The 57,671-nt window shown below is 40.9% G+C and carries 41 protein-coding genes, 3 tRNA genes, 2 rRNA genes and 1 CRISPR repeat array (1 of these 47 only partly in view); of the genes, 32 read left to right on the top strand and 14 right to left on the bottom strand.

Going from position 1 to position 57,671, the window contains the following annotated elements; all coding sequences use genetic code 11:
* The first annotated feature begins 475 nt into the window (after positions 1-475).
* Positions 476-1,996, top strand: a complete 1,521-nt coding sequence (locus FD725_RS14820; RefSeq protein WP_179048821.1) for a reverse transcriptase domain-containing protein — start codon at positions 476-478, stop codon at positions 1,994-1,996.
* Here FD725_RS14820 and FD725_RS14815 read toward each other — a convergent pair.
* The 4 genes from FD725_RS14815 to FD725_RS14800 form a co-directional block, all read right to left on the bottom strand.
* A complete protein-coding gene (locus FD725_RS14815; RefSeq protein ID WP_179048820.1) occupies positions 1,974-3,038 on the bottom strand; it encodes a macro domain-containing protein in 1,065 nt (354 codons plus the stop codon). The genes FD725_RS14820 and FD725_RS14815 overlap by 23 nt on opposite strands.
* 66 nt (positions 3,039-3,104) lie before the next feature.
* Entirely contained in the window at positions 3,105-3,728 is a 624-nt protein-coding gene (locus tag FD725_RS14810; RefSeq protein ID WP_179048819.1) for a DUF4433 domain-containing protein, read from the bottom strand.
* A gap of 44 nt (positions 3,729-3,772) precedes the next feature.
* The gene (locus FD725_RS33130; protein WP_179051551.1) at positions 3,773-3,985 is read right to left on the bottom strand and encodes a restriction endonuclease subunit S; all 213 of its coding nucleotides are present in this window, start codon (positions 3,983-3,985) and stop codon (positions 3,773-3,775) included.
* Positions 3,986-4,014: 29 nt separating this feature from the next.
* Positions 4,015-4,086, bottom strand: a tRNA-Thr gene (locus FD725_RS14800).
* Positions 4,087-4,499: 413 nt separating this feature from the next.
* Here FD725_RS14800 and argF point away from each other — a divergent pair.
* The 7 genes from argF to FD725_RS14765 all read left to right on the top strand — a co-directional run bounded on the left by argF (position 4,500) and on the right by FD725_RS14765 (position 11,544).
* Complete coding sequence (gene argF / locus FD725_RS14795; protein WP_179048818.1) at positions 4,500-5,420, top strand: ornithine carbamoyltransferase; 921 nt, start codon at positions 4,500-4,502, stop codon at positions 5,418-5,420.
* A 146-nt stretch (positions 5,421-5,566) separates the two neighbouring features.
* Entirely contained in the window at positions 5,567-6,172 is a 606-nt protein-coding gene (gene lexA, locus FD725_RS14790; RefSeq protein WP_179048817.1) for a transcriptional repressor LexA, read from the top strand.
* 118 nt (positions 6,173-6,290) lie between these two features.
* Positions 6,291-7,769: a DNA phosphorothioation system restriction enzyme gene (locus FD725_RS14785; RefSeq protein WP_179048816.1), complete on the top strand. Its 1,479-nt coding sequence runs from the start codon at positions 6,291-6,293 to the stop codon at positions 7,767-7,769.
* A 243-nt stretch (positions 7,770-8,012) separates the two neighbouring features.
* Complete coding sequence (locus tag FD725_RS14780; protein WP_179048815.1) at positions 8,013-8,186, top strand: hypothetical protein; 174 nt, start codon at positions 8,013-8,015, stop codon at positions 8,184-8,186.
* On the top strand, positions 8,183-10,255 hold the full coding sequence (locus tag FD725_RS14775; protein WP_179048814.1) for an AAA family ATPase: 2,073 nt from the start codon (positions 8,183-8,185) through the stop codon (positions 10,253-10,255). Before FD725_RS14780 ends, FD725_RS14775 begins: the two co-directional genes overlap by 4 nt.
* A gap of 366 nt (positions 10,256-10,621) precedes the next feature.
* Positions 10,622-11,029 carry a hypothetical protein gene (locus FD725_RS14770; RefSeq protein ID WP_179048813.1) on the top strand — a complete coding sequence of 136 codons (408 nt, stop codon included), beginning with the start codon at positions 10,622-10,624 and terminating at the stop codon, positions 11,027-11,029.
* A 275-nt stretch (positions 11,030-11,304) separates the two neighbouring features.
* The gene (locus FD725_RS14765; protein ID WP_179048812.1) at positions 11,305-11,544 is read left to right on the top strand and encodes a hypothetical protein; all 240 of its coding nucleotides are present in this window, start codon (positions 11,305-11,307) and stop codon (positions 11,542-11,544) included.
* Between the two features lie 6 nt (positions 11,545-11,550).
* On the opposite strand, the gene FD725_RS14760 is transcribed toward FD725_RS14765, so the two are convergent.
* Positions 11,551-12,396, bottom strand: coding sequence for a GAF domain-containing protein (locus FD725_RS14760; protein WP_179048811.1), 846 nt, complete (start codon positions 12,394-12,396; stop codon positions 11,551-11,553).
* 317 nt (positions 12,397-12,713) lie between these two features.
* On the opposite strand from FD725_RS14760, the gene FD725_RS14755 reads away from it, so the two are divergent.
* The 6 genes from FD725_RS14755 to FD725_RS14730 all read left to right on the top strand — a co-directional run bounded on the left by FD725_RS14755 (position 12,714) and on the right by FD725_RS14730 (position 17,558).
* The gene (locus tag FD725_RS14755) at positions 12,714-13,016 is read left to right on the top strand and encodes a TIGR02450 family Trp-rich protein (protein WP_179048810.1); all 303 of its coding nucleotides are present in this window, start codon (positions 12,714-12,716) and stop codon (positions 13,014-13,016) included.
* Positions 13,017-13,546: 530 nt separating this feature from the next.
* A complete protein-coding gene (gene bchL / locus FD725_RS14750) occupies positions 13,547-14,413 on the top strand; it encodes a ferredoxin:protochlorophyllide reductase (ATP-dependent) iron-sulfur ATP-binding protein (protein WP_218653118.1) in 867 nt (288 codons plus the stop codon).
* A gap of 30 nt (positions 14,414-14,443) precedes the next feature.
* Positions 14,444-15,202 (top strand): DUF5331 domain-containing protein, encoded by a 759-nt coding sequence (locus FD725_RS14745; RefSeq protein WP_179048809.1) that lies wholly within the window; start codon positions 14,444-14,446, stop codon positions 15,200-15,202.
* Positions 15,203-15,389: 187 nt separating this feature from the next.
* Positions 15,390-16,793 (top strand): ferredoxin:protochlorophyllide reductase (ATP-dependent) subunit N, encoded by a 1,404-nt coding sequence (locus FD725_RS14740; protein WP_179048808.1) that lies wholly within the window; start codon positions 15,390-15,392, stop codon positions 16,791-16,793.
* Positions 16,794-16,907: 114 nt separating this feature from the next.
* Entirely contained in the window at positions 16,908-17,192 is a 285-nt protein-coding gene (locus FD725_RS14735) for a DUF2442 domain-containing protein (protein ID WP_179048807.1), read from the top strand.
* A gap of 117 nt (positions 17,193-17,309) precedes the next feature.
* Positions 17,310-17,558: a hypothetical protein gene (locus FD725_RS14730; protein ID WP_179048806.1), complete on the top strand. Its 249-nt coding sequence runs from the start codon at positions 17,310-17,312 to the stop codon at positions 17,556-17,558.
* Between the two features lie 11 nt (positions 17,559-17,569).
* Positions 17,570-17,892: direct repeats of the CRISPR family, unit length 37 nt; unit sequence GTTTCAATCCCTAATAGGGATTTTATTAAGTTGCAAC.
* A gap of 296 nt (positions 17,893-18,188) precedes the next feature.
* Here the strand turns inward: FD725_RS14730 and FD725_RS14725 are convergent.
* Complete coding sequence (locus tag FD725_RS14725; RefSeq protein ID WP_179048805.1) at positions 18,189-18,659, bottom strand: GNAT family N-acetyltransferase; 471 nt, start codon at positions 18,657-18,659, stop codon at positions 18,189-18,191.
* A gap of 214 nt (positions 18,660-18,873) precedes the next feature.
* Here FD725_RS14725 and FD725_RS14720 point away from each other — a divergent pair, with 214 nt between their 5' ends.
* A complete protein-coding gene (locus FD725_RS14720) occupies positions 18,874-19,074 on the top strand; it encodes a hypothetical protein (RefSeq protein ID WP_179048804.1) in 201 nt (66 codons plus the stop codon).
* Between the two features lie 93 nt (positions 19,075-19,167).
* Here FD725_RS14720 and FD725_RS14715 read toward each other — a convergent pair whose 3' ends face one another.
* Both FD725_RS14715 and FD725_RS14710 read right to left on the bottom strand, forming a co-directional pair.
* On the bottom strand, positions 19,168-20,109 hold the full coding sequence (locus FD725_RS14715) for a serine protease (RefSeq protein ID WP_179048803.1): 942 nt from the start codon (positions 20,107-20,109) through the stop codon (positions 19,168-19,170).
* A 98-nt stretch (positions 20,110-20,207) separates the two neighbouring features.
* Positions 20,208-23,825, bottom strand: a complete 3,618-nt coding sequence (locus FD725_RS14710; protein WP_179048802.1) for a tetratricopeptide repeat protein — start codon at positions 23,823-23,825, stop codon at positions 20,208-20,210.
* A 429-nt stretch (positions 23,826-24,254) separates the two neighbouring features.
* Between FD725_RS14710 and FD725_RS14705 the strand changes: the two genes are divergently transcribed.
* Entirely contained in the window at positions 24,255-26,762 is a 2,508-nt protein-coding gene (locus FD725_RS14705) for an S-layer family protein (protein ID WP_179048801.1), read from the top strand.
* A 66-nt stretch (positions 26,763-26,828) separates the two neighbouring features.
* Positions 26,829-29,315, top strand: a complete 2,487-nt coding sequence (locus FD725_RS14700; RefSeq protein ID WP_179048800.1) for an S-layer family protein — start codon at positions 26,829-26,831, stop codon at positions 29,313-29,315.
* Between the two features lie 173 nt (positions 29,316-29,488).
* Here the strand turns inward: FD725_RS14700 and FD725_RS14695 are convergent, their stop codons facing one another.
* Complete coding sequence (locus FD725_RS14695; protein WP_179048799.1) at positions 29,489-31,897, bottom strand: ATP-dependent helicase; 2,409 nt, start codon at positions 31,895-31,897, stop codon at positions 29,489-29,491.
* A 123-nt stretch (positions 31,898-32,020) separates the two neighbouring features.
* On the opposite strand from FD725_RS14695, the gene FD725_RS14690 reads away from it, so the two are divergent.
* A complete protein-coding gene (locus FD725_RS14690; protein ID WP_256871619.1) occupies positions 32,021-33,706 on the top strand; it encodes a glycosyltransferase family 39 protein in 1,686 nt (561 codons plus the stop codon).
* A gap of 35 nt (positions 33,707-33,741) precedes the next feature.
* Here the strand turns inward: FD725_RS14690 and FD725_RS14685 are convergent, their stop codons facing one another.
* From FD725_RS14685 to FD725_RS14675, 3 genes are all read right to left on the bottom strand, one after another.
* Positions 33,742-34,539 (bottom strand): Rpn family recombination-promoting nuclease/putative transposase, encoded by a 798-nt coding sequence (locus FD725_RS14685; RefSeq protein WP_179048798.1) that lies wholly within the window; start codon positions 34,537-34,539, stop codon positions 33,742-33,744.
* A gap of 91 nt (positions 34,540-34,630) precedes the next feature.
* Entirely contained in the window at positions 34,631-35,452 is an 822-nt protein-coding gene (locus tag FD725_RS14680) for an SWIM zinc finger family protein (RefSeq protein WP_179048797.1), read from the bottom strand.
* A 165-nt stretch (positions 35,453-35,617) separates the two neighbouring features.
* Entirely contained in the window at positions 35,618-38,815 is a 3,198-nt protein-coding gene (locus FD725_RS14675; RefSeq protein ID WP_179048796.1) for a DEAD/DEAH box helicase, read from the bottom strand.
* A gap of 510 nt (positions 38,816-39,325) precedes the next feature.
* On the opposite strand from FD725_RS14675, the gene FD725_RS14670 reads away from it, so the two are divergent.
* Positions 39,326-41,482: a polyribonucleotide nucleotidyltransferase gene (locus tag FD725_RS14670; RefSeq protein WP_179048795.1), complete on the top strand. Its 2,157-nt coding sequence runs from the start codon at positions 39,326-39,328 to the stop codon at positions 41,480-41,482.
* Positions 41,483-41,614: 132 nt separating this feature from the next.
* On the opposite strand, the gene FD725_RS14665 is transcribed toward FD725_RS14670, so the two are convergent.
* The gene (locus tag FD725_RS14665; RefSeq protein ID WP_179048794.1) at positions 41,615-42,451 is read right to left on the bottom strand and encodes a uroporphyrinogen-III synthase; all 837 of its coding nucleotides are present in this window, start codon (positions 42,449-42,451) and stop codon (positions 41,615-41,617) included.
* Positions 42,452-42,500: 49 nt separating this feature from the next.
* Here FD725_RS14665 and FD725_RS14660 point away from each other — a divergent pair, with 49 nt between their 5' ends.
* The 6 genes from FD725_RS14660 to pstB all read left to right on the top strand — a co-directional run bounded on the left by FD725_RS14660 (position 42,501) and on the right by pstB (position 48,392).
* On the top strand, positions 42,501-43,175 hold the full coding sequence (locus FD725_RS14660) for an HAD family phosphatase (RefSeq protein WP_179048793.1): 675 nt from the start codon (positions 42,501-42,503) through the stop codon (positions 43,173-43,175).
* A gap of 386 nt (positions 43,176-43,561) precedes the next feature.
* The gene (locus FD725_RS14655; protein WP_372726736.1) at positions 43,562-44,599 is read left to right on the top strand and encodes a sulfate ABC transporter substrate-binding protein; all 1,038 of its coding nucleotides are present in this window, start codon (positions 43,562-43,564) and stop codon (positions 44,597-44,599) included.
* Positions 44,600-44,650: 51 nt separating this feature from the next.
* Positions 44,651-45,649: a PstS family phosphate ABC transporter substrate-binding protein gene (locus FD725_RS14650; protein ID WP_179048791.1), complete on the top strand. Its 999-nt coding sequence runs from the start codon at positions 44,651-44,653 to the stop codon at positions 45,647-45,649.
* A 7-nt stretch (positions 45,650-45,656) separates the two neighbouring features.
* Positions 45,657-46,598, top strand: a complete 942-nt coding sequence (gene pstC / locus FD725_RS14645) for a phosphate ABC transporter permease subunit PstC (protein WP_179048790.1) — start codon at positions 45,657-45,659, stop codon at positions 46,596-46,598.
* Positions 46,599-46,613: 15 nt separating this feature from the next.
* Entirely contained in the window at positions 46,614-47,516 is a 903-nt protein-coding gene (gene pstA, locus FD725_RS14640; RefSeq protein ID WP_179048789.1) for a phosphate ABC transporter permease PstA, read from the top strand.
* Between the two features lie 45 nt (positions 47,517-47,561).
* Positions 47,562-48,392 (top strand): phosphate ABC transporter ATP-binding protein PstB, encoded by an 831-nt coding sequence (gene pstB / locus FD725_RS14635; RefSeq protein ID WP_179048788.1) that lies wholly within the window; start codon positions 47,562-47,564, stop codon positions 48,390-48,392.
* Between the two features lie 12 nt (positions 48,393-48,404).
* On the opposite strand, the gene FD725_RS14630 is transcribed toward pstB, so the two are convergent.
* Positions 48,405-51,296, bottom strand: a complete 2,892-nt coding sequence (locus FD725_RS14630; protein WP_179048787.1) for an NACHT domain-containing protein — start codon at positions 51,294-51,296, stop codon at positions 48,405-48,407.
* Between the two features lie 204 nt (positions 51,297-51,500).
* Here FD725_RS14630 and FD725_RS14625 point away from each other — a divergent pair, with 204 nt between their 5' ends.
* From FD725_RS14625 to FD725_RS14595, 7 genes are all read left to right on the top strand, one after another.
* Positions 51,501-51,869, top strand: a complete 369-nt coding sequence (locus tag FD725_RS14625) for an alr0857 family protein (protein WP_179048786.1) — start codon at positions 51,501-51,503, stop codon at positions 51,867-51,869.
* Positions 51,870-52,182: 313 nt separating this feature from the next.
* The gene (locus FD725_RS14620; RefSeq protein WP_179051548.1) at positions 52,183-53,649 is read left to right on the top strand and encodes a hypothetical protein; all 1,467 of its coding nucleotides are present in this window, start codon (positions 52,183-52,185) and stop codon (positions 53,647-53,649) included.
* Positions 53,646-54,827: a hypothetical protein gene (locus FD725_RS14615; protein WP_179048785.1), complete on the top strand. Its 1,182-nt coding sequence runs from the start codon at positions 53,646-53,648 to the stop codon at positions 54,825-54,827. Before FD725_RS14620 ends, FD725_RS14615 begins: the two co-directional genes overlap by 4 nt.
* A gap of 299 nt (positions 54,828-55,126) precedes the next feature.
* A 16S ribosomal RNA gene (locus tag FD725_RS14610) occupies positions 55,127-56,616 on the top strand.
* A gap of 137 nt (positions 56,617-56,753) precedes the next feature.
* A tRNA-Ile gene (locus FD725_RS14605) sits at positions 56,754-56,827 on the top strand.
* Positions 56,828-56,913: 86 nt separating this feature from the next.
* Positions 56,914-56,986, top strand: a tRNA-Ala gene (locus FD725_RS14600).
* Positions 56,987-57,184: 198 nt separating this feature from the next.
* Positions 57,185-57,671 (top strand): 23S ribosomal RNA (locus tag FD725_RS14595); it runs 2,340 nt beyond the window's last position.
* Together the 16S and 23S rRNA genes with 2 tRNA genes alongside form the textbook arrangement of a ribosomal RNA operon.

The raw sequence follows: 57,671 nt of genomic DNA, 5'->3' as shown, positions 1-57,671 counted from the left end.
TGTTGAATGATAGGCAGTTCTACATGAATATACTCAGGAGTTTGTTGGGGCATAAATTATTCTGACAAGTCTTGTGAAACAATTTTAACAAAAATACTTTATGTATTTTACGGTTATAATACTTAATTTGTGTTTTTTTGGTATAGAAAATTCTAGTTATAAGCAATTAGTGAGTAGCTGATGATATGCTGTCTAATAATGCGAGGTTAGGTCTTTGAACCTGCCGTAAGATGGCTACAAGCCTCTTATCCCAAGCGGGTAGCTGTTCCAAGCTATGCTAACTTATAGCAATGGAATACACATAAGAAGCCCACCTTGACAGGAGTTTCTTTATACCTATTAGAAATAATAGGTAATGGTTATACTCTACACCATAGTAGAGGAGACAGGTTGATAAAGTGCCTTGCGTTCCCTGTCCGTCTTAGCAGTAGGCACTTTTAAATAATTCAATAATTACTAAATAGAAAAAATAAATATGTCCAAATCGTTGGACGATATACTCAGTGAGTACTTTCAGCCTGAGAAGCTAAAGGCTGCCTTTGAAGCTTATGAACGACAAAAAACTGATTTCTTACAGCAGGGTGAGCCAAAAGTTCAGATGGGGGTAGATGGTATTTCTTACCAAACCTTCAAGAAGGAGCTTGATTTACGGTGTCAACTTCTATCAAATAGATTGTTGAAAGGTACATATCAGTTTTATACCTTTCGGCAAATAGAAAAAAACAAGCCATCTGGTGGAAAGCGAATTTTATCGATTGCTACGATACGTGATGTTATCGTTCAAAAAGTCTTGTATGATGCTATTTATCATGAGATAGAAAAAGATTTTCAAGTAACACCTATACTAGATAAAGTTTCTTGTGCCTATAGAAAGGGAAAATCTGCACCCTATGCAGCAAGCTTGATTCATCATTATATTAAACAAGGTTTTATATTTGCCTTAGATGCTGATATAGTCAAATTCTTTGATAGGTTGTCTCACGAATATCTGTTTAGAATTATCGAGAGTAAATTTGGTCAAGATACTCTAACTAGTAAATTATTAAAACGGTTTATTAAAGCTGGCGGACTTCCATATAAGAATCAAGATGGTCAAATCTACGGATACCGTTTTTTTCATCTTCACAAGCCTATTCTAAATAATCAAAGAATTATTAGAACTCAGGGTATTCCTCAAGGTGGCGTACTTTCAGGTATGCTTGCAAATCTATATTTACATGAATTTGATTGTTGGGTTATCAATGATTTATCGAAAAAATATCCTTTGAGATACGTCCGCTATGCAGATGATTTTATAATACTTTTAAAACAAAAGGAATTTATTCCTTTAGTACATCAAGAAGTAGCTCAAAAGCTACAAGATATAAAGCTGGAATTACATCCGGATGAAAGTAAAACTAAGTATGTTGATATAACTCAAGATTTTCTAGAATTTGTTGGTTTTCAATTTACTCTTGACCATATCAAAGTTAAGCCAGCAAACATTTTAAGGTATCATGAAAGGATTATAAAAAAAATTAATAAAGAGCCTTCTTATAAAACAGGAGAAATCCCTAAGCGTAGATTTAGATTTTTTATTAAATATGTAATTAATAGAAAAGTAACTGGACGTGGTGAGCGAATATGTGATGTATGCGGTGGTGTGCTGGGAGAAAGAGTAAAAAGTTGGATGGGATTTTTTGCGGTTATTACCGACATCCAACAAATACGTGAATTGGATAAATTGATTCGTAAAGAAGTCAGCCAACACTTTTATAAAAAATATAAACTTCGTCTAAAAAAATCGGACTTTAAAAAGGCAGGACTAATTAGTCTGGAGCAAGAGTATTACAGACTTCGTAAACGAAAAAGTTGTTCATGTGAAAAATCTAATTGTTCCTCAAACCAAATAGATGGCAGTAACGCCGTACACGATAGAGACGTAAGGCAAACTCTATGTTGTAAATTTATTTGGAACTTTGTTGAAAAAATGTTCAAGAAGTTATTTGCTCTTTGATGTTGAGCCAGCCTTGCTCATACAAACGCTGCCAAGCTTTGCGAATATGTTCAGGCTTAAATAGTTTGCGCTTACGATCGCTCCATTGATGCACCAGAGCGATCGCCTGCTCACTATCTTGTGCTGGCTTAGGTTCTTTAGTTCCAACCCAGTGAACTGTGGCTAGCAGTTCCATACCGTAAGGCGTTTCAAAGCCATATATGAGGTTGCCAACTCGCTCTAAACGCTCCTGGGCATCTATTTCTGTTTCTAAAAAAGCTTCTGCTGCTTCTCTACCTTCTGACAATACATAAATTTCAGCACTGTCGGCTTTGCTAGTTCCGTCACCATAACCGCGAATGAAATGCCCTTCGAGACGTTTCAGCGCATGATTGAGATCGTTAGCATAGGGGCCATATTTATGTTTTACATAAGGCAGCTTTAAAGTTTCTCCAGCTTCTTGCAGGAAATAGGCAAGTTTTTGAATTTCTAACTTAGTTAACTCATAACCTGGAATTCCGTACAGTTCCAGCAAGTGAATAAATAAAGCACGAGCGCGGGTCATTTTCGGCTTCTCGGTAGCAACAGGCATTTTTTCAGCTGCTGGTGCGCCTGTGGGTTCAAAGATAATTACCTGAACATTTGGCAGTTGAGCAAAAGCTGATTCTATTAAGGGCTTCACTTCAACCCAATCTAAACCACCGTTTCCGCATCCTAAAGGTGGAATAGCAATTGAGCTAATACCTAATTGCTGCACTTCTCTAACTAAAGCCGCCACTCCACTTTTTATGTCTTCTATTTTTGACTTACCCTTCCAATGCCGCTTAGTGGGGAAGTTAATTATGTACCTGGGATTAAATAAGCTTCCTGTTACTACAGTAAACATCTGCCCTGGCTGGACTTCATTAGCTTTACAAGCTTTCTCATAGTGGCGGAAGTTTTCTGGATAAGCTTGCTTAAATTGCAAGGCAATACCTTTACCCATGACACCGACACAATTAACGGTGTTTACTAGGGCTTCGGCTTTTTCTTCTAATAGGTTGCCTTGCTTAAACTCAATCATCTCCCAACACTGCCTATAACGTACAAATGTACTACTTAACTTTGTATTGTACTACTTCATCCTTATTTAGTAGTACCAACTAGGGTTAATCTTAACAGGAGTTTGGACACTAAAATTTTGTAGTATGTTTCTAACCTGTTGTTCTATGGTTCTATCTATCACACCAATTTCCTGAATCAGTGTCCAATCACAGAATTGATGCACTAAGAACTCAGCTTGCCTACGGCGTGTTCTATCATTATCTTCCTCATTATTTGCCCAATAAGTTGCTTTCATGATGTTCCAATCAATTTTAAATAAATCATCTAGGTTATCGTAAAATTCTGATAAAGCCACGACAGCAGCATGACCATCAGTAAACACAAAATCTAATTTATTACTTTCTATAATTTCTGCTTGAGAAACTAAGTAAATTACTTTATTTTGCCCATCTTTATACTTTTGTACCTGTCCTTTAGAAATTGCATATAGCATGGGAGAACGTGGAGCAAAATAAAAAGGTATATAATCTTGCAAACATCCACCAACACTACAAGGAACACGGATTATGCGTCTTCTATCTTGGATGTGTCCATGAGCAATATCAACATAATCAGTTTTTTTTAGCCTACTATTTGCAACCAATCCACCTGATTTTAGAATTGATGGCAAGTTATCAATGTGCGTGATGTGATAAATCGGTGTAGGCATAGATGAATTTTGTTATCAAGAGTAGTAAATACTTTAGATTCAGATTATTTAATGCTCTTAACTCTCACTTTGCCAGTTAATAAGTCTTGCATTATTCCTTGTTTTTGGAGTTTAAGTTTGTTAAGGTAAGTTTCTTCTGTGCGGATGCGAGTATAGTGAGAATCCAAAATGGAAGCAATCTTATCTTGTTGTTCTCTGCGTGACGGAAGTGCTACTTTGATTTTTCTAAGATTCTCCCGCCTTGTGAAATGAAACAGCCCTGCACATTTAGGGGGTTTTCAATTAAAGCCAGCAGCTGGATTTGAACCTGCGACCTTCCGATTACAAGTCGGATGCACTACCACTGTGCTATGCTGGCGATAGGAGTGTAACGTTTAACACGCCACCGATTTTCTATTATATCATAAGAAATTTATTTGTCTACCCTTGAGCTTTAAAACCTTGGTTTTAGAGAAAAGTTGCAAAAACATACATTTGCTCAGGGTGGAGTGTAGAGGAGTGGGGTTTTATTTTTGTTTCGGTTCTAACAATATGATGGAATCAAGAAAAATTTGTGATTTTAATCACTGCTAAAGTTGATAGATTAATATCAATAGCAAAAACTCTTTCACATCCCAGACTTGACGAAAAAACATTTATGACTATGGACTATGGACTATTGACCACCCTCAGAAGGGTTTATTGGTTGAGTGCGTAAATCCAATGTATTTTTTTTGACTTAGCTGGGTAAAGAAACAGTGCATTGATAGTTGTTCTTTATAGATCACAAGCATGGCAGCATTGTTCGGACGAGATTTGTTAAGTTTGGCAGACTTAACTCCTACGGAACTTCGAGAACTTCTGCAATTGGCTACCCAATTGAAATCACAACAGTTGAAGTTGCAGTGTAACAAAGTACTGGGTTTGTTATTTTCTAAAGCCTCAACTCGTACACGAGTCAGTTTTACCGTGGCGATGTATCAACTTGGTGGACAGGTAATTGATCTTAACCCGAATGTTACTCAAGTTAGTCGAGGGGAACCGGTACAAGATACAGCACGAGTATTAGATCGATATCTGGATATTTTGGCAATTCGCACTTTTGCCCAACAGGAGTTAGAAACTTTTGCTCATTATGCCAAGATTCCTGTGATTAATGCTCTGACTGATTTGGAACATCCTTGTCAGATATTAGCTGATTTATTAACTGTCCAAGAATGCTTTGGGACTCTTGCCGGGTTAACTTTAACTTATGTGGGTGATGGCAATAATGTGGCTAATTCTCTCATGCTGGGCTGTGCTTTAGCGGGGATGAATGTGCGAATTGCCACTCCTAGTGGATATGAACCAGATCCTCAAGTTGTGGCACAAGCACAAGCAATAGCTGATGGTAAAACTGAAGTTCTGTTAACTCATGACCCAGAATTAGCAGCTAAGGGGGCATCTGTACTTTACACTGATGTTTGGGCGAGTATGGGTCAAGAAGCGGAAGCTGATAATCGTTTTCCTATTTTCCAAGCCTACCAAATTTCTGAGCAGTTATTGAGCTTTGCTGAGGTAAATGCGATTGTTTTACACTGCTTACCTGCCCATCGTGGGGAAGAAATTACGGAAGAAGTTATCGAAGGTTCGCAATCACGAGTTTGGCAACAAGCAGAAAATCGGATGCACGCTCAAAAAGCTCTGCTAGCTAGTATCTTAGGCGCACAATGAAAAGTCAAAAATAATAAAGTCGCAAGGTAAAAGAAAAGATGTCTTGAACTCTTTTACCTGGCGATTTTGATTTTTTATCTTGTTATTAGAGATTTTTTGTAGTACTAATGTTCTAGGGACTTTTATATTTACCTCCCTAATATTTTATGGAACGTCTAACAGAAGCGCAACAAGAACTTTATGAATGGCTGGCAGAATATATTCGCGTCTATCAGCATTCTCCTTCTATTCGGCAAATGATGCAAGCGATGGATTTAAAATCACCTGCACCAATTCAAAGTCGCTTAGAACATTTACGAACAAAAGGTTACATTGAGTGGACTGAGGGTAAAGCTCGAACCATCCGGATTTTACACCCAATTAAACAAGGTGTGCCAATTTTAGGAACGATCGCCGCCGGTGGTTTAATTGAGCCTTTTACTGATGCTGTCGATCATATTGACTTTTCTAACTTAGCGTTACCAGCTCAAACCTATGCTTTGCGGGTAACAGGCGACAGCATGATTGAAGATTTAATTACGGATGGGGATTTAGTATTTCTCTTGCCAGTTCCCGAACCGGCTCAATTAAAAAACGGTACGATTGTTGCCGCCAGAGTTGATGGTTATGGTACTACATTAAAACGTTTTTATCGCAGTGGCGATCGCGTCACTCTCAAACCTGCCAATCCCAAATACAATCCCATTGAAGTTTCTGCTATCCAGGTACAGGTGCAGGGTTCTCTTGTCGGTGTTTGGCGTGGTTATGCGTGAGTGGGGAGTGGGAGTAGGGAGTTGCCCGAAATCCTTGTAGAGACGTTGCACTGCAACGTCTCTACACTCATTTTCCCAAGATGTCTAATGCTTCTAACCAATTCCCTATCTGCAATTTATGTACCTAAAACTAGATCCAGTGCAGCACTTCCCTGATTTCCGGCTCAAGTTGCCATTTGTCAGGGAAGATAGAGGGAGTTATCAAACTCAGCCGCTACCGGGATGTCCGAGAATGCCGTCATCTCTGCAATTGCGCCAGTATCAACAACAAGCAATGACTAACTGGTTTGCGAATAATGGTAGAGGAACGCTGAAAATGGCGACTGGTAGCGGTAAGACTTGGACTGCATTGGCGATCGCTTGTGAATTATACCAGCAGATTAACTTACAAGTGCTATTGGTGGTGTGTCCTTACCGTCATCTGGTTACTCAATGGGCGCGAGAATGTGAAAAATTTCATTTACAGCCCATCTTAGCCTTTGAGAATTTACGCACTTGGCAAAGTCAACTTTCTACCCAACTTTACAATTTGCGTTCTGGTTCTCAAAATTTTGTCACAGTAATTACTACCAACTCCACATTAATTGGTGATGGGTTGCAATCCCAACTCAAGTATTTTCCTGCCAAAACTTTCATTGTTGGTGATGAAGCGCATAATTTAGGCGCACCCAAATTGGAAGAGAGTTTACCGCGTCGCGTGGGGTTACGCTTGGCTTTATCTGCTACACCAGAAAGATATTTTGATGATGCCGGGACGCAATCTTTATTTGATTATTTTGGCCCTGTATTACAGCCAGAGTTTACTTTAAAAAATGCTATTGCTCAAGGTGCTTTGGTACATTATTTATATTATCCAATTCTTGTAGAATTGACAGAGATAGAGAGTATTGCTTATTTAAAATTGACGAAAAAAATCGGGCGATCGCTATTATATCGAGAACGGGAAGATGGCAAATCAACAAACTTTGAAGATCACGAAGATTTAAAACCATTACTAATGCAACGTGCCAGATTAATTGGTGCGGCTGCCAATAAACTCCGGGCTTTACACGATTTAATGATCACGCGCCGTGAAACTAGCCACACACTATTTTATTGTAGTGATGGTTCTCTGGAGATGGGGCAACGTTCATCGCTACATCAACTCAAAGCCGTCGCCAAAATTTTGGGAGGGGAATTAGGGTATAAAGTTAGTACCTATACAGCCCAAACTTCTCTCCAAGAAAGGGAGATTTTGCGTCACCAATTTGAAAATGGCGAATTACAAGGTTTAGTGGCAATTCGTTGTTTGGATGAAGGGGTGGATATTCCCGCAATTAAGACAGCAGTAATTTTATCTAGTTCTGGCAATCCGCGTCAATTTATCCAGCGAAGAGGACGAGTTTTACGTCCTCACCCAACTAAAGAAAGAGCAACTATTTACGACATGATTGTGTTACCACCAGATTTGGATCGGGAAACAATAGAAGTTGAACGCAATCTATTAAGAAAAGAATTACGGCGCTTTGTTGAGTTTGCTGATTTGGCTGATAATGCTGGGGAGGCAAGAATGAAATTACTGGCTTTACAAAAGCGGTATGGGTTGTTAGATGTTTAGGAAGAAGAGGGGATTGGGGATTGGGGATTGGGGATTGGGGATAGGTGACAGGTGACAGGTGACAGGTGATAGGGGATTGGGGATATACTATTAAATCAAGGTTTTAACCCGCGTAGGCGGGTTTTGCTTGTGTAGCTGCGACTTCTCGTCGCCTGATGCAATTAATTCGTAATTCGTAAGATTACAGATGTAATAGTAGTCAGAAATACCGTTAAAATAGGAAAAAGCTACCTTACCAGCAAGATGTCACCAGACCAAAATATTGATGATGTTCAGGAGCCAATTACTAGCGCACCGCTGGAAGTCAGGCAAATTATTGAGCGAGTATGGCATCTGGAGAAAAACAGGCTAGATAAAAAAAGTAATAGCCCCATCAATGATGATATTTTGGAGATTGTGAAGGAAGCAGTACGATGAAATTGACTGCTATTAAATTGTGTAATTTTCGCTCTTTTTATGGTAGAACACCGGAGATAGCGATCGCTGGCGGTGATGTACTCAACACTACCGTGATTCATGGTAATAATGGAGCGGGGAAGACTAGTTTACTCAATGCTTTTACCTGGGCATTATATGAGAAATTCAGTGCAGCATTTGCCTCCACAGAACAAATAGTCAATAAACGAGCGATCGCTGAAGCTACACCCGGACAAGCTGTAGAATGTTGGGTAGAAATCAACTGGGAACACGAAGGTAAACGCTACAACCTAAAACGCCAATGTCGGGGTTATAAAAATAAAACCGATTTTGCTGTGGGTAAGACAGAATTACTCATGCAAGTAGCCGGAGATGATGGTAGATGGTATTTTCCTCTCCAACAACCAGAAGAAATTATTGGACAAATTCTTCCCCTCAGTTTACATCAATACTTTTTCTTTGATGGTGAGCGAATCGAAGAAATCGTTCGTTCTGATAAAAAAGCCGAAATTGCGGAAGCAACCAAAATATTTTTAGGCGTAGAAGTCATCAACCGTTCTATTAAACACTTAACAGAAGCCAAGAAAAGCCTAGAAAATGAACTAAAAACTATTGGAGATTCAGAAATTAAACAGCTGTTGCGAGAACAAGACAAACTAGAACAAGAGAACTCCAGAATTAATACTAGACAAACAGAAATTAAACAAGAATTAGAATATCAACAGACTTTTAAAAAAGAAACAAGTAATCGTTTACAAGAACTGAGCGCAGCTAAAGAACTACAACAAAGACGACAAGAACTAGAAAATCAGAAAACTGCCAATCAAGAAAGTCTACGACAAACTAGAGAAGCGCTGAAAAAAATTATTTCCTCCCGTGGTTATACCGTATTACTGCCAGATACTACAACCCAATTTCGCACAATTCTGCATAACTTAAAGCAACAAGGTGAATTAACTACGGGAATTTCACGGGAATTTATTCATGAATTATTAAATTCTCAACGCTGTATTTGTGGTGCAAAATTAAATACGGGTAGCCATGCCCATACAAACGTCAGTCTTTGGTTAAATACAGCAGGTTCCTCAGTTGTTGAAGAAACAGCAATTCGCATGAGCGCACAAGTAGATGAAATTGACAAACAAGCAATGGTATTTTGGGAAGAAGTAGACAGAGAACAAGCGAGAATTAACCAATTACGTCAAAACATATCACAAATAGAAACCGAATTAGATAGTATTCAAGAACGCTTACGCAAAGATGCCAATGAAGAAATTAGTAGTTTGCAAAAACGCCTAGATGAAATTGAAAGTAAAATTGATGAATTAAATAGGGAGCAAGGTGCAAATCAGCAACAAATTCTCCATCTCAAGACTGATATCGATACTCTATGTAAGCAGATAGCTAAACAAAAACTCAATGAGGAAAAGCAAATCCTAGCACAAAGAAGAATTAATACCACACAAGATGCTATTGAAAGATTAACAGAAGTGAGAAATCGTCAAGAAAAACAGTTCCGCTTGCAATTAGAAAAACGATTACAAGAAATATTTAGTACCATTGCTTTTGCCCCATATATACCTAAAATTAGTGATAAATACGAACTCACTCTAGTAGAAAACACATCAGGTATAGAAGCACCAGTTGCCGCCTCCACCGGAGAAAATCAAATTCTGAGTTTGTCATTCATTGCCAGTATTATTGATAAAGTCCGAGAATGGAGTGAAAAACGCAAAATTTTAACTGTACCCGATAGCAGTACTTTCCCCATTGTGATGGATTCACCATTTGGTAGTTTAGATGAAACCTATCGCCGTCACATAGCTCAGACATTACCCCAATTAGCTAATCAGTTAATAGTTTTAGTTACAAAAACTCAATGGCGGGGTGAGGTGGAAGTAGAAATGAGCGATAGAATTGGTAGAGAATACGTACTTACTTATTACTCTTCTAAGCCAGATTGCGAACAAGATTTTATTGAATTAGGTGGAGAAATGTATTCTTTAGTCAAGCAAAGCCCAAATGAGTTTGAGTATACTGAGGTGATTGAGGTTGAACGCGATTGGTAATTGCTCTGTATTCAAAAGCACTTTGTCATAGTCAGGCAATAGGCTACATATCAAACTATTCTCGGTAATTGGTCTAGATATATCTAAGAGGACGTTTGAAAAGTCTGTTTCTTTGTCATGTTGAATGCAGCGTAGCGGAATGAAACATCTCGGTATATGCCACAAAACCTAGATTCTTCCTGACGCTCTGCTCCAGTCAGAATGACATTTCTATACCTACTGAAACTTTTCAAACACCCTCTAAAGACAGAAAAAAAGAGAGATATTCACCGATTTAACCACTACTCAGGATAGTTGATTGATAATTCTAAAAAGCATAATCTAGTTCTCGAAGTTTTAACAGATTTTTTAACGAGGACAACGTTTATGACTAATGAACCAATTAATAAAGCGATCGATTCATCGGAAAGAGTAGAAGTAGATACATACGATAGAAAAATTGTCCCTGCGGAAACTGCCGCACGCAAAGCTAGAGAAGGAGATTCATACAAAACACTGCCTACAGAACAAAGAGGTATAGATGCGTCTACAGATGACCAAACAGACGCAGACAGCATTCGCACCACAGATGGTTATACAGTAGATAAAGAAGGTTTATTAAATAACTACGCTGTTGAACCAGAAATGTATTATGAAGTGCCTGGTGATGCTAGAGAAGAAGCAGACGAAGAGACAGCCGCACGAGTTCAAGAGTTAGGCGAAGTTAATGAAGATAAAGAAGGCGAATTAACACAAGAGCGCGATACTCGCGGTAGAGGCCCAGGAATTATCTAGACCACACCCTAGTTTGTTCCTAAATAAAAGAGCAAACTAGGGATTTAAATCACATTAAATTAACATAAATTTGACAGACTTGTTACTGTCTGCACAAAGTTTAAAATATTCAGTAAGAATCAGAAAATAATGATAGCGGTGGTGTGGTAATATCATAAAATTTGAAATGTGTATTTTATTCAACTATTCCACTCTTATTACATTAGTCTAGTCAAGTTAGACCAGCATAAATCAATTAATACACACAATATACTGTATATATCAGTAGTAGAAAGATGAGAAGTTTACGGCAGAGTGATTTAACAGCTGAAGAACGCCAGTCTATTCTTCTGAAAGTATCCAAAGATTATATGTCCGGCAAAATGAGCCGAACTCAGCTACAAGAAGCTGAACGTAAGTATGGTACAGATTATGGTTCTGTAACCTTGAGTTTAGCTAGCCAGCATCATCTGCTACCAAGGTTATGGCGATTTTTAATCTCTCCCTTGCGTTCAGATCGGCGGAAAATTAAGTAGTATGTCTTAAATAATCACCGCCGGCTGGACTTGGTATGTACGTGCTAAGAGAATTGGCGTAGATAAACGATTAGCGATCGCTATTAATAAATCCTGAACTGCTGTAGAATCAAAAGCTGTCACATTATTACTGTACAGACATAAAACACCTAAACTATCCTTAGCATCCCCAATGATAGGTATAGTAATCAAGGTTCTATACGATAAGCGGCGACGGCTACGACTATCTGCAAAGAAAACATAATCGTCACTATCCGCTTGCCAAGCGCCATTTTTCTTGAACAAGTGGACAATGCGCCGATTCTTGTCTAAAAAAGTATGTGCAGCTACTCCTCGTTTTTTATGGGGATCATTGCCAATATAAAAACGTGCTTTTTCTTTACTCTCATTTGGTGACTCTAATTGACACCAAGTATGCAGAAAGTCAGGATCACTGGGATCAGGAGCATAAATCGCAATACCGCAGCCATCTAGAGGTTGTAGCAGATCAAGGGTTCCACTAATAAATTCCTCAAATAGCCGCTTGAGGGACTCGTTAATATCTGGATTGACAGAAAGCTTGGGAAGTAACCTGAGTAAGGATTCATCAAGCTTATTCAGCTTGATAGCAATTTGGTGAGCTTCATAATAGTGCCTTAGACTAACCAGAAGCGGGCAAAGAGTTATTAATAAAACCAAAGTTACCACCCACAGCTTTAGGGAAAGTGGCTTTTCCAGCACGGGTAGCACTTTAACAAAAACCGCATCTGCTCTGTTTCCGACAATACCACTAACAGCAATAATCAGTAATGATCCAAAAAAACTAATAGCTAATTTTACCCAATCCGGAATTTTCGGTAAGTTCAACGCCATAGTTGCTTGTTAGCCTTGGCCAATGAGGCAATTACCCTGCTCGTTAATATGAAGATTATGTTAACAAGATCAGTCTATTTCTTGCATAATCTTACTGAATACCTATTTCAACTGGACTACTCACTACTAACCGCCAAGCATACTTTAATTTTGCTTGATTTTGAGTATATCCACCACTCTATCATTGAATTAGAACTGATGCAGCATATTAATTCACTTTTGCCAATGAGTAGTTTTAGGAAGTGAGGGAGTGAGGGAGTGCTGAGTGCTGAGTAGTGACCAATGACTATTGACTATTGACCAATGACTATTGACCAATGACTAAAAAACCAAAATTTCCCTATCTCGTCGGTTCCAAGTGGACAGCCACAAAAAAAATAGACGGCTGGCGACACTTTCAGGTGGTGAATCGCAAAAATCAGGGTAAGTGGGTTTATGCGGAGATGGTTGCGGCTTGTGATCCGCAAGTGCGCTTTTGGATTAATGCTAAGTTATTACAAGATGGTTTTCAGTGGCAAGCTGGCTGGCAATCTTTACAGGAAATTGCAGCGACTGAGGCTGATTTAGCTCTTTCTCTGGAATCACCCAGTCACCAAGCTGAATATTTAGAAAATTTATAATTTTTTACAAAATTATGTTTTCTATCTACCCATCTTACAGGTAGGCAAGTTTAGAGACAGGTGCAAGGGGAGATAATTTACCTGTGATCCCCGATTTTTTGTCTTTGGCTAGGAATAATTTGCTGCTCTAATGCCTGTTTTCTCATGGGAATCACTGTCTTAACGGATAGCCTCTAACCTCAGAATATATGGTAGGCGATCGCCGTCAAACAAACGTTGAAAAACTTTGAAAAATGGTCATTCTATTTATTTTTCTTTTGTAACTCTTTTTATAAAAAAAGTATTTTAAATTATTAAAATATATTTTTAAAATCAAAAAATTTGCTTTTTAGCTGTAAATTGTTAAACATGGTGATTATAAAAACAAATAAAGCTTTTTAGCTTGATTTTTCAGTTTTGCACCCCCTTTATTTTCAGAGTGATTTTCCCCATAATCACAATCACATACCTCACACATTGCCAACTAAGGCTAGGTGAAGGCCAATGTTTTAGCCACAAGTTTGATAAAAAACGATAAGAGGCAAATAACAGTGAAATTAGCAGTCTACGGAAAAGGTGGCATAGGCAAATCCACAACTAGCTGTAACATATCTGTCGCCCTAGCCAAACGCGGCAAGAAAGTGCTGCAAATTGGGTGCGATCCGAAACATGACAGCACCTTCACCTTGACTGGATTTTTGATTCCCACAATTATTGATACCCTGCAAGAAAAAGACTATCACTACGAAGATGTCTGGCCAGAAGATGTCATTTATAAAGGCTTTGGTGGTGTAGATTGTGTGGAAGCTGGTGGTCCACCTGCGGGTGCTGGATGTGGTGGTTATGTCGTGGGTGAAACAGTAAAATTACTGAAAGAACTCAACGCTTTTGATGAATACGATGTCATCTTGTTTGACGTTCTGGGTGACGTTGTGTGTGGTGGTTTTGCTGCACCCCTCAACTATGCTGATTACTGCATGATTGTGACTGACAATGGTTTTGATGCCTTGTTTGCTGCCAATCGGATTGCCGCTTCCGTCAGAGAAAAAGCCAGAACTCACCCCTTGCGCCTAGCTGGGTTGATTGGCAACCGTACTTCCAAACGCGACTTAATTGAAAAGTACGTCGAAGCAGTACCAATGCCTGTGTTGGAAGTCTTGCCATTAATTGAAGACATCCGCGTTTCTCGTGTCAAGGGTAAAACTTTGTTTGAAATGGCAGAGTCAGATCCATCATTGAACTACGTTTGTGACTACTACCTCAACATTGCTGACCAAATTTTGGCACGTCCTGAAGGTGTCGTACCCAATGATGCTCCTGATAGAGAATTATTCTCTTTATTATCAGATTTTTATTTAAATCCGGGTAAACCACAGGTTCCTAATCCTGAAGAGGCACTAGACTTGATGATTGTATAAATCATCTAAATTTTCAGGATGGGGGTCAACATGGCTTTTTTTAGTAGCTTCACAGATTCAATTAGGCAGAAGTGGTTGCAATTTTTCCAAGCCAACCGGGACTGGATTAAACTCCACATGGAGGTAGAATCAGTCTACACACCCGACGGTGGTAAGCGACCATCATCCTACCTCATCCTGGGCGTAGTGAACGCGCTGGAGCCAAAATTAGCCCAGCTGATGTTTCCCTTCGCTAAACTCAATCCTGATGCCGATACCTTAATTGAAGTACTGGAGTTAAATTTTGACCCAGATATTGCTCTTGGTAATTATTCAATTCCTCCAGCCGAACCAGAAAAACAGCAATACGATGTGACAACTGGAGTTGAGGAAAATATTGATGATGAAACTTTGGCAATTTCTGATACCAATGGCTTTGGGTTAGATGTTGAACATGAAACCTTAATTGTTAACCCATCGAACTCAAGCTTGAATGGTTTAGCTGATCTGGTTGTCACCGAAGAAATTCAAATAAGAGATCGTTTCCAGGCAGAATCGGCAACTGAAACAGAAGATTTTAGTGATACTTCCTTTGCAGATGCAACCGCATCAGCTGAAAAACTGGAAGAACAAATTCTTAGTGAATTGAATACCCCAGATGAGAATGCGTTTAGTGACGTGTTATCTGATGTTTGGGGTGATGAAACATCCTTACAAAAGGGTGACGAAAATAACGACTTTTTAGGGGAAGAATTGCCTGCTGGCGTTTTTGATGAATCAGAAATTGCTCGCCTCTTTCCCAATGCTTAATTACTAGGGATTGGTAGTTGGTGCTATGTGCCAAAGAGAGGGAATAGGGAATGAAAATGAGTCCTGAGTAATGAGTCCTGAGTTACGAGTTAGAAACTTCACTCAGTACTCAAAACTCAGCACTCAGCACTACTCATTCCCCATCCTCCCAATACCTGCCTTTAAATAACAAGGGGAGAAATAGAAAATGACCATCGCTCAAGAACCAACAGCTTTAAACTTTGAGTGTGAAACTGGTAACTACCACACATTTTGCCCGATTAGTTGTGTGGCTTGGTTATATCAAAAAATCGAAGATAGCTTCTTTTTGGTAATTGGCACTAAAACTTGTGGGTACTTCCTGCAAAATGCGATGGGGGTAATGATTTTTGCCGAACCCCGCTATGCGATGGCAGAGTTAGAAGAAGGAGACATTTCCGCACAGTTGAACGATTATGAGGAGTTAAAGCGATTGTGCTTACAAATTAAGCGCGATCGCAATCCTAGTGTAATTGTCTGGATTGGCACTTGCACCACAGAAATTATCAAAATGGACTTGGAAGGTTTAGCACCCAAGTTAGAAGGGGAAATTGGTATTCCCATCGTTGTTGCCCGTGCTAACGGTTTAGATTATGCTTTTACTCAAGGGGAAGATACAGTGTTAGCGGCAATGGCTAACCGTTGTCCTGATAAACTGCCGGTAACAGAAGCAGAGAAAAGCGATCGCAATGCCATTCAAAAGCTACTAAACTTTGGTAAGAAGAAAGAAGACGTAGCCCAAGAAGAATCAGAGTATGTAGATCATCCACCCTTGGTGCTTTTCGGTTCTCTTCCTGATCCCGTCGTCACCCAACTCACCTTAGAACTGAAAAAACAAGGTATTAAAGTTTCCGGCTGGCTACCTGCCAAGCGCTTCACAGAACTGCCAGTAATTGAAGAAGGGTATTATGTCGCAGGTGTCAATCCCTTCCTCAGCCGCACAGCGACAACCTTAATGCGTCGCCGCAAATGCAAACTCATCGGCGCACCCTTCCCCATCGGCCCTGATGGCACTCGCGCTTGGATTGAAAAGATTTGTTCTGTGTTCGGTATCACTCCCCAAGGCTTAGATGAGCGTGAAGCGCAAATTTGGGCAGGTTTGGAAGAATACGTGCAATTAATTCGCGGTAAATCTGTATTCTTCATGGGTGACAACTTGCTAGAAGTCTCCTTGGCACGGTTCTTGGTGCGTTGCGGGATGACTGTGCAGGAAGTCGGTATTCCCTACATGGACAAGCGCTATCAAGCTGCTGAATTAGCAATGCTAGAAAAAGCTTGTCTAGAAATGGGTGTACCCATACCCAAGATTGTGGAAAAGCCAGATAACTATAATCAAGTGCAACGTATTTATGATTTGAAGCCAGATTTAGTCATCACTGGTATGGCTCACGCTAACCCCTTAGAAGCACGGGGAATTAATACCAAGTGGTCTGTAGAGTTCACCTTTGCTCAAATTCACGGCTTCACCAATGCGCGAGACATTTTAGAATTGGTGACACGTCCATTGCGCCGTAATAATAATTTGAAAGATTTGGGTTGGGATAAGTTGGTGAAGGAAGAAGCGAAGATTTAGATTTTTTGATTGAGTAAAAATCATGATTAGGGCGAACTTTTGGGTTCGCCTTTTTTTGTGTGATGTTAACTAGATAATCGATCGCACGAATCAAAGAAAGTTATAGTTATAATTATGCTCAAAGATATTATAGAAGTGATTGCTCAAGATAACCATCAACTCTATTTAAAGTTTGAAGATGGACAAGCAGGTATTGTTGATGTTAAACAGTTAATTGAATTTACGGGAATTTTTGCACCTTTAGAAGATTTAGAATATTTTAGAACTGTTAAACTTAATGATGAATGGGGGACAATTCACTGGGATAGTGGCGCAGATTTAGATCCAGATGTTCTTTATGCTGTCGTCACTAAGCAACCTATTCCTACATATCGTAACTATGAAAAAAGTTGCAGTTGAAACTCTAGATAATATATTAGGAGAAAGAGAGCGATCGCTCCAAGTATGATATCAGTCAAATAGAGTCACAATAGTTTGTATATTTCAATTTGAGTAACCTAGAAGTGAATAAAAACTATGATTAGTGGGATTAAACAAAAAGCAATTGTGGGAAAAGATGGCAAAATTGAACTGTTGGCAACTGAAATACCAGAAGGAACAGTTGTCGAAGTCATTGTACTAGTGGAAACCTCAAATGAAGATGAGACTAATTATCTTCTAAAATCAGCCGCTAACAAAGAACGTCTGTTCAAAGCTGTAGAAAATGTCAAAGCAGGAAATTTAATTTATGTTGATTTAGATGAATATGAAAAAAGTTGCATTTGAACCAGAAGCTATTATTTTAATCCCTAATAGGGATTTTATTAAGTTGCAACTGAGCGACCATGTGGACTAGCCCCATGTTTTGCTCGTTTCAATCCCTAATAGGGATTTTATTAAGTTGCAACGAGTATATTGAATCTTTTCTTCTACATTATTTTCGTTTCAATCCCTAATAGGGATTTTATTAAGTTGCAACCAAATACCCTCACGGGGACAAGTATACTAATCGTTTCAATCCCTAATAGGGATTTTATTAAGTTGCAACCTGGTAATGCCAAATGTGAGGCGCGATAGTTCCTTGTTTCAATCCCTAATAGGGATTTTATTAAGTTGCAACAGCCCAGTATGGAAGGTATTGGTGTATTTGATTTTCAAGGTGCGGTTGTGTGAATCTGGAGCTAAGATAGCTTTTTAGACAATGGGGTGTCAAGAGCAAGATGGTGAAAAAAGCTGAAAACGTGTGCTGGGTGGAAATTTGAGAGATTGCGTCAACCTCGATTTGAGGATAAATGGTTAAAAGTTAGATAGGATAAGCGATTCAGGCGCTATATTTGGCTTTTGTGAAAAACATCTAGTGGTTGACGCAAATTTGTGAATGGTTTGGTGTTGTGGCGATCGCATACCACTCTCATACTAGGATCTAAAATCATGATGCTGCATAAACACTACGGGGAGTTTGCCGAACTTTTGAGCTAGATGAGTAAATTTGAATTTCTTCTGGAGTGAGTTTGGCAAATCTTCAAAGTTAGTGGCTACGAAGCCAAAGCGTTGATAGAACTGTGCTAAACGTTCGCCGAGACATTCGAGATAAAGTGGTTGTGTTGCGGTGTGGATGAGATGTTGTATCAAAAAAGTAGCTAAACCTCTACCTCTCCAAGCTGGTTTAACGACTAAACTACCAAGTTCTTGTGCTTGATAAAAGTTACGTAGTTGTCCACAAGCTACTATTTTATTTTGGCATTCAATTATCCAGAATTGTTGCCAATGTAATTGGGTGGGGTCTAGTATGGCAGAAAATACTAAGTAGCGAATTGACCAGAGATCATTAGAAGATGCTGGACGAATTGTATATTCAGATGGTAATGAGAAATTATTTGCTTTCATAAGGCACACTTGATGAGTTGCTGAAATTAATTCTCTAGCTAGATTTGTTTGCTAAATCTGCTGTTTTGATGATTTTATGGAAGCATAGATAAATATTCCTAAACAATACTTCCGATAGAGTTATCAGTCAGCAATAACTAGATTTTAGATAGATAAAATCACTAGTAATATTTTTCTAAAATAGCCTCGAACATAAAGAAAGGATTTTATAGCTATGTCTGAAGAAAAGAAACAAAAACCAAACACTCAAGATAAGACTGCTACTGCATCTGGTGGTTATCAAACTCCTTTAGACGAAGAAATTCGCAAAACTGGTACTGCTGCTGAGTCTGATGCTAGACAGACAGCTAAACCAGAATCAGCAGGGGAAGATAATGTAGCTGGTAGTCCTAATCAAGGGACTGAATCTCGGTAAGTTTAATGTCCTAATTTCTAGTGATAAATTCCTCTGTGTCTCTGTGGTAAAAATGTTTAACCACAAAGGCACAGAGACACAGAGATAGGATTTTTATCTATTGCGATTTAACCACTCATCTAGGCGAGACATTTCTACGGCACGGTTTAAGATTAATCCGTTTACTTGATTCCAACCAGAATGTAGGGCTAAGATGTAATATTTGCCGTCAATTTTACTAATAATTGCCCCACCAGAAGCACCACCAGTTGTATCGCAGTTGTGGTAGAGTAGGTTATCTTTTTGACGCAGAATACTACACCCGACATGAACTCCGGCTGTGTTACTCTTGCCAGCTGAGAAAGCTTCATAACCTTGTTGCTGGGGGTTGGGAAAATCGCCGGAATAGCCGACTAAAACAAGTCGGCGTGTATCACCAACTAGGCTAGAAGCGGGTAAGGATTTCCAACCTAAATAACCATATTTTTTGCCAATGGGTTTGTCTAATTTGACGATCGCCCAATCATCCACAAAGTCCTGTAAGCTCTCTTTATTGGGAAAGTCTGTACCGTAATAAACTTTGGTGGCGTAGGCTATGTCATTTTTATCCCGAATTACCCCGTTAACTAAGTTTGGCAGAAAAGCGATCGCCTTACTCACTTTTCCTGTGGCTGGATTGACGACGCAGTGAGCATTGGTTAAAACTATATCTTCGCTGATTAAGGTTCCTGTGCAACTATAGTTGCCACCATCATCACCTACACCTTCTATTTTACCGACTGCTGACCAAGGATATTTTCTACTGGTCATGGGGATACGGTTATCAGAGCCAATAATTGCTCTATCTTCACTGGGTTTGTCTGATGTGGTTAGTTTAGCAGGTAAAAAAGGTTGGCGATCGCTCTCTAGAGAGAATTCTGCCGGATTTTTGACTGTAGTCAAGCTTGGTAAGTCTTTTTGTGGTTGGGTTTGAGCCGATACTGATGTCAAAATACCCACACTCATGATTGTTACCCAGGAAAAAATAAGTCTTTGGTATTTCCACACATTTTCCATCACTCATTACTCCTTTAAAACACAGCCAGAGTTGTTAATTTTGAATTGATTTGTCACCTGTCACCTGTCACCTGTCACCTATCCCCTGTTCCCTCATATCACCTCCATTCCCCCAACAAGGTAAAACCAGACCAAGAATAAGGATTACGCCATTGTTCTTGTTGCCATAATTTGAGTTGTGCTGCTCTCAAGGCGGCGGCTGGAGATAACTTACGTTGGAACATTTCGCTGTAGAATTGACGCATTAATAAAGATGTCGCCTCATCGTCAACGCTCCATAAAGACACTACCACTCTTTCTGCACCTGCATACATCAGCCCTCTTGTCAAGCCTACTAAGCCTTCTCCTTTGACTTCTTCACCTAATCCAGTTTCACAGGCACTTAAAACTACTAATTCCGCCGGAAAGTTGAGGTTAAAGATTTCCCCCAGTCTTAAAAATCCGCGTTGGGGTTTACCTTGCTTGTCAAATAAGGATAGGACAATGCCTGATAATTCAGGATCATTGCTGTCTACAAAACCGTGGGTGGCAAAATGCAAAATCCGGTATTGACTGAGTTGTTTGCTAGTCACCCAGTCGTAGTTAGCATCAAAATCAAAAGCCGGCAATTTATCTGACGATGGCACTAATTTGAGAATTTCTTCGGCTTCGATGCGAGTACCTTTAAGTCTGGTGATTTGATTGCGATTAATATTATCTAACGACCTTTTGAGGACAGACTCTTGTAATTGTAAATTAGGGTTAGATGCAACGGTGATGGTTTTCCCGGCGACACGCTCATCTGTGGCACTGAAGACAGGATCAGCTAGAATAGCTAGAGTTTTTGGTGGTGTGGCGCGTTTTTGGGTTTGCTGACGCAGAATGGCGATAGTCGAGGCGGAGGGTAAACTAATAATTTCGTGGTTGACTACCAATGGTTGATAATTTGCGGGATCTGCGGCTGGTTGGGGTAAAGTTAAGGCAGCAAAGGGAATGTATTGCAAAGTGCCATCACCGACAATGACTAAGCGTTTTTGTGCCAATTTATCAGCGACAGGTGCAAGGATTAATTGGCTAAGAGAGTTAGCAACTTGAGCTGTTTGTGCTGGGGATACTCCCTGCATCCCTGGATTTTTTAAGTAATTGTTGTATAAATCCTTGGCAACTTTCTCGATTTGTTCTCGTTGGGGAAGTTCATAAGCATCGAGAGAATTGCTGGTGACAGCCCAAAGATAACTACGTTCTTCACCCAAGGAATACTCTAGCAGTAAAGTATCTGGATCTAATTGTTGCTGAATTTCTTTGAGGGTGAGAGATTGAGGATATTTCAGCGCTGCATATTCAGGGTTTTGATTGCGGATTTTGTTCTTGAGTTGTTCTTGCTGCTGGAGAAGATTATTGATTTGTTCTTTTAAAGCAGCTACTTGCGGGCGAGTATTACTCTTATCGGCTAACTCTGACAGTTTCTTTTCTCTCGCGTCAAGTTGCCATTGCAAACGGCGTTCTTGTGAGAGTAATTGAGGATCAACCCCTTTGTAAATATCGACTTGCGCCTGGGTTAAGAGTTCAATTAAACCCCTGGCGCGGGAACGTTCACTAATGTGCAGTGCAGTAGCGGCGTATCCTTGGGAGGGATTTTGTTTGTGCAACTGCATCAAGAGATCGATATAAAACTGATAATATTTCTGGACAGTGGCAAAGTAGGAAGTGCGTAGTTCTGGGCTGGTGACTTTACTACGTGTATCTTCCACGATTTTAATGGTTGCTTCTATGTAGTTACGCGCATCGTTAAAGTTTTGGCGATCGCGTTCTGTAATGGCAAGATTGTAGAGTGTATCGGCTTCTCCAGTTTTATCACCCAAGATGCGCCGCAATTCTAACTCTTGATTATAGCTGGCGATCGCTTTTTGGGGTTGCTTTAATGAATTGTAGGTTTTGCCGATGTTATTTAAAGCAGAAGCTTGGGCGTTAATATTGCCTAATTTTTCTAGTGCAGATGCACCTTGGAGAGAAACCTCAAGGGCTTTTTGATAATCACCCGATGCTTGATATGCTCTACCTAGAAACACAAGTGCCGTAGCTTCTGTAAAACTGCCTTTTTGTTTACGGGATAATGCGACTAACTGATTAGCTGTATTCAGTGCTTGGGGATAATCTTTTAGTGACTCTTGCGTCCTAAATATGCCCGTGAGTGTGGCAAATTCACTCAATAAATTTCCTTGTTCCCGCCACAATTTTAAGGCGGCGTTGTAGTGATATAATGCCTTTGAGTAATCTTTGCTCATGCGGTAGACAGTACCGATACTATCTAAGACTTGTGCTTCCTTACCGCGATCGCCTGTATTTTTAAATATACTCAATGCCTGTTGATAAGTCTCAATACTTAACCGATAATCACCTAAAAAACTGTAAACCAAGGCAATATCTTTGAGTATATCCCCTTCTCTAGGAAGGTCTTTAATTTGACGGCTAATATCTAGAGCTTGATTGTAATAGTTCAGCGCTTGCTGATAATCAGCCAAGGATGAATAAATACCCGCAATGTTACCCAGCGTGAAAGCTTCCCCACCACGATTCTTAGTGGTACGTTGCAGTTTCAAAGCTTGATTTAAAGCATCAAGTGCTTGCTGTTTTTCTCCCAGTTGATCATAAGTAATACTAACTTGATTGAGAACATCAGCTTCTAAATCGCGGTTGCCGACTTTTTGCAAAAGTGCGATCGCTTGCTTAAAGGCATCTACCGCTTTTTGTGGTTCACCTGATGAAGTATAAGCACCAGCTAGTACCATGAAAGTTGAGGCTTGTTGTGTCAGATTAAAGACTAAAGCTGTGCCAGAAAGAGTTCCTTGGACTTGACGTTGTAATGCTAAAGATTGATTTAAAGAGTTAAAAGCTTTTTCTGAATCACCAATGGAAAAGTAAAGGATACCCAGGGAATCCAGTATTTTTGCTTGTCCTAATAAATCTTTTCTTTGCTGTTGAATTTGTAATGCTTGATTGAGAGCATCTAAAGCTTTTGCTGATTCACCGACTTGAGTGTAAATTAAGCCGATGGTTTGGAGAATATCAGCTTGTCCATCCTGATTATTTTGATTTCGTTGAATTGCTAGGGCTTGATTAAAAACATCAAGAGATTGCTTAGTATCACCCAACTTAAAGTAAACTCCACCCAGACTAACGAGAGTTTGTGCTGCCAAATCCGGCTTTTTCTCGTCCCGAAATAATGCTAGCGCTTGATTATAGTATGTGACAGCTTTTGTCCTCTCACCCAAATTAGCTAGAGAACCTGCAATAGAATACAGCATAATCGCTTCGCCCACACGATCTTTGAGTTCACGTCTAATGGTGAGTCCCTGATTAAAATAATCTAAAGCCTTTTGGTTGCCACCTTGAATTAAATAGAGTGTACCAATGCTCAAAAGTGTGGTAGCCTCAAAATTGCGATCGCCTGTTTCTCTCCAGATTTTCAGGGCTTGCTCATATTTAGCGATCGCTTGTTGTCTCGACTCTGCTGTTCCTTGCTCTAATAGTTTACTCGCTTCCTGTAACAGTCTTTGTCCCTCGGCATTTTGTGACGTTGTTCTCGACTGTTGTGCTAACTGCAAATGTATCATGCCTGATTGGGCAGCAACAGACTCAGCCAAAATCACCACACTCAGCAAAATAGTCAAGCTGTAGCGGCTAAAAGTAGGCACAAAACGCCACAACAGCCTGTTAGAATCTACACACCTGTTCATTTTTAATCTCATCATTAATAGGGAATCTCAAACTTAGCGAACGTTCATGCTAAATCATTATTCAATTGTCATCAGAAATATTACGGAAAATTTTATTTTTTTTCACCGACTAGGGACGAAAGCGCGTAGCGGGACGTAGTAAGGTTTTAAACCAATAGTCAGACGCTCGCAGACTCGCTACCGCTACGCTATCACCCAGCGATGTACGGAGTCGGTCGAAGTGTGGGACTCCAATTCATGCTGTTAGCGGTAGCGGGGCGTTTAGCCCATTCTGACTCTTGATTTCTGAATTCTGTTCGATAAATTATCCACATCAAAATACCAGCTTTTTTACACAATAAAAAGCTGGTGATTCAACAATATATATGTATTCAATCATCCCTTGAAAGGGAACACTAACCTTAAATCTAGTTAAGGAAATTGTTGGTGATGAAAGTAGTACCCTTTATATTGATAGTGATAAGTGGGTTACTCACTCCAGAACTGATGCTGAACGCGATACTCCTTTCGAGTGGCTGCGCCAACGCTCAAGTAGCATCTGATGGTACTACTAACACTATTGTCAATCAAAGTGGTAATAATTTTCATATACTTAACGGTATTGAAAAAGGTAATAATTTATTTCATAGTTTCAGTAATTTCTCAGTGCCTACAGGTGGCTCTGCTAGTTTTGATTTAACCAACACATCAAACATCACAACTATATTTAGTCGGGTAACAGGTGGCAATCTTTCTCATATTGATGGGTTAATTCAGACGCTAAATAGCAATAACCCAGTAAGTTTATTTTTAATCAATCCGGCGGGGATTATCTTTGGTCAAAACGCTGCGTTGAATATTAGCGGTTCGTTTGTGGGGACAACAGCAAGTAGTATTAAGTTTAGCGATCGCACAGAGTTTAGTGCCACCAATCCTGGTACTTTACCGTTGTTAACGATGAGTGTACCCATTGGCTTGCAGATCGGTAATCATCCCTCACCAATACAAGTTCAAGGTACAGGGCATACCTTAACCCTTAGCAATAGTCGGACTCCTATCACTCGTACTCCTAGTCTCACGCAACTACAGGTACAGCCTGGAAAAACCCTGGCCTTGCTTGGTGGTACTCTAAATTTAGATGGCGCAAATCTAACTGCTGAACAAGGACGAATTGAATTGGGTAGTTTGGGTGAGGCAGGGTTAGTTAGCCTCGTGCCAACCACGCAAGGTTATACACTGGAGTATAACAATGGACAAACTTTTGGTGACATTCAACTTGCCCAGAAATCTCTACTAAATGTTAGTGGAATAAATGCAGGTTCCGTTCAGGTGCAGGGTAAACACATTCAACTTACTGATAGCTCTCTAGTACTAGCACAAAATTTCGGTAATCTTCCTGGTGGCAACATACATCTTCAGGCATCAGTAGGAATCGACCTGACTGGTACACTCACCGGCATTCGTAGTGAAACTTTAGGCCCTGGCAGAAGTGGGAACATCAGCGTCATTACTCCCCGATTCAGCCTTCAGCAGGGAGCAGCATTAAATAATAATACTTACGGAACAGCTATCAGTGGCAATGTCCAGGTGGATGCCTCAGTGCTGGAGATATCTGGGTTCTCGCCCATCAATTCAACTGGTAGCGTAATTAACACTAGTACCTTCGGTTCTGGAAACGCAGGTAATGTCTTCGTGAATGGCGATAGTTTACTAGTATCCGATGGTGCAGGGCTGTCTTCCATATCTCGTGGTAGCGGTGACAGTGGTCAAGTTGTCATTCGCAACATGGACACTACCGTCAAGGGAAGCAACTCAGCACCTATGGGTACTAGAATTAGCTCAACTGCCTTCAGTCTAGGAAACGCCAAAACCATCACACTGGATACAGCTAGGTTGTATCTGCTAGATGGGGGAGCAATTACGACAAGTTCGTTTGCTGCCGGTCATGGCGGAGATATCAAGATAAATGCCACAGAATCCATCCAAATTATTGGTAGTAATCAAGTAATAAATAATAGCGGCATCAGCAATAGCAGCATCACCTCGTCCGTCGTGAGCCTAAGCCCAACATTACAGAAACGATTTAATGTGTTCTATGGTACACCTATCGGTAATGCAGGTACTGTGAGCATCACGACATCAAACCTGACGGTGAAAGATGGCGGAGCTGTGAGCGTTACTAACGATGGTAGTGGCAATGGTGGTAGTATCAACCTCGCCGCAGATAGTATCGAATTAAAGAATCAAGCTTTCATCCAAGCAAAGACTACATCTGGTAATGGGGGTAACATCAACCTAGCAGTTGGCAAGTTATTGCATCTGCGCGACAACAGCCAAATCACCGCCACCGCAGGCGGTAATGGTAATGGTGGTAACCTTAACATCAATTCACCCATCATTGTGGGACTAGAAAACAGCGACATTGTTGCCAATGCAGTCCAAGGACGTGGAGGTAATATTCAAATCACCACACAAGGAACCATCGGCTTACAATATCGTCCAAAACCGACTGCTGAAAACGATATTACTGCTAGTTCGCAGTTTGGTGTCAGTGGTACAGTACAAATCAATAATATCAGTGTTGACCCTAATTCTGGCTTGATAGAATTGCCAGAAAATTTGACAGACTCATCACAACAAATTGCTACAGGCTGTTCTAATAATAATACTAGTAGTTTTGTCGCTACAGGGCGAGGTGGAATACCACAAAATCCCACACAAGATGTGAGGAGCGATGTCTACGATGGGCTACGCCGCAGCACTTGGTTAGATATCCGCAACATCTCTGCATATAGAAAAACTCATCAACTGACGGCACAAACACTAGGACAATCACAGATTCTCATCTCAGCTACTTCTTGGCATCGCAATGCCCAAGGAAAAATTGAGTTAATTGCCGAAAAATCTCCAACTCAGGTGCAATCATCATTAACCTGTGCTGCTGTTACCAACAGTTAATCATGTTGTTAATCATCTTCTGAATGGGAACTCTAAGTTTAAATCAGCTAAAGGAAATTGTTGGTAATGAGAGTCGTACCCTTTCTATTCATATTAGCAACTGGGTTATTAAATTTAGGGATGATGAGAGAGGCGATCGCTCAAGTAACATCCGATGGTACTACCAACACCACTGTCAACCAAAGTGGTAACAATTTTAATATTATTAATGGTATTGAAAAAGGTAATAATTTATTTCACAGCTTCAGTAATTTTTCTGTACCGACAGGTAGCTCGGCGAGATTTGATTTAAAAAACACACCGAATATTACAACTATATTTAGTCGGGTTACGGGTGGCAATATTTCTCATATTGATGGCTTAATTCAAACTCTCAATAGTAATAATCCCGTCAGTTTGTTTTTAATGAATCCCAACGGGATTGTATTTGGTCAAAATGCTAAGTTAGATATTAGTGGTTCATTTGTGGCAACGACTGCCAATAGGATTAAGTTTGCCGATGGGACAGAATTTAATGCAACTAATCCTGGAGCAACACCTTTATTAACAATGAGTGTGCCAATCGGATTGCAAATGGGGCAAACCCCCGGAAAGATTACTGTCGAAAATACTGGACACCGATTGGGTCCTAGTCGATTTAATCCCCCAGTCCGGAGCAATAATCCCGTTGGATTAAGTGTTTCCTTTGGCAATACCCTAGCATTGATCGGGAGCGAGATCAGTTTAGATGGCGGTGTCTTAACTGCCCCCTCCGGCCACATTGAACTTAGTAGTGTCAATAGCGGTATGGTTAATCTTAATACTCACTTACCGATGTGGAGCTTTGACTATACCAATGTCCAGCAGTTCGGGGATATCCGGTTTTCGCATCAAGCCCTTGCTGATGGTAGTGGGACACCTGCTGGTTCAATTCAGTTCCAAGGGCGAAATATTAGTCTCAATGATGGTTCTGCGGCGCTCTTAAACAGTCAGGGGAATCAAGATTCAGGCGATATTATCGTTAAAGCCAGTGAGTTATTGGAACTAAAGGGAGTTGGCACTTATGGATTTTTTAACACTTATTTACAGACCACTGCGATCGGCACTGGTATGGGAGGCGATTTGGTAGTTTCTGCACCACAGGTATTGTTGCAAGATGGAGCCAGAATTATCTCTTACTATTTTGGTGCTGCAGTCGGGGGAAATGTCTCTGTAGACGTTACCGATTTGATTCGACTACAAGGCAAATCATCTATCGATCCCGGTCTTAACAGTTCGATCACTGCCATAACTGGTAGTTTTGTCCGAGGTAGAGGAGGGGAAGTCCAAATCAAAACCAGACGATTGCAAGTGTTTGAGGGTGCGACGCTGCTCACAGCTAGTATCGGCACTGGAAATGCAGGTAATAGCACGATCAATGCTTCGGAACTGATTGAAGTGACAGGCGAAAGCTACCTTGTTCCTAGTTCATTATTAGCGACCACGTTAAACCGTGGAAATGTTGGTCAATTGACCATCAATGCACCTAAGTTAGTAGTGCAGGATGGTGGTTCTGTCTCAAATACGACATTAGGGCTGGGTGATGCTGGTTCTTTGGTGGTTAATGTGCCTAATATTACAGTACATGGCAGGGGAGCAATCTCTGGAACCCCTAGCCGCATAGGTGCTAGAGCAGAAATACTTTCGCTCGCCTTTCAGAATATATTTAATTTACCGGCTTTTCCCACTGGCAACTCAGGTAACCTGATCATCAACACCTCGGATTTGCAAATTACGGATGGTGCTATTGTGGGAGTTGACCATCAAGGAATTGGCAATGCTGGTAACCTTGATATCAATGCAGATCAGATTTCCCTCGATCGCACTGGTAGTATTATAGCCACGACTAAATCCGGTGAGGGTGGCAGCATTAATCTGCAAAATAATATTTTAATTATGCGTCATGGTAGCAACTTGACTGCAACCGCAGGTGGCACAGGTAACGGCGGCAACATTGCGATCAATTCACCAATTGTTCTCGGCTTAGAGAATAGTGACATTGTTGCCAATGCTTTTCAAGGTCAAGGCGGTAATATTAACATTAATACTCAGGGTATTTTTGGTTTGAAATATCGGATTCAATCGACTCCAGAAAATGATATCACTGCCAGTTCTCAATTTGGGGTAAGCGGTACGGTAAATATCAATAATTTTGGCGTTGACCCCAACTCTGGTTTAGTGCAATTATCAGAGAATGTCATCGATCCATCTAAGCTTATTGCTACAGGTTGTTCTGCAAATAGTGGTAGTAGTTTTGTCGCTACGGGACGGGGTGGTGTACCGCAAAATCCTACTCAACAAGTGACGAGCGATGTCTACGACGGGCTACACCTACGCTCTTGGTCTGATATCCGTGATCTCTCTGCATTCCGCCAAACTCGCACAGCCACAGCACAAATTCCTCACTCTCCAAAAGCTATTATCCAAGCTACTTCTTGGCATCGTAATGGTCAAGGCAAAATCGAGTTAGTTGCTTCTAAGTCTCCGGCTTTTGTACAACAATCATTAACCTGTGCGGGGGTGACTAAAAGTTAATCATGTGATTAATAACACCTCAAATGGCAATACTAACTTAAAACTAGATATAGGTAATTTTTAATGGTATTGAAAAAGGTCATAATTTATTTTTACTCCTAGTGGCATCATTTTTGGGCAAAATGCTCGGTTAGATATTGGTGGTTCATTTGTGGAACTGCCAATAGTAATGACTATGAGGACGAAGACACCACATTTTCAGGGAATTGGCGTTTTAAGGCAAAAAAGGCTGGACAAGGAGCTTGTTCTTGTAAATTTTCTGGTTTACTCCAGGTAAATGGTGCTTTTTGTGCTGCCGACATCCACAATAGCTGTTTTGCTCGTGTCATGGCTACATAAAGTAAACGATATTCCTCAGCCGTTTTCAGGTGCTTGGCTTGTTCCCACGCTGGTGTTACTTCTGGGATTTCAGTTTCGCCGTGGAGGGCTGCGCGAATTTGGGCGCGAGCCACTTCTGATAAGGTAAAGTCACCTAAAAACTGACTTTGAGGAGGAACCCAAAACCGTCCAGGAATTAAGTTTTCATGGAGGAAGGGGAGAAAAACATAATTCCAGTCTAGCCCTTTGGCTTTGTGCATAGTAATAATCGTCAATTGCCCATTGCGGGTGTAGCGAGCTTCTGCGTCGTCTGTTTCCACTGGTTCAAACCTTTCGGAATTGACTATTTCACTCAAAACTGAGAGCATTTCCCCCATTGAGTTATTCCCAGCGATTTGTTGATTTACCCGTTCTGAGAGTTTATCAGCTGTGGCAAGTTCGGCTTGGTCGTAATTTAGTGTTAAAGCTAGGAAGGAAATGATTTGATATAGAGGTAGTTCTAAACGAGCGCGGAGTAAACTACGACACAGATGAGAGGCTTTTTGTACTGGCTCTGCTGGGGGTGGAGCTAGCGGCCCAGGATAGATAAATTCTTCTGGTAGACTAGCTAGGACGTTCAAGTCTTGGGTGGGAATTAATTGCCGCTTGACTAAGACTTCTAAGGCGGCTTTGAGATAATCGGGAGAATGGGGGCGATCGCAAAACTGCAATAATGCTAATATCTCTTGAGGAACATGAGAACGGCGATCGCTTTCTCCTACATCAAACAGGATAATATCATGCTCTTTACATACAGGTGCAAGGGCTTCTGCTAACCAACGTCCCTGGCGATTCTCTCGCACCAGCACAGCCGCATTTTTTGTCATATCTGCACCGAATAACTCAACTACCCTTTGAGCGAGTAGTTCAATTGTGTGATAAATATCACGGGGAGTATGTAGCTCTAATCCTCTTCCGACTTGGGCTGGGTTAACGCTGGTTTGATGGACGGGACGAATTTTTTGCAGACTAAAGGGTGTGGAAACGATTTGATGAGGTGACTTTTGATTTTTCGCGCCATAAAAACCATTCACCCATTCCAGCACAAAATTAGCAGCAGCAATAATTGTCTCAGCACTACGCCCAGCTTGATCCATTGTTGCTAGTCTGCCAGAGCGATCGCACTCTTGGCAAAATTCCCGAAAATAAATCGGATCAGCTGGGGTAAAGGTCGAGTTAATGGCTTGGTTGGGATCACCGACTCGGACTAGGTTGAATAACGGAGTGAGGGAGTGAGGGAGTGAGGGAGTGAGGGATGGAGAGAAGGGATTTTCCCCTTGTTCCTCAACTTTATCACTTGCCAAAATCTCTAACAATTGTGTCTGTAAAGGGCTAGAATCCTGGGCTTCGTCTTCAAAGACTGCGAAAACTTGGTTTTGCTCAATCCTGCGGGCGCTATCGTTTTCTAGGACGCGCAAGGCAGCTAAAATCATGTCATCGTAGTCAATGAAATCACGCGATCGCATTAAGTTTTGATACTGTTCATATAATCCCGCCGCTACAGTTAAAATCTCATAAGCGTCGGTGGTTTGTTCGCTCCATTCTCGGAGTTTGGCTGGGGAAATCCCCGAACTTTTAGCTTCGTGAATGACGGTAGTGGCTAAGTCTGGTAAAACTTCCGTTCGCAATGCTGACTGACGGCGTAATCTCTCTGTTTCTTCACCGTCAAATTGCTGTCCTTCTAATAACTGCAAATAAAGTCGGGGATGGTTAGTAATCCATTGTTCTACAGCTGTGCGAATAAAGCGGTGGCTTTGATTGGGAGTGATTAAGGTGACATTTTCTAACTCTAAACCTGATAACTGCGGATGACGGCTGGCAATATTCAACGCCAGACCATGTAAGGTATAGACAGCAAAACCTATTTGTGGTAAAGATAATTGCTTGAGATAGTCCCGGATTTTTAACTTAATATTCGCAGCCGCAGACCGAGTGAAAGTGACTACCACCAATTGACGACGAGAAGATGGGCGTGATGCTAATGCTAGTTGATATTGCCTAGCGATCGCAATTGCTGCGGCTGCTGCCATACCTGTAGACTTACCTGCACCAGGTACAGCCGACACCGCCAGTGGCCCTGATTGCCAATCAGCCATTTGTCTTTGTCCGGGACGCAGATTTTGGCAAATCGCCGCAATTTTCTCCTGCAAAATCGCCGCCGATGACATTTGTGGAGTCTGGGGACTAGTTAGTGGTACGGTCGCAGTAAAATTAACGTCAGACATATCAGAATTACAGATTTAAATTTTTGATTTTTAATCTATTTGCCAACAACCAGATATGATTTATTTTGGCTACCTGTATTTAAAGTATTTAGCTATAGGTTCTCTATTTTAAATTATGAATAGATGACTAATATCTCCAGAATGAAAAATAATCAAAAGCATTTACATTATTTGGCACTAATTTGCATCATTCCCGTTGGTATTATTTTGCGGTTTTGGCATCTAGACTTAAAACCTTTGTGGATGGATGAGGTAATTACTGCCATCTTTAGTTTAGGGAAAAATTACCAGGATGTACCGTTGGATGTGGCTTTTCCCTTACAAAATGTGCAGGAAATTTTTACTTTCCATTCTGGGGTTAGTTGTCCACAAATTGCTGATAATCTGGCAAAGCAATCTACCCATCCACCGTTATTTTTTTGTGGGATGTACCGTTGGTTGGGGTGGTTAATGCCTTTAGGGGATGATTGGGTGAGGAAATTGCGATCGCTTCCGGCTTTGTTTGGTGTAGGAGCGATCGCTGCTATGTATACCCTCAATCGTATCGCTTTTTCGGCTCAATCAGGCATGATTGCGGCCTGGTTGATGGCAGTATCGCCTTTTGCGGTGTACCTTTCTCAAGAAGCAAGACACTACACATTACCCATGCTACTGATAAATTTATCCTTAGTGGGATTGGTGCAGATTCAACGGGATATTGCTCAAGGACGCTGGAAATTTTGGGTATGGTTCTTGTGGGTAGTTGTCAATACTTTGGGTTTTTATGTCCACTACTTTTGTATTTTAGCTTTCATTGCGGAAGTTGCTACTTTAATTATCCTCATTTACTGGGGCAAATCTCAATTAATCAAAAAACATCAAATTTGGCTAGCCATAATCATATCTACTAGTGCAGTGGTGTTGAGTTTTCTGCCTTGGATAGTCATTACTATCAGTCATGCCCGACGTTCAGAAACTAGCTGGTTGCCTCCCACTAATTTTCTAGCTCCTTTATATCAAACTCTAATTAATTGGGTATTGATGGTTATCACTTTACCTGTAGAAAACCAGCCTTTAATTATTACAGTCATTTGTGGACTTGTGATGGTAATATTTGCCATCTGGGCAGGGAGTAAAATCTTCAGAGGATTAAAGAAATTATGGTTAAATAATACGGCCAGTTTAGCAACATTTACACTTTTGAGTTTTACAGGTTTTGTGTTGTTGGAATTATTAGCGATCGCTTATTTATCAGGTAAGGATATTACAGCTATTCCTCGCTATAGTTTTGTTTACTATCCCGGTTTTTGTGCTTTGCTAGCAGCCAGTCTTAGCACCAGGGAAAAGTCAAGTTTTAAAGGTCAAAAGTTAATATTAATTTTTATCTTAGTTAGTTTATTGAGTAGTATTTTTGTTGTGACTGATTTAGCCTTTCAAAAGCCTTTTCAACCTGAACAAGTCGCTCAAAAAATGAATTTATCACCATCCTTGCCAATCATATTAGTAGTAGCATATGATAATTATCAAGATGTAGCATTAGGACTCAGTTTTGCCCTAGCATTAGACCAAGCTAGAGGTAAAAATTCTCAAGCTGACAGTTTAGCTTTTTTACAGAAAGCTCCTGATATATCTAGTTTTTGGAAAAAGTTTTCCCGACTATCTACATCAGCAACATCACCACTAAATTTATGGATAGTCGCCCCAGGTTTGAGGAGACGCGATTATCTCCAACAGCTAACATTATCTGAGCAAAATATTTGTCAAATAGATCCCAAACAACATTACCGCATAGGCATTCCCTATCAACTTTATCGATGCGGTCAGGGGTAGTCAGGCGTAGCTTGGGTGAAGGTGTGCGTGCTTTTCTATGCACTCTGCTGTACAGCCAGATGGACAGCTGCTACATCAACATTGAGCTGTTGAGCAATCTGTTCTACACTCATTCCCGTTTTTAGTAACAGGGGAACGGTAACTTTCAATATTTCAGCTTCCCGTTCTTCCCTACCCTCAGCTTTCGCTTCTTGATAAACCCTTGTTTGCTCTAAAGTCAGTCCCAACATGGCTTCCACTTCCTCTCTACTTAACGAAGAAAACTTGTAAACGGCAATTGTGGTGATAATATCTATTATCTCGTTTTTCAGCAGTGCAGTAGTTGACTCTAATTGTACCCGTTGAATTAATTGCTTCGCTTGCTCTGCCATCACTGCATCCGATGCGATTGTCAACTGCATTAAATTGATGCCTATTGGCAGAGTATCAGGATTACCTAACTCATCTAAATAAATGCGCTGCACTTGGTCGCTGTTTAAAAATATGCGATGAGTTCTTGTATCGCTTGGTTCATTTGAGCGTGATGGAAAAATTACCACACAGTACCAGTCATCGTAGAAAGACCGATTCCGGTTCAAATACATCATTGATTCGGTAAAAAATCGATGATACAAACCTTCATCGCTCTGGAATTGAACTTCTGCAAAAAAGATAACTCTCTTTGTTGCACCCTCTGGAGGTAAAAAGACCCCATCAATGCGAAAAGAGGTTTCTTTCACCTCAACTGACTCAAATCGATAATTCTGCGCCTGTTCAGGACGGTCATCAACAAGTTCAAAAATTAACGCGGGAAAGCGTTTAAAGATTTGGTAATAAATGGAGTCGCGTTTCACTAAAATATGGAATTAGGATGGTTATTAACTATTGATTGGAGCTTCAAAAAGCTTGACTTTCAAGGCAGTCGCTACAATGCTTGAGTATTAGTTAATTACCACCTACATTCATCGCGGTTAGCATGGCTTTTTGACTGACTTGCTGATACAAAGTATCTAAATATTTCATCACTATATCGCTAGCATTATCTTCTGTCTTAGCCAGAGGAATTGCACCTAATGTATTTAAAACTGTCTCACTAGTTGACGGTGCAATTACAACTAAAGAAGATTCTAACGGTTCATCATATTGCCAGAAAGACGCAAATTTAACCTTGTCTTGATTCTGAGTTATTGAAGATTGAATATCAGATGTTTCTGTGGTACTAACTTCAATTTTAGAATTACGTAATTGCCGCAAATCGCTAATAATTTGTTCTTTATTACGCCCACGTAGTTGAAAGAGTACAAAAGGATCTTCACTAAAGCGATCGCCTAATTGATAGTATACTGCACCAACGTGTTTACAAGGATTAACTTTATCAGGACACGAACATTTACTATGCACGTCAGATAAGGTAAACGGAAATAATGACAACCCATTAGTTGTAAATACTTCCTCAATATTTTGGGGCATTTCTCCTGCTAATAACTTAGCTGCAAAAATTGCCTTTTGGGACATGGTTTCAATTACATATCCCCACTGTTCATCACTAAATGCGTCAAGAGATAGAGAAACTTTATAAGGTTCTACTTCACTTCCTTGGACTCTTGCTAATACTTTTGCACCTTGAAAATCAATACTCAAAACATTGCCTTCACGAGCATATATTCTGGCTCGTTCCAAGCGTTTTTTAAATCGATAAGCATCAAGTAAATCGAGCCACCTTTGTGACCACCATTCTCGGCTTGCTTGTAGAGTGTATGTAGTCATTGGTTATTAGTCAATAGTCAATAGTCAATAGTCAATAGTCAATAGTCATTGGTCAATAGTCATTGGTCAACAGTTAAAATTATTTTCCCCTTGTCCCCTTGTCCCCTTGTCCCCTTGTCCCTCACTCCCTCACTCCCTCACTCATTACTCAGCACTCAGCACTCTCTAGTTAGTTTCATCGTCATCAATAACTGCACTGCGGTCAAGTAATAATAAATTGCGGAGTTGGTCTGTATCTAATTCTGTTAACCATTCTTCACCTGTACCAACAACTTGTTCTGCTAGTTGTTTTTTGCTTTCAATCATATCGTGAATTTTTTCTTCTAAAGTGCCATTGCAGACAAATTTATGTACTTGGACATTGCGAGTTTGACCAATCCGAAATACTCTATCTGTAGCTTGGTTTTCGACTGCGGGATTCCACCATCTATCAAAATGGAATACATGATTAGCCCTGGTTAAATTTAATCCTACACCACCAGCTTTTAATGATAAAATCATAATTGGTGGCCCTTGGGGGTCGTGTTGAAAACGGTCAATCATTTCTTCACGTTGCTTTTTGCTGGTACTACCATATAAAAAGAATATTTCTCGTCCCAGTTGTTTTTCTAAATGGGGTTTGAGTAGTTTGCCCCACTCAGCAAATTGTGTGAAGATTAAAGCGCGATCGCCTTCTTCTATTGCCACTTCTAACATCTCTTCTAGCCGTTGCAATTTACCAGAACTATGTTGTTCTAATGTGGCTACTTTTAAATATTGTGATGGGTGGTTGCAAATTTGCTTAAGTTTAATTAATAAAGCTAAAATCATCCCCCGCCTTTGTAATCCTTCGGCAGATTCAATCTCGGCTAAGGATGCTTCTACTACTTGTTGATACAGGGTAGCTTGTTCTGTCGTTAAACCACAAAAGACGGTCATTTCTTGCTTATCTGGTAAGTCTTGAATAATGGTGCGGTCTGTTTTCAAACGACGTAAGATAAATGGCTGAACTAAAGAACGTAATTGATTTAACGATGCTGTATCACCATACTTTTCAATTGGCATAGCAAATCGTCTTTGGAAAAACTGCTTATTGCCCAAAAATCCAGGGTTGAGAAAATCTAAAATTGACCAAAGTTCTTGTAGTCTATTTTCTACTGGTGTACCTGTTAAAGCAATCCGAAATGTTGTTTCTAATTGTCTAACTGCCTGGGATTGTTTAGCTTCTGAATTTTTCACATTCTGGGCTTCATCTAAAACAATTGTCTGCCAATTAACAGCTTGCAATGATTTAATATCTCGATGAATCAGTGAATAACTAGTAATGACTAAATCATGATTTTTAACTGCTTCCTGAAATGCCTTACCTTTAGGACGTTTATCACCGTGATATTGCAGAAATTTGAGTGTAGGGGCAAATTTTTTAACTTCTCTTTCCCAGTTGCCTAAAACCGAAGTTGGACAAACTAAGAGCGTTGGTTTTTCTAGTGTATCTTGTTCTTTGAGATGTAATAGAAAGGCAATGAACTGAATGGTTTTGCCCAGTCCCATATCGTCGGCAAGACAAGCACCCAAACCCCAACGTTCTAAAAACGCTAGCCAAGCTGCACCACGTTCTTGATAAGGTCGTAACTCTCCTTTAAAGTTTTTCGGTGTGGGTAAAGGTGCGATCGCTTGATTATTTGTCAACGTGCCAATTAATTCTTCCAATGCACCAGAGGCTGCAAAACTCACTACTGGTAATTTTTCAATTACTTGAGTATCTCCACTACTCAAACGTAAAGCATCTTCTAAAGATAAAGACATTTGCTCTTTACGCGAGGCAAAAAAGTTTTGGGCTGTCTTAATATCTTGAGGACGCAACTCTACCCATTCGCCATTAATTTCTACCAATGGACTATTTAAAGCCACCAATCGATCAAATTCCGCCTTAGAAATAGTCTGTCCACCGATTGCTAATTGCCATTGAAAATTGAGCAGACTTTGTAAACCCAACCTGCCTTGTTTTTTGTTTGGTGTTTCGGCAGAAATTTTTAACCCCAAGCGATTTGCCCAACCTTCGCGGTTTGCCAAACTGGGGGGTAAAATCACACCTAAACCGCTATCTTCCAATCGCCAAACTACAGACTTGATAAATTCATAAGCTTGGATAGGAGTGATGTGGCAAAATTGAGGAGATGCAGACTCTAACGTAGGGGCAATGACTGGATACAATCGAGAAGCTAAACCCAAACCCCGCAAGAATGTTTCTTGGGGCTGGTCAATAGAACGATTTTGATAAACTAATTGTGCAACTGGACTATGCCAAATCGTCGCCGCATCAACTAGAAATTCTGGATTATCGGCTGCTTGTAAGTAATATAACAATGTCCAATTGCTTTCTCCAGATTGGGGCGATCGCAATTCCAAACAAGTCCGAAATCGATTTTTACCCGATAATTGATATTCTAGCGGCATCGTCCACGCCTTGAGTGCCGCTTCTAATCTTTCTAATCCAACTGCATCTGCATGAATATTCGCTGCACCAGCCAACCCTTGCAACCACTGTTGCACCGCCGGGGGTAAAGCTGTCATCAGCCGATTTTCTACCAGAGGTTGATTACCCACCATCTGACGCACCTGAGCATCGATGATCCTGTTAAGAAAACCCAATAATAATTCCTGCGGCTGACTCGGAAACTCTACACAAATCTCCCCAGTCCCCATTCCTTGATAACTCCGACAAACAAAAGGCATCTTGGCCGCAAACTTTTCTAACCGAGTTCCATCGACAGCACTATCCAGAAGAACTTGCCATTTCGCATTCACAGAACCATTGGCTTGTCGTTGAATAACTGGTAAAAACTTAGACCGAGAAATTAAATCTAAACTCCAACGGGCAATTTGTGACCAAAAACGTAAATCTCCACCCAAAAAAGCATCCTCTCCATTTGTGGCATTCAAAGGTAGAGAAGTCAGAAATTTAATTGCCGCACTAGGGTGAAGACAAAAACCTGCAACTCGCCAAGGATGTAGATATTGTTGAGAGTCTACTTCAGATACCAATGCTGCAGAATGAACAGGAGAAATTAATAATGTTTCTTCCTTTTTAAGTTTTGTAATTTCCGTCGGGAGAGCAATTATTTGTGATTGAATTGGTAAATTAATTTCCGTAGCAGTTGAAGATTTAGCCGAGGATTTTTTCACCTGTTGTGGTATGAGATTAGCCATGATTTGATGCTCTGAATGCACCCACTCACCCAACTCAGATATATTCATCGCCAAGGGATTGAGGGCTATTTCCCCAAACTCAAAATTTACCCGTGGCGATCGCCAAATTTCTCCCCAGATAAATAAACAACTATCCGGCTCTTTTAATAACCAACTACCGTGTAAAATTGCCATTTGTTAATTACTCAAACTTTGAAAGAGGATCTAGGGGCTAGAGGCTAGAAGAGAAATATTTTCATGTTTGATTGAGGATTTTTCCATAATTAGCTGTTTTGCAAAAGTAATGCGTGCTGATAAAAAAACACTAACCTCTACCCTCTGACCCCTAGTCCCTAGCCTCTCTCTTTAAATTCACTCTTTGAAACTAATATACCTTCAATTACCATACATAGAACTGCTACCTGATTTTTGCAAAACCTAGTAAAACTCCACCTCCACTCTTCCCCATTCCCTATTACCTGTCACCTGTCACCTGTTCCCTTCTTACACCCAAACCTCAAAGCGGATTTACTTTGATATCATGGGAAGCATTCCCAAAGCGGCAAAGCTGGCTGATGGAACAGTGGTGCGCTATGCGTTGAAGTACTTGTTGCTGTTTGTGTTCAACAGAAGCCAGCTACAAGGCATAAATGTTAGGATTGCCACAGTAGAGAGAATAGCGTGCATAGAAGGAAAAAAAGCTGAATGGCAGAAGTTGATAAGTCAATATCCTTCGATGGAAGGGATATTCGACTGAAGGTAGGCCTACTAGCACCCCAAGCGGGTGGGTCAGTTTTGATAGAATCGGGGGATACAGCTGTATTGGTCACAGCTACGCGATCGCAAGCCAGAGAGGGCATTGATTTTCTTCCCCTGACAGTAGATTATGAAGAAAGACTATATGCGGCAGGGAGAATCCCCGGTGGGATCATGCGCCGAGAAGGTCGTCCCCCAGAGAAAGCAATTCTCACCAGCCGTCTTATAGACCGTCCCTTGCGTCCTTTGTTCCCTTCATGGTTGCGGGATGACTTGCAAGTTATCGCTTTAACAATGTCGATGGATGAGCAAGTACCACCCGATGTCCTAGCCGTCACAGGCGCTTCCATTGCTACACTAATTGCCAAAATTCCCTTTAATGGGCCAATGGCAGCAGTGCGGGTAGGTTTAGTGGGTGATGATTTCGTGATTAACCCCACCTATGCAGAAATCGAAGCCGGAGATTTGGACTTGGTGGTAGCCGGTTCACCTCATGGTGTGATCATGGTGGAAGCGGGAGCAAATCAGTTACCAGAACGAGATATTATTGAAGCCATTGATTTTGGCTACGAAGCAGTTAGGGATTTAATCAAAGCACAGCTAGACTTAGTTGCTGAACTCGGTCTGGAAATTGTCCAAGAAGCACCGCCAGAGGTAGACCAAACTCTGGAAAATTATATCCGCGATCGCGCTAGCGATGAAATTAAGAAAATTCTGGCTCAATTTGCATTGACTAAACCCGAACGCGATGCCGCGTTGGATGTCGTTAAAGATAATATTGCCACAGCGATCGCCGAACTCCCAGAAGAAGATCCCATTCGGACGGCAGCCACCGCCAATAGTAAGGCCCTGGGCAACACTTTTAAAGACATTACAAAATACTTCATGCGCCGCCAAATCATCGAAGATAACGTGCGTGTTGATGGTCGTAAACTTGATGAAGTCCGTCCTGTATCTTGTCAAGTTGATGTCTTACCTAAGCGTGTCCACGGTAGCGGCTTATTTAACAGAGGACTAACTCAGGTATTATCCGCCTGTACCCTGGGTACTCCCGGAGATGCCCAAAACCTCAACGATGACCTGCAAACAGATCAATCCAAACGCTACTTACATCATTATAACTTCCCTCCCTTCTCCGTTGGCGAAACTAAGCCCATGCGTGCGCCGGGTAGACGAGAAGTTGGTCATGGTGCATTAGCCGAAAGAGCCATATTACCTGTACTACCACCCAAAGAGGAATTCCCTTACGTGATTCGCGTCGTCTCGGAAGTCCTATCTTCTAATGGTTCTACCTCGATGGGTTCTGTTTGCGGTTCCACCCTGGCTTTGATGGATGCTGGTGTCCCCCTAATCAAACCTGTCAGTGGTGCAGCAATGGGTTTGATTAAGGAAGGTGAAGAAGTCCGTGTTCTGACAGATATTCAAGGTATTGAAGATTTCTTAGGTGACATGGACTTCAAAGTCGCCGGCACAGATACAGGGATTACCGCCTTACAAATGGATATGAAAATATCTGGTTTGTCTTTGGAAGTAATTGCCCAAGCCATCCACCAAGCAAAAGACGCTAGGTTGCATATTCTGGAGAAAATGCTCCAAACTATCGACCAACCACGCACTGAAACCTCACCTTATGCTCCTCGTCTATTGACTATTCGGATTGATCCAGAAATGATTGGTCTAGTCATTGGGCCTGGTGGTAAAACGATTAAGGGCATCACCGAAGAAACTGGTGCAAAAATCGACATTGAAGATGACGGCACAGTCACAATTTCTGCGGTCGATGAAAGTAAGGCCAAAAGAGCGCGTAGTATCATTCAAGGCATGACTCGCAAATTGAATGAAGGTGATGTCTATGCTGGACGTGTCACTCGGATTATCCCCATCGGCGCTTTTGTCGAATTCCTCCCCGGTAAAGAAGGAATGATCCACATCTCCCAATTAGCTGACTATCGTGTTGGCAAAGTCGAGGATGAGGTAGCCGTTGGCGATGAAGTTATTGTCAAAGTGCGCGAAATTGACAATAAAGGACGGATTAATCTCACACGTTTGGGGATACACCCAGATCAAGCAACTGCGGCCAGAGAAGCTGCGGCGGTGAATCGTTAATATCGGTTGAGGATTTTAGATTTTGAATTAGGGATGAATTACAAATCTAAAATCCGCGATGCCTTTAGGCAGGCATCGCCGTAAAATTTTTCATGATGATGAATAAAATCAGTCAAGCGACTGAATTTGCAACTATTGACAGCTGCTATAAAATTCCGCCATTGCATTGACAAACCCTGCAAAAGAACTAAAATCTTGCGAGACAACAGAAACATTGATACCTAATTTTCTGGCATTAGCTGCTGTGTAGGGGCCAAAACAAGCAATCAGGCAATGCTCAAAATCATTGATTGAGTTAAACATCGCCATCAAGCTGGTGACTTCTGCGGTACTACTAAAAGCAATCATGTCTATTATGCCTTGCTGAATTAAATTTAATTCTCCTGCATAAATACTTTTGTCTACACTCTGAGTTATGTATGTAGGTACACGAGTCACCTGCATTCCTAAACTTTGTAAATCTGTAATAAAATTAGGTACTACATTAGGTTCAGGAATACCAATAACTTCTGGTGTTGGTAATAAAATTTTCTTGCCAAAAATCCCTTCCATTAGCGCTAATTCGGCAATAATTCCCCCAGGACTAGATTCATTAGGAATTAAATCAACTCTGCCACACACTGATAATAAATGCTCTATGTCTTTACCTAATGCACATAACTGACAATTTTGCAATTGAGACAGAGAAAGACCTAAATCATGTAAGCGCTCAAAAAATGCTATGATGCCGTTTCTACTAGTAAAAGCAATCCAATCAAATTGATCTATGCACCGCAAAGCCGCATCTAATTCAGAATAGTTAGATAAATAACAGGTTTCGATGGTGGGCATGAAAATTGGTAGTCCACCTTTGTCAATGATTTGTGCAGATAACCTAGAAGCGTAGTTTCTCGGTGCTGTGATTAGAATCCTTTTGGTATATAAAGGTAGTTGGCTAGATGGAGTGAGTAATTTGGTTTTTGGCGACATGATTTAGTGAAGTTATCAAATTACAATACAGTATTAATAAGGACTGAGTGTGTTACCAAATATTCGAGCCGCAATTTTTGACATGGATGGTTTGCTTTTTGACACAGAAAGCATTGCCCGTTGGGCTTGGCAACAAGCTTTAGCCAGTCATGGATATGTGATGAGTGATGATTTCTATAGTGAATTTGTTGGACGGGATTTATCATGGCGCGAAAAAATTCTTAAACAAAAATATGGCAATAACTTTCCTTTTGAAGCAGTAAAAAGACAACGCATTGAAATTGGCGATCGCCGAGAATTACAAGAAGGTTTGTCAATCAAAGCCGGTGTGTTAGACTTACTAGGTCAGCTAAATAATTTAGGCATAGTCATTGCTCTAGCCACTGGGACATCCCGCAGCCGCACTATCCGCCGCCTCAATAATGCCGCGATTCTGCACCACTTTACAACAATTGTCACCAGTGAAGATGTCGCCCAGGGTAAACCCGCACCAGATATATATTTAGAAGTCAGTCGCAGAATCAATGTTGCACCTGTACAGTGTCTAGTTTTTGAAGACTCGTGTGTCGGTGTAGAAGCTGCTTTTAGTGCCGGGATGTATCCGATTATGGTTCCTGATATCGAACAACCATCCCCGGAAATCAGATGTTTAGCTTACCAAGTTTTTGACTCTCTAGTGCAAGTTGGGGAACTGTTGGTACAGAGACTAGAGGCTAGAGGTTAGTTATATGGTGTGTTGTCGCCAAGTACGCACACACAGAATTATGGGCAGCTTACTTTCCCCTATTCTCTATTATTCTTGAACCCTACGACAGTTGATCTCTGTCAGTGAAAAAATTCTTAATAATGTTAGCAATCTTCAGCCACGTTGGGGATGCAATTTTAAATTTTATGGCTGAATGAAAATAGGTACTTGACAGCCATAAGATTTTCATGGTTTATAATAATCATAAATTACGGTATATGTACCAAAATACCGGTGATTATAGGGTGAATAAGAAAATGAATAGTCCGCAGCATTCGATGCAGCAAGGAACTAGCTGGACAAAGAAAATATATACTTGCGTTGTCGATGCTTGGCAAGTTGTGCTGTTTTCATATCAAAAAGTAATGCAAATCAGTTTTAATAAAAAATATATCTGTTTAGGCATATTGAGTGCTGTTTTAAGTATAGCGATCGCTGCTTGCTCTGGTGGTAATTTAGCTAGCAATCAAGATATTAAGCTGCGGTTAGTATCTTTTTCTGTGACTAAAGCTGCTCATGATCAGATCATCCCTAAATTTGTGGCAAAGTGGCAGCAAGAACATCATCAAAACGTCACTTTTGAACAGAGTTATGGTGGTTCCGGCGCTCAGACTGCTGATGTCATTTCCGGCAAACAGGAAGCGGATATAGTACATTTAGCGCTGCCTTTAGATGTCATCAAAATACAACAAGCGGGTTTAATTAAGAAAGATTGGGAAATTAGATATCCGAGAAATGGTATTGTTAGCAGATCAGTTGCTGCGATCGTTACTCGTGCAGGTAATCCCAAAGGCATTAAAAATTGGGATGATTTAACAAAAGAGGGGATAAAAATCATCGCCGCTAATCCTAAAACATCTGGTATTGCTATTTGGGAATTCTTAGCATTTTGGGGTTCAATAACCCAAACAGGGGGAGATGAAGCCACAGCTTTAGATTACGTAACTAAAGTTTATAAAAATATCCCTGTATTAACAAAAGATGCTCGTGAGGCTAGTGATTTATTTTTTCAACAAAATCAGGGAGATGTTTTAATTAACTACGAAAACGAGGTAGTTTTGGCGAAAAAAAATGGAGCGAAACTTCCTTATGTTGTGCCACAGGTTAATATCTCCATTGATAATCCTGTAGTGGTAATTGATAAAAATGTTGATAAACATCAGACAAGAAAAGTTGCCGAAGCGTTTGTTGATTTTCTCTATTCAGCAGAAGCGCAAAGAGAGTTTGCTAAATTTCAATATCGTCCTGTGAACCCTATAGTCACACAAGAAGTAATATCACAGTCTCCCCCTATTCAAACTTTATTTACAGCTCAAGACTTAGGTGGTTGGGATTACATTCAGAAAAAGTTTTTGGCAACTGGAGCAATTTTTGACAAAGTTCAAGCTAATAGTAAGAGCTAAAATTTATCTAAATTTTGTCCTCATCTATACATCAACTCAATTAGTAGATTTATGAACTTGATTGATAGGCTCAAAAGTAGCCTCATAGTGACATCGCTAATACTGACTAGTTATAGTCTCACAGCTTGTAGTAGTAAAGAGCAACAGCAACAGGTCAGTGTTGATGGTGCGGCTGTTGGTTTTCCTATTTCTCTTGCTGTTGCTGAAGAATATCAAAAAGTGCAATCAAAAGCTGTGGTTAGTGTTGCATCTAGCGGCACTGGCGGAGGTATTAGTAAGTTTTGTGCTGGGGAAATTGATATTGTTGGCGCTTCTCGAACTATTAGAGATGAAGAAATTAAGAAATGTAAAAGTAAAGGCATTGAATTTGTCGAGTTACCCATAGCGTTGGATGGGATTGCTGTTATCACTAATCGGGAAAATAATTTTATTAAATGTTTAACCATTAAGGAATTTAACAAGCTATGGAATGCTAAAGCAGATGGTAAAGTCTTAACTTGGGATCAGGTAAATTCTAAGTTTCCGAAAGAGAAGATTAAACTATATGCGCCTGCTTCTGATACAGGAACATTTGATTATTTTAGTCAAGCTGTGACAGGTAAAGCTAAAAATAGCCGTACTGACTATAACCCCAGTCACAATCAAAATACTTTAGTCCAAGGGGTAGCAGGTGATAAATATTCTTTGGGTTATGTAGGTATTTCCTATTATCTGCAAAACCAAGATAAACTAAATTTGGTAGCTGTAGAAAGTCCTCAAGGCAAGTGTGAAAAACCTGTACCATTGGATAATGTAGTAAAAAATATCTACACACCATTATCTCGCCCCTTGTTTATTTATGTCAGTAAGAAATCATTAGACAGTAAGCCATCAGTTACAGAGTTTGTGAATTTTTATCTAGAAAACTCTTGGAAATGGGTTGATAGTGTTGGTTATGTTGCCCTACCTGATGAAGCTTACGTCAAAGTCAAGCAAAAATTTGCCAAAGGTGAGACTGGAACTAAATTTAAAAAAGCAAAACCTGGTCAACCAATAACCAATTTTATCTGAAAAAATTATGCAATTCACAAATAATCAAGACGATTTTGCGGCAACTGCTCATGTTTCACTTGATAAAAAATTACTAGACGATTTTCAAGAAAAGTTTTTTGCGACAATTTTATTTGCGTGTGGTTTAGTATCGGTACTAACTACCTTTGGAATTGTTGTAATTATCTTTCAAGTTGCCTTTGAATTTTTCCAGGAAGTATCACTGGCTGACTTCTTCCTAGATACTAAATGGACACCTTTATTTGCTGAGAGACATTTTGGGATTTGGCCGCTAATTAGTGGTACTTTTTTAACAACAGCGATCGCTATGTTTGTTTCTGTACCTTTAGGCTTATCTTCAGCTATCTATTTAAGCGAATATGCTCAACCCAAAGTAGCAGCCATATTGCGTCCAGCCGTTGAACTTTTGGCAGGTATACCCACAGTTGTTTATGGTTACTTTGCACTCTTGTTTGTCACACCATTACTCAGAAATTTCATTCCTTTAGAAATATTCAATGCTTTGAGTGCTGGGTTAATGATGGGAGTAATGATAACTCCTACAGTTGGTTCGATTAGTTTAGATGCGATTAAAGCAGTACCTCGTTCTCTAAGAGAAGGTGCTTACGCTTTAGGAATAACTAAGCTGGAAACTATTTTTAGAGTAGTTCTTCCCGCCGCGCTGTCAGGAATTACAGCCTCAATTATTTTAGGTGTTTCTCGCGCAGTTGGTGAGACGATGACTGTACTTATCGCTGCTGGTTCACAGCCAAAATTGACTGTCAATCTCACAGAATCAGTAGAAACTATGACGGCTTATATGGCCCAAATTTCTGGGGGTGATAGTCCTCGCGGAAGTTTGAATTTCAAAACTTTATATGCTGTAGGCGCTGTGCTATTTCTGCTGACTCTAATTTTAAATATTGTGAGTTACTGGATTTCTCATCGTTTTAAAGAAAAGTACGATTAATAAGTATTAGCAAACATGACTACAAGTTATCAAAGGGATGATTCTCTAGATTCTGCCTCAGAATTTAATGAGAGTGTGGAAAAAAGGGAGTCTTTAGGTAAGGTATTTGAAATACTGTTTTTACTAGGTTTACTAGTAGGCTTGTTCATTTTAGCGCTGTTAATTTTTGATATTGGTAGGGATGGATTACTGCGCTTTTTAACTCCAGGGTTTTTGACAGAAACCCCTTCTCGATTTCCAGAAGAAGGAGGTATTCGTCCGGCGATTTTTGGCAGCGTGCTGCTGGGAATTATCGTTATTTTAGTTGCCGTACCTATAGGTGTGGGAGCAGCTTTATATCTAGAAGAATATGCTCCTAAAGCTTGGTGGACAGCTATTATTGAGATTAATATTAGTAATCTTGCTGGTGTACCATCAATTGTTTATGGGTTGCTGGGTTTAGGAGTTTTTAACTATCTGCTTGGCTTCGGCCCGACGTTAATTTCTGGTGCATTGACTTTATCTTTATTGTCATTGCCAGTGATCATTGTCACGTCTAGAGAAGCTATTCGTTCAGTTCCAGATTCTTTGAGAAATGCTTCTTATGGCTTGGGTGTAACTAAATGGCAAACTATTAGTCATCATGTCATACCTTATGCTATTCCTGGTATTCTGACAGGCGTAATTATTTCTGTATCTAGAGCAATTGGAGATGCGGCTTGTTTGATTGTAGTAGGTGCTGTTAGTTTTCTGACTTTCGATCCTGGTTTATCCCAAAGATTCATGGCACTACCCATTCAAATTTATAGTTATATTACTCGTCCAGAACCGGGTTTTGCCAATTCAGCCGCAGCCACAATTATTGCTTTAATACTCTTAATTATGTTGCTTAATGGCATAGCAATTTATGTGCGACAACGCTTTTCTATCACTAGGTAAAAGACCAAGCAAAATGATTTTTTAAGTATTGTAGGAGCTAAGAAAATGACTGGGGATTACAGTAGAAACAGTTTGGGAAATACTACTCTCAACCACGAAGATAGTTCAGTATTTGATGTGGAAGGTGTTAAGGTTTATTATGCTGGCTTTCTGGCATTGATTGATGTTTACCTAAAAATTCCAGACAAACAAATAATTGCTTTTATTGGCCCTTCAGGATGTGGTAAAAGTACACTCTTACGCTGCTTTAACCGGATGAATGATTTAATTCCCGGTGCGAAAGTAGAAGGAAGATTAAATTACCGCGATCGCAATATTTACGACACGAGAATTAATTCAGTAAAATTGCGCCGACAAATAGGTATGGTATTTCAAAGACCAAATCCTTTTCCTAAGTCGATATACGAAAATATTGCTTTTGGCCCTCGTTCTAACGGTTACAAAGGGAATATTGATGAACTAGTAGAAGATTCTCTCAGACGTGCAGCAATTTGGGATGAAGTCAAAGATAAACTCAAAGCTAAAGGTACAGCATTATCTGGTGGACAACAACAAAGGCTTTGTATTGCTCGTGCGATCGCTATGAAGCCTGATGTATTATTAATGGATGAACCATGCTCTGCCCTTGATCCAATTTCCACACGTCAAGTAGAGGAACTTTGCTTAGAACTCAAAGAGCAATACACCATTATTATGGTAACTCATAATATGCAACAAGCCTCTAGGGTGGCAGATTGGACGGCCTTTTTTAACACAGAAATTGATAATGGTGGTAAACGTCGGGGTAAATTAGTTGAGTTTAGTCCTACCGAACAGATGTTCAATGCTCCTCGTACCAGAGAAGCACAAGAATATATTAGCGGACGGTTTGGTTAAGGTTCAATCTATTTAATTACTGTGCCAAATTTGATAAAATTTCTGATAATTCAAATTTGCTGCACAGTACCACATGAGTTTGTAAAAATCCCTGTGTAGTTCTAGCTCTTTAGCTTCTACCCTATCAGAAAAGTAATCTTTTAGAGATACAATTACCTGCGGTAACTGTTCATTAGTCAAGGTTTCTTTTAAATTATCTGCTGTGCGTTTACGTAAAGATGCACTTTGAGTAGATTTCAGTAGATGCAGTAAAGTGTTGAAAGCTATGGTATTACCTAAATCGATTTGTGCTAATTTATAAGCTCTACGTCTTTGGGTATCTTCATCTGGAGAGGAGGAAATACCACGGATTAAAGTTGTAATTTTTTCATCTAGAGAACGCAAACGAGAATTTTCTTTGTGTTGTCTTTTTCCCTGGTATTGAATTGTAATTTTCTCACTGCGTAAGGTGGCTAAATTTTCTTCTGCTTGTCGGCGTTGAGATATATCTGTGGCTGATTCAGAGATTTTTATGAGTGTGGCCATAGCGATCGCATTTTTTGGCTCAATTTTGCCTAAACTATAAGCAGCCTTGCGTTTAGTTGATTCGTTTTTAGTCGTCTCAATAATTTCTCTGAGTGCAGTAATTGCTATGAGATTTTTGGTATCGACTCTGCACAGACTATAGGCTACTTGCCAACGGATAGTTTCATGACGAGCTATTTTCACAAGATTTTCTAAAGTAGCGATCGCAATTTTATTACCAGGATCAAAAACCCTCCCTAAACTATAAGCTGCATTCCAACTTTCAAACTCATTTTGATTAGATGTGATAAATTGTTCTAAAGCAGCGATCGCTTGATGGCGATCGGTTTTTAGTAATGCTATGCGTGCACCTTCTATAATTGGTGATGGATATCTCCACCATTTTTTTTGTTGCACATGAAAGTAGCCAAAACGCCACTTAATTAATTGTTGAACGATTGTATGCGCTTGTTGGCAATCTGTAAACTCAGCAATTCCCTGAGCTGCTAAAAAGTAAGCTTGATATTCATAAAATCCCCCGCAGCCATCTCGAAATTGCACTAACTCTTGCATAAATGCTGCTTTTTCTACTTGTGGTACATCATGTCTACCCAGCCACAATAAAATAACTTCCCGCCATTGTGGCTCAACAATACGGTAGATATTCTGCCTGTTATCAGCTAATTGATGATTTAAGAAAAACCGCCAATCATTAACAGCTCGTGCTGCAAAATATTCCTGAAAAGTTGGATGATAGAAAGCATAAACCTTCTCACCTGACACTTCTGAGACACCAACCTGATTTAACCAACCGAGTTGCAGTGCTAATTGAAATAATCCATCATCAGCAGCCCCTAAAACTTGACAGACAAAACTATATCTTAACCGAAATTTGGTTTTTTCTTGAGCGATCGCCAACAACGCTAATTCTCCCAGTGCTTGATTTAACTCTTGTCTCTGGGACGAAGTTGTCGAAAAACAGTCTTGTTTCCACTCATAAATTGCGTCCACAAACTGCTCATATAACATAGCTTTATTCTGAGGTAAAATTCCTTGACTCATGCCCCAAATTCGACATAGCAACGCCAATCGTAAAGGATTTTTTACCACATCTCTAATACGTCGCCTTTCTGGTTGGTTTAACTCACATTGGAGTTTTTCAGCTAAATTTGGGTTGTGCTGAAACCATCGACTAATAAATTGTCCTACTCTGTCTGGTGTCTGTTCTTCACCATAAGTAAAATGTAAATTACAATAGGTATCAAAATTTTCTAAAGCATTTTTACCCGCATCCCAGACATTTAATCGACAGGTCAGAATAATAGTAGCATCCGCCACCCAACCTTTTAAAAAACCAGCAATTTTAGCTAAAGCGCTAGTGGATTCCATAGCCATTTCATCAACGGCATCCAACAATAAATAAACTCGTCCTTGGTTGAACTGCTCACAAAATTCTTCCTCAATTTCTGATGCAACTCTTAGCTTCCGAGTAGCAGTAGGTAGCCAATCTTCAATGAGATATTTATCTAAAGTTCTACCTTGTAAATCAGCTAAAGAAACCCAGACAGGTAAATCTGAAGTATTTTCTAAAACCCATGTAGCAATCTTTTGTAGTAAAGTAGTTTTCCCTGCTCCTGGTTCCCCAATAATGGCAATACGCTGACTCTGCTTTTTTCCTAACACCTGTTGAATAAATTCATCGTGATCAAATGTTTGATTAACCTCTGAATCTTCTGGTTCATATAACCTTGAACCTTCTTGAGGAGTTACATCACCACGATGACTTAAACGCTGTTTTCGTTGCACCAAACCTAAGGGTACATAAATCTGCGTAAAGTCAAAAGTCACCCCATCTGCACTAGTCAAGGGATTTGTTGTCAAGCGATGATTGAGATTAGCACGACAAACTTCCTGCCAGTGAGAAATATGAGAAGATGAGGAGATAGAATTGTCCACCTGCTCATTTTCTTGCGCCACCATGACTTCCCGCGATTTTTCGGGACGGCGAATTTCCCATTCCCGATCAAATTTTTGCAAATTGGCTGCTGTATCTTGGCGCTTGTACCAGAGATTTAAAGTAAAGTGCCAAATTTCCGAACCACTGCGAGATGGACGATTATCTTCTAAAATTCCTACGAAATCTGCAAACCGCTTTAAGGCTTCTTTGATTTGTTCAGCAGTTAATTCAGTTGTGGTGAAACCTGTCAAAGCCTGTAAAAATCTTACTTTTGTTCGCACAATTAGCCGATGTTCATCTTGCCAACGAGTTTGAATCTCTGATCGCAAACCCTCTAAAGCAGCCTCATCACCATCTATCTCATCATTAGCATAATCTAACAGCACCTGTAATAAATGCCGCGATCGCTTTTTTGCTTCAGGGCCATAACTCGCTCTTGCCATCGCCTTAGTTGTACAAATCAACAAAGTTCGGGGATTCCCCTAAGTTTAGCAACTTCCCCCACCTGCCTCAGCTAGATTTTACAAGTCTTTCCCTGATCAAACACTCCATTGGCTTAGGGGAACTTCCTCAGAATATTCTCAATTTATGAATAAAACAACTCCATCACACCTGATAACTAAAAACTGCCAGCTCAATTAATCCATATGTTAAAACTCACTTACACAGAAAATAGCTTTAGCCTCCAATGTCTCGATACATCCCTAGAAAAGTGGGTAAATACAAGAGTCACCTTGGCTTTGCGAGCAGGCACAAACATATATATTGAATCAAGTACAGTTTCTTTCCTCATTTCCACTCACTCTGCTCACATAGTTGATTTAGAGACACTAGCCAAAGATCATCTTGTTCAACTTTCCCCCAGTGATGCTGACTTTATGGAAGTCGTTCTCCAAGGAACATGGCTAACATCTCAGGCTAATAGTGATACAGGGATTTTCGTGACTGTATTGAATAAATCCACAGAATCATTGCTTCAGCAAATATCTCAAAGCCAGCAATTCTGTCATGCTTAAGCTTGCTGTTCGCGGGACTCTGGTATGACTTCCGAACCCAGTCTGTGAAACTGTCCTAGTTCGTCGTACCGCCTTTCCCCGAACAGTATTTAAGTAATGAGTGCTGACTAATGACTAATGACTATTGACTAATGACTAATGACTATTGACCACCCTCATTTATGGTTTATTGATTGAGTGCGTAAGTCCTAAATTTTTTGCTGTTTGCGGGACTTTGGTATGACTTCCGTTCCAACTTGTTAAGTTGTCTAAACTTAGTCGTACTGTTCTTTCCCCAAACAGCATCCCAAAATATTCAAAATTCAAAATTATGATGACTACTAACTATAACAGTCGTGTTGAACAGGTAGCACGAGAAGATTTAGTCATGTTTATTAACGCCTGTCTCGCTTGCAGTGGACAAAAAGAATTTTATGATGATGCCTATGGTCAGCGAGTATCAATTGATTTTTTACATGATTATATTCTCGGCAATTATCGCTTACTTTATGCCCGAACATTAGCCGCAGGTATCAACCACTTCAACCAAGCACAAATCATTCTCAAATTACTAGCAACCGGAAAACATACATCCCCACAACATCGTCAAGAAGAAGGCGCACTCATTGCTTATGCACTTAACGCCTTACCACCACAACGGGCTTGGGGAGTTTTACAACAACTACGCCAAAAAAGAATTAATAATAGACGTAGTAGAGCGATCGCTCGTGATTATCTCAGTATGCGGCGCGATCTTAGCTTTGATAGTGTCAAGTATCGCAGCAAAGTGAGAGCGATCGCCACCCATGCCCACCTCAAACTTCATGGTGAATTAGGTACTTTCCTGTTTCGCAACTGGAAACAAAGCAGTTACTCAACAGAATTATTTGAAAAATTTCGCCAAGCTCACTATAGTGCTAAAGCCATCTATGAGTTACCCTTCACTATTGCCGAAGGCTTTGCCATTAAACACAAAGTACCCCGCCATATATTTTTATCCCAGATTCAACAGCAAATGACCCTGGGGGAAAAGCTGCGTTTACAAGGTACAGCAGAACGTACAGCAAAGGTTGACATTAACGTAGATTTTGGTCGCCTTCCCTTAACCAAGCTAGCGCTGTATATACTTTCCTTACCTGGGGAAACAAGACGACAACAAAAAGATATCTTACACCAAGCCTTAGAGCGATCGGCACAATTAGCATTAAAAAAAGCCCCCCTAAAACTAGGAAAAGTTGCAGCCGTTCTTGATTGCAGCTACTCCAGTTCTGGTTCTCATGAAAAGCGCCGTCGTTCTCTAGGTATAGCTTTAGCTGCTCATTATCTTTTAAAATCCGCCTCCAAAGAATACCGTGCTTTCTGGACAGTTTCAGTAGATGAACCACTACAACTTTACGCCCGTGGACAAACTGACTTAGCCACACCTTTACTAACAGCCCTAGCATCAGGAGCAGAACTAGTAGTAATTATCTCTGATGCTTGTGAAAATGATCCACCCAACGGTGCAGCCGAAGTCCTTCGATTATACCGCCACAAATTAGATCCCCAATGTCGTACTTCCATCATTCACTGCAACCCTGTATTTAATTCCGAAGACTTTTCTTTACGCACTCTCAGCCCAGTCATCCCCACTGTAGGACTAAGAGATGCTGAAGATTTACCAACCATGCTTAACTTTGCCCGGTTTGCCGAAGGTTCTGCACCCTTGTCGGAATTAGAAAGCTATTTAGCAGAACGAGTGCAGCAAATGCTAACAGCTACTTTCCCATCCTGTGATTTAAGCCTTGGTAATTGGCTATGAAAAAAACAAACAGCCTACTAACAGACATATCCCTCCAAGGATTGCAAATAGCCCCTTCGCAAATCCAAGGTTCAGTTCGCATTGTCCCATTACTGCGGCAACAAGTACGTGGCGACTTACGTTTACTACGTCGTGCCTACGATGAAGACATCGCCATCGTATCCCTAGAAGGAAAAATCACTGAACCGGGGATGAAGTACCTTTCTTATATACCCCACGGTTTAGTCATGTCTTGGAGTGATGACGGTAGCCCAGTAGCTAGTTTTGGCGGACAAATACTCAAGCCTGATGGGAAAAATCTTCATTCCCCTTATGCTAGTGTCCGTTTAATACATCGCATGGCAAAACGAGAATCCAGCAATCAACTCAGATTCTTACCACTACACTTGGCAATGGAAGGTTTTCTGTCACTATTTTTTTCCGGCCCCGACATTGCCTGGAGTGAGTATTCTCAATATGCCTTATCTTACGGACTAGGCTGCCGTTACGAAACATCTTTTAGTGGACGCTACATCGCAGGATTAGCAGATGCCTTACGAGTGTTTGAAATTCACGAAAATCAAGTTGGGGTATTAGTATTCGTTGCCGAAACCTTAGCTTCTGCCTTTGTTGTTCCCACCCCAGAAGACTATCTAGCTCTACACAACAGCCTTTTAGAAGACTTCTATGGTGAACTCATTTACCAATACAGCTTACTTCACGATACACCTTTGCCAATGGATGTATCTATAGATGAATCCCAAATTCATAGTCTGGCAGATTTAAGCAGTGCGATCGCCAAAATGCGAACAGATTGGGCATCATTCCAAGGCTTCATGGCAGAAGGACTACTACAGAGCCAACTCCAATCCCAAAGGGTTTACACAGCAGGGCCATTTCAACTGCAACGCTTCATCACTAACCTCAATCCCAAACAAGAGAATCATCTAGGAGAGGCGATCGTTCGAGACAACGGCGAATTAGAATATCTCAAAACCTATCGTTTATCAGCCGCCCAAACGCGCCGAGTCTACTTACTCAGCCAACTAGCCACATATAACTGGAACCTTGATGCCACAGCCAAAGCTTTTGGACAAACTCGTGATGAACTTGTATCTCGGCTAGAAACTTCAGGTTTTGGATATCTGTTGAATCAACAAGTACGTGACGCAGCACGGAAAAAAGCTAAAAAGTCCTAAGCTTGTTCTGAAGGCATCGCATCAAAGATACTTTAAAACTGACTAAGTATTTCCTGAAAAGCTTCTATCTGAAGGGAAAGAAGAAATCAAGAACCCTGCAAAGAGTTGACAGGAGGTGGGAGGTTAGATATATTGGATAAGTGCCTGAAAGAGGGACGCGAAAAAGCGGCGCTCCGGAGGCGACCGAACCTTGAAAATATTATAGTTTGAAAGCAAGTATACAACAAATACCCTGCGTCAAGAAAATAAAAAACACCAAGCTGAGGTGAGAATCAGCAAAGAAGAGCAACAAACGCTTCAAAACGGAGAGTTTGATCCTGGCTCAGGATGAACGCTGGCGGTATGCTTAACACATGCAAGTCGAACGGAATCTTAGGATTTAGTGGCGGACGGGTGAGTAACGCGTGAGAATCTGCATTCAGGTCTGGGACAACCACTGGAAACGGTGGCTAATACCGGATGTGCCGAAAGGTGAAAGGCTTGCTGCCTGAAAATGAGCTCGCGTCTGATTAGCTAGTTGGTGTGGTAAGAGCGCACCAAGGCGACGATCAGTAGCTGGTCTGAGAGGATGACCAGCCACACTGGGACTGAGACACGGCCCAGACTCCTACGGGAGGCAGCAGTGGGGAATTTTCCGCAATGGGCGAAAGCCTGACGGAGCAATACCGCGTGAGGGAGGAAGGCTCTTGGGTCGTAAACCTCTTTTCTCAAGGAATAAGAAAGTGAAGGTACTTGAGGAATAAGCATCGGCTAACTCCGTGCCAGCAGCCGCGGTAATACGGAGGATGCAAGCGTTATCCGGAATGATTGGGCGTAAAGGGTCCGCAGGTGGCATTGTGTGTCTGCTGTTAAAGAGTCTAGCTTAACTAGATAAAAGCAGTGGAAACTACAAAGCTAGAGTGCGTTCGGGGCAGAAGGAATTCCTGGTGTAGCGGTGAAATGCGTAGAGATCAGGAAGAACACCTAGTGGCGAAAGCGTTCTGCTAGGCCTGCACTGACACTGAGGGACGAAAGCTAGGGGAGCGAATGGGATTAGATACCCCAGTAGTCCTAGCCGTAAACGATGGATACTAGGCGTGGCTTGTATCGACCCGAGCCGTGCCGGAGCTAAGCGTTAAGTATCCCGCCTGGGGAGTACGCACGCAAGTGTGAAACTCAAAGGAATTGACGGGGGCCCGCACAAGCGGTGGAGTATGTGGTTTAATTCGATGCAACGCGAAGAACCTTACCAAGACTTGACATGTCGTGAATTTTTCTGAAAGGAGAAAGTGCCTTCGGGAGCACGAACACAGGTGGTGCATGGCTGTCGTCAGCTCGTGTCGTGAGATGTTGGGTTAAGTCCCGCAACGAGCGCAACCCTCGTTTTTAGTTGCCAGCATTAAGTTGGGCACTCTAGAGAGACTGCCGGTGACAAACCGGAGGAAGGTGGGGATGACGTCAAGTCAGCATGCCCCTTACGTCTTGGGCTACACACGTACTACAATGCTACGGACAAAGGGCAGCTACACAGCGATGTGATGCAAATCCAAGAAACCGTAGCTCAGTTCAGATCGCAGGCTGCAACTCGCCTGCGTGAAGGAGGAATCGCTAGTAATTGCAGGTCAGCATACTGCAGTGAATTCGTTCCCGGGGCCTTGTACACACCGCCCGTCACACCATGGAAGCTGGCAACGCCCGAAGTCATTACCCCAACTTTTCGGAGAGGGGGATGCCTAAGGCAGTGCTGGTGACTGGGGTGAAGTCGTAACAAGGTAGCCGTACCGGAAGGTGTGGCTGGATCACCTCCTTTAAGGGAGACCTACCCAACTTGAGAAGCCAAAGCCAAAAGCAAGTAAGCATCAAGATGGTCTACTCAAGGTCGTGCGCAGAGAGAAAAAGTTGTGTAGAGAAAAGCTTTCAAACTATGATTGGGTTTGGGTTGAATTGGGGCTATTAGCTCAGGTGGTTAGAGCGCACCCCTGATAAGGGTGAGATTCCTGGTTCGAGTCCAGGATGGCCCACCTGAATCAATGCAAAATTAAAAATTCAAAATTCAAAATTAAGAAATTGTTTTTGAATTTTGCATTTGGAATTTTGAATTGTGTTGGGGGGTTTAGCTCAGTTGGTAGAGCGCCTGCTTTGCAAGCAGGATGTCAGCGGTTCGAGTCCGCTAACCTCCACCTGGAAAAAAGAGCAAAAAGAAAAGAGGGAAAAATTCAGCAACTAGGAAACACAATAGTGTTGTTAGACTGCTGGGTGAAGACCTAGCCAGAACCTTGAAAACTGCATAAAAACGCGAAAAGCAGGCAGAAACAGACATTGACACGACATTAGTTAGTGTGAATGAAAGTGGAAGCAAAAAAGACCAAAGAAGTTGTGGTCAAGCGAATAAGGGCTAATGGTGGATACCTAGGCACACAGAGGCGAAGAAGGACGTGGTTACCGACGAAATACTCCGGGGAGTTGGAAGCAAACTATGAGCCGGAGATGTCCGAATGGGGGAACCCTAAATACTACCTGTTGAATATATAGACAGGAAAGAGCCAACCTGGCGAACTGAAACATCTTAGTAGCCAGAGGAAGAGAAATCAACAGAGATTCCCAAAGTAGTGGTGAGCGAAATGGGAAAAGCCTAAACCAAAGGGTAAACCTTTTGGGGTAGTGGGACAGCGATATCGAATCTAGAGGTTAGACGAAGCAGCGAAATACTGCACCAGAGAAAGTGAAAGTCTTGTAGTCGAAAATCAAAGGATAGTAGCTGCATCCCGAGTAGCATGGGGCACGAGGAATCCCATGTGAATCAGCGAGGACCATCTCGTAAGGCTAAATACTACTGTGTGACCGATAGTGAACCAGTACCGCGAG

The organism is Nostoc sp. TCL26-01 (genome assembly GCF_013393945.1).
Lineage (GTDB): Bacteria > Cyanobacteriota > Cyanobacteriia > Cyanobacteriales > Nostocaceae > Trichormus.
The sequence above is the reverse complement of the archived record's forward strand: the minus strand, read 5'-3'. Positions and strand labels throughout refer to the sequence as shown.

Coding starts and splice junctions, on each gene's coding strand:
- FD725_RS14670 (WP_179048795.1), top strand. CDS start 39,326: ATGGCAGAAGTTGATAAGTCAATATCCTTCGATGGAAGGGATATTCGA.
- FD725_RS14620 (WP_179051548.1), top strand. CDS start 52,183: ATGACTACTAACTATAACAGTCGTGTTGAACAGGTAGCACGAGAAGAT.
- FD725_RS14740 (WP_179048808.1), top strand. CDS start 15,390: ATGACCATCGCTCAAGAACCAACAGCTTTAAACTTTGAGTGTGAAACT.
- pstB (WP_179048788.1), top strand. CDS start 47,562: ATGACTGGGGATTACAGTAGAAACAGTTTGGGAAATACTACTCTCAAC.
- FD725_RS14680 (WP_179048797.1), bottom strand. CDS start 35,452: ATGACTACATACACTCTACAAGCAAGCCGAGAATGGTGGTCACAAAGG.
- FD725_RS14725 (WP_179048805.1), bottom strand. CDS start 18,659: ATGAAAGCAAATAATTTCTCATTACCATCTGAATATACAATTCGTCCA.
- pstC (WP_179048790.1), top strand. CDS start 45,657: ATGCAATTCACAAATAATCAAGACGATTTTGCGGCAACTGCTCATGTT.
- FD725_RS14720 (WP_179048804.1), top strand. CDS start 18,874: ATGTCTGAAGAAAAGAAACAAAAACCAAACACTCAAGATAAGACTGCT.
- FD725_RS14785 (WP_179048816.1), top strand. CDS start 6,291: ATGTACCTAAAACTAGATCCAGTGCAGCACTTCCCTGATTTCCGGCTC.
- FD725_RS14630 (WP_179048787.1), bottom strand. CDS start 51,296: ATGGCAAGAGCGAGTTATGGCCCTGAAGCAAAAAAGCGATCGCGGCAT.
- FD725_RS14705 (WP_179048801.1), top strand. CDS start 24,255: ATGAAAGTAGTACCCTTTATATTGATAGTGATAAGTGGGTTACTCACT.
- FD725_RS14650 (WP_179048791.1), top strand. CDS start 44,651: ATGAACTTGATTGATAGGCTCAAAAGTAGCCTCATAGTGACATCGCTA.
- FD725_RS14780 (WP_179048815.1), top strand. CDS start 8,013: ATGTCACCAGACCAAAATATTGATGATGTTCAGGAGCCAATTACTAGC.
- FD725_RS14710 (WP_179048802.1), bottom strand. CDS start 23,825: ATGAACAGGTGTGTAGATTCTAACAGGCTGTTGTGGCGTTTTGTGCCT.
- FD725_RS14765 (WP_179048812.1), top strand. CDS start 11,305: ATGAGAAGTTTACGGCAGAGTGATTTAACAGCTGAAGAACGCCAGTCT.
- argF (WP_179048818.1), top strand. CDS start 4,500: ATGGCAGCATTGTTCGGACGAGATTTGTTAAGTTTGGCAGACTTAACT.
- FD725_RS14655 (WP_372726736.1), top strand. CDS start 43,562: ATGCAAATCAGTTTTAATAAAAAATATATCTGTTTAGGCATATTGAGT.
- FD725_RS14690 (WP_256871619.1), top strand. CDS start 32,021: ATGACTAATATCTCCAGAATGAAAAATAATCAAAAGCATTTACATTAT.
- FD725_RS14810 (WP_179048819.1), bottom strand. CDS start 3,728: ATGCCTACACCGATTTATCACATCACGCACATTGATAACTTGCCATCA.
- FD725_RS14735 (WP_179048807.1), top strand. CDS start 16,908: ATGCTCAAAGATATTATAGAAGTGATTGCTCAAGATAACCATCAACTC.
- pstA (WP_179048789.1), top strand. CDS start 46,614: ATGACTACAAGTTATCAAAGGGATGATTCTCTAGATTCTGCCTCAGAA.
- FD725_RS14700 (WP_179048800.1), top strand. CDS start 26,829: ATGAGAGTCGTACCCTTTCTATTCATATTAGCAACTGGGTTATTAAAT.
- FD725_RS14625 (WP_179048786.1), top strand. CDS start 51,501: ATGTTAAAACTCACTTACACAGAAAATAGCTTTAGCCTCCAATGTCTC.
- FD725_RS14820 (WP_179048821.1), top strand. CDS start 476: ATGTCCAAATCGTTGGACGATATACTCAGTGAGTACTTTCAGCCTGAG.
- FD725_RS14615 (WP_179048785.1), top strand. CDS start 53,646: ATGAAAAAAACAAACAGCCTACTAACAGACATATCCCTCCAAGGATTG.
- FD725_RS14695 (WP_179048799.1), bottom strand. CDS start 31,897: ATGTCTGACGTTAATTTTACTGCGACCGTACCACTAACTAGTCCCCAG.
- FD725_RS14775 (WP_179048814.1), top strand. CDS start 8,183: ATGAAATTGACTGCTATTAAATTGTGTAATTTTCGCTCTTTTTATGGT.
- FD725_RS14755 (WP_179048810.1), top strand. CDS start 12,714: ATGACTAAAAAACCAAAATTTCCCTATCTCGTCGGTTCCAAGTGGACA.
- lexA (WP_179048817.1), top strand. CDS start 5,567: ATGGAACGTCTAACAGAAGCGCAACAAGAACTTTATGAATGGCTGGCA.
- FD725_RS14715 (WP_179048803.1), bottom strand. CDS start 20,109: ATGGAAAATGTGTGGAAATACCAAAGACTTATTTTTTCCTGGGTAACA.
- FD725_RS14770 (WP_179048813.1), top strand. CDS start 10,622: ATGACTAATGAACCAATTAATAAAGCGATCGATTCATCGGAAAGAGTA.
- FD725_RS14815 (WP_179048820.1), bottom strand. CDS start 3,038: ATGATTGAGTTTAAGCAAGGCAACCTATTAGAAGAAAAAGCCGAAGCC.
- FD725_RS14730 (WP_179048806.1), top strand. CDS start 17,310: ATGATTAGTGGGATTAAACAAAAAGCAATTGTGGGAAAAGATGGCAAA.
- FD725_RS14745 (WP_179048809.1), top strand. CDS start 14,444: ATGGCTTTTTTTAGTAGCTTCACAGATTCAATTAGGCAGAAGTGGTTG.
- FD725_RS14675 (WP_179048796.1), bottom strand. CDS start 38,815: ATGGCAATTTTACACGGTAGTTGGTTATTAAAAGAGCCGGATAGTTGT.
- FD725_RS14665 (WP_179048794.1), bottom strand. CDS start 42,451: ATGTCGCCAAAAACCAAATTACTCACTCCATCTAGCCAACTACCTTTA.
- FD725_RS14760 (WP_179048811.1), bottom strand. CDS start 12,396: ATGGCGTTGAACTTACCGAAAATTCCGGATTGGGTAAAATTAGCTATT.